The following is a 57671-nucleotide window of genomic DNA, read 5'->3' on the forward strand; positions in this document are numbered from 1 at the left end:
CCCGTCGCGGGCGTAGCCTGGTAGCCTTGTACGACCCGATTGGCCCGACCCAGCCGCGCGCCGAGATGATCTGGCAATTCCGTGACCTGTGCGACATCCACCACGCCCGCCCGGTGTTCTACCAGGTGCGCGCAGAGAACCTGCCGTACTACATGGACATCGGCCTCACCGCGATCAAGCTGGGCGAAGAGGCGCGGGTCGACCTGAAACGCTTCGATCTGGAAGCCAAGGGCAAGGAGATGAAGGACCTGCGCTACACCTGGAACCGCGGTACCCGGGACGGCCTGTCCCTGGAGATCTGCGATGCAGGCACGGCGCCGATGGATGAACTCAAGGTCATTTCCGACGCTTGGCTGACGGGTAAGAACGTGCGGGAAAAGGGTTTTTCCCTGGGACGTTTCAGCGATGACTACCTCAAGCACTTCCGGATCGCGATCATTCGCTTCGAAGGGCGCCCGGTGGCCTTCGCCAACCTGCTCGAGACCTATAACCACGACCTGGCCAGTCTCGACCTGATGCGCGCCCACCCCGACGCGCCGAAGCTGACCATGGAATTCATGATGGTCGGGTTGATTCAACACTTCAAGAGCCACGGCTACGCCCGCTTCAGCCTCGGCATGGTGCCGTTGTCGGGCCTGCAACCGCGACGGGGTGCACCCCTGACCCAACGCCTGGGCTCGATGGTGTTCCGGCGCGGCGAGCAACTGTATAACTTCCAAGGTTTGCGCCGCTTCAAAGACAAGTTCCAGCCTGACTGGGAACCCCGTTACATGGCCGTGCCCGCAGGACTTGATCCGCTGGTGGCACTGGCCGATACCGCCGCCCTGATCGCGGGCGGCTTGACTGGATTGGTGAAACGCTGATGATTCGACGTTCCTGGCGGTATGTATTGGCCTTTGTAGTGCTGCTCGCCCTGGCTCTGGGTGGCGGCTATTGGTACTGGAACCGCCCTGCCCCGGCGCCGACCCTGGAGCAATTGCCCCAGGCCGACGGCTCGGTGATGACCCGCGTGACCCCGAACGGTACGCCCAAGGCCCGCGTGGCCGTGGCCGTGATGGCCGATGAAACCCTGACTGACAGCCAACTGATCGCATTGAGCCAAGGCGGCAAGGCGCAAATCGTTCAAGTGGTGCTGCCCAAGAACGACTGCAAGCTGCAGGAGCAAGCGCTGCAAAGTGCCCTGACCCAGCTCAAGGGCCCGGCGACGCTGGTCAGCGGCATCGGCCCGGGTGCCGCCCTTGCCTGGCGCTGGCTGGCCACCCAGAACGACGACAAGGCCAACGCCATCTCCGTCGGTTTCGCCCTGGCCCAGGAAGGCTGCAATGATCCCCTGCCGAAGACGGCCGCTCACGGCAGTTGGCTGGTGGCCTGGAACGACAACCCTGACGATGAAAGCGCCAGCTTCGTACGCGACACACCGCGCGCCACCACCAGCATCAGCGATTACGATATCCACTATCCGCAAGTGCTGAACAACGAGCTGCGCAAGCAACTGGTGGGCTCGGACAACGGCGGCCTGGCAATTCCCGTGGTTGAAGTGCCGGCGGGTCAAGCGAAAGACACCGTGACCCTGTTCCTTTCCGGCGACGGCGGCTGGCGTGACCTGGACCGCGACGTGGCCGGCGAGATGGCCAAGATCGGCTACCCGGTGGTGGGCATCGATACCCTGCGCTACTACTGGCAGCACAAGACCCCGGAACAAAGCGCCAAGGACCTCACTGAGCTGATGCAGCACTACCGGCAGAAATGGGGCACCAAGCGTTTCGTGCTGACCGGTTATTCGTTCGGCGCCGACGTCCTCCCTGCCATCTACAACCGCCTGCCGGAAAACGAACAGCAGCGCGTGGATGCAATCATCCTGCTGGCCTTCGCCCGCACCGGCAGCTTTGAAATCGAAGTGGAAGGCTGGTTGGGCAACGCCGGTAAAGAAGCCGCCACCGGCCCGGAAATGGCCAAGCTGCCAGCCGATAAAGTGGTGTGCATCTATGGTGCCGAAGAAGTCGACGAAAGTGGCTGCACCGACAAGACCGCAGTGGGTGAGGCAATGAAGTTGCCAGGTGGGCATCACTTCGACGAAAACTACCCGGCGCTGGCCAAGCGCTTGGTGGATATCATCGTGAAGCATCAGGCCAGGGACAAAGCCGAGTAACTCCAGGTATTGCATGGCTTAAAATGTGGGAGGGGGCTTGCCCCCGATGGCGGTGGGTCAGCTACGGATAAGCTGACTGAAGCACCGCTATCGGGGGCAAGCCCCCTCCCACATTTATATTTGCAGTGTTGTTTAGATTCAGCGCGGTTCGATGTGGGCAATCATCAGTTGCACCGTCTCATTCCCACGAAACTCGTTCACATCCAGTTTGTAGGCCAGCTCCACCCACTTCACCGTCGGGTTCGGCCAGACTTCCCGGTCCACGCCAAAGGCGATGCCATCAAGCTTCACCGACCCGCATTCAGTCTTGAGCACCACCTTCAGGTGCCGCTCCCCTACCACGCGCTGCTCCACCAATTGGAACACACCGTGAAACACCGGTTCGGGAAAGTGCTGACCCCACGGGCCGGCATGCCGCAACGCGCGGGCCAGCTCCAGGTGAAACTCTTCCACCGCCAGGGTGCCATCGGACAGCAGGCGCCCGGTCAGGTCTTCTTCGCGCAATTGCCGACGTACTTCCGCGTCAAACGCTTCGGCAAACAGTGGGAAGTTTTCCTCAGGCAGTGTCAGCCCCGCAGCCATGGCGTGGCCGCCGTATTTGGCGATCAGGTTGGGATGCTGGCTCGCCACCACCGCCAGCGCATCACGGATGTGAAACCCTTGCACGGAGCGCCCTGAGCCCTTGAGCAATCCATCGCCGGCGTCAGCGAAGGCGATGGTCGGGCGGAAGTAACGCTCTTTCATGCGCGACGCCAGGATGCCGATCACGCCCTGGTGCCATTCCGGGTCGAACAGGCACAACCCATAGGGCATGGACTCCACCGGCAGGTCCTTGAGCTGGGCCAGGGCCTCGCGCTGCATGCCCTGTTCGATGGATTTGCGGTCCTGGTTCATGCCATCCAGTTGCGCGGCCATTTCACGCGCGGCGGCGAAATCGGTGGTGAGCAGGCACTCGATGCCCAGGCTCATGTCATCCAGACGCCCGGCGGCATTCAAGCGTGGCCCGACAATGAACCCAAGGTCCGTGGAGGTGATACGCGCCGCATCACGCTTGGCCACGTCGAGGATCGCCTTGATTCCCGGCCGCGCGCGACCGGCGCGAATGCGTTCCAGCCCTTGGTGCACAAGGATGCGGTTGTTGGCGTCCAGGGGCACCACGTCGGCGACGCTGCCCAAGGCCACCAGGTCGAGCAATTCGCCGATGTTCGGTTGCGGCGTGTTCGCATACCAGCCCAAGTCACGCAGGCGCGCACGCAGGGCCATCAACACGTAGAAGATCACCCCCACGCCGGCCAATGCCTTGCTGGGAAACTCACAGCCCGGCTGGTTCGGGTTGACGATGGCGTCCGCCGCCGGCAGTTCATCACCCGGCAAGTGGTGGTCGGTGACCAGCACTCGCAGCCCCGCCGCTTTCGCCGCCGCCACGCCTTCGACGCTGGAGATGCCGTTGTCCACGGTGATCAACAACTGCGGCTCGCGCTGCAGCGCCACGGCGACGATTTCCGGCGTGAGGCCGTAGCCATATTCGAAACGGTTGGGCACCAGGTAATCCACATGGGCGGCGCCGAGCAACCGCAGGCCCAGGGTGCCCACGGTGCTCGCCGTGGCGCCATCGGCATCGAAGTCACCGACGATGAGGATGCGCTGACGTTGCTCCAGGGCCGTCACCAGCAGGTCCACAGCCGCGTCGATGCCCTTGAGCTGCTGGTAGGGAATCAGTTGTTTGAGGCTTTTATCCAGCTCGACTTCCGACTGTACTCCGCGTGCGGCGTAGAGACGGGTCAACAACGGCGGCAACTCACCGAGAAACGGCAGGACAGCGGGCAACGGGCGAGGATCGATACGCATGGACTGGTGGTGACTTCTCTTTGATGACTGTAGGAGCGAGCTTGCTCGCGAAGGTAGTTAACGATAACGGGGTTGCCAGGTTGAACGCGTTGCCCTCAGGTTCTTCGCGAGCAAGCTCGCTCCTACAAGGGGCCGTCATCCGCCGGGGGTCAACCGCGTTCGCCGACCAGCCATTGCAGTTGCACTTCATGCTGGCCACGGTCGTCGGTGACGAAGATCGTGCCTTCACTGATCATCACATCCCACTTGATAACACGGGGCATGTCCTTGGCCAGTACCTCGAGAATCTCTTGGGGCACGGCCGCGATGTGTACGTTTTTAAGGTTATTCGCCACCGGGACCACCTTGCCTTCCCACACGCGCAGGCTGCCGTAAGCCAGCAGGCTGGTGCGTTCAGTGCGGCGCGAGCACCAGGTCAGGCGGTCGGCATCGGGTTGGCCGACTTCGATCCAGTGCAGCACCCGATCATCCAGGCTTTTTTCCCACAGGGCTGGTTCGTCTACATCTGAAAGGCCACGCCCGAACGCCAGTTGCTCGTTGTACCAGAGGGCGTAGGCCAGCAAACGCACGGTCATGCGCTCTTCGGTTTCCGACGGGTGACGGGCAATGGTTTGCTTGACGCTCTCGTACACCGAGCGATCAAGGTCGGTGAGGTTGAGTTCGAATTTGTAGGTCGTGGACGGCTGGGCCATGAACGGACTTCTAGAGACAGGGAAAGGCAGCCAGTCTAACCGATGGCGAGCCCATTCAACGAATCATGATCCTTATCCCTGACCACCTGCCTATGTTAAAAGGCTTAATGCTACCGCCCCGCGCAGACAAGGATCCTCATGTCGTTCAACGCAAAACCCCTCGCTGGCCTGAAAGTCATCGAACTCGGCACCCTGATCGCCGGCCCGTTCGCCTCGCGCATCTGCGCTGAGTTCGGCGCCGACGTGATCAAGGTGGAATCTCCCGACGGCGGTGATCCGCTGCGCAAATGGCGCAAATTGTACGAAGGCACTTCGCTGTGGTGGTTCGTGCAGGCACGCAACAAACAGTCGCTGACCCTGAACCTCAAGCACCCGGACGGCCTGGCGATCCTCAAGCAGTTGCTGGCGGACGCCGACATCCTGATCGAAAACTTCCGCCCCGGCGTGCTGGAAAAGCTCGGGCTCAGTTGGGAAACCCTGCACGCGCTGAATCCCAAGCTGGTGATGGTGCGCCTGTCAGGCTTTGGCCAGACCGGCCCGATGAAAGACCAACCGGGGTTTGGTGCGGTGGGCGAATCCATGGGCGGCCTGCGCTACATCACCGGTTTCGAGGACCGCCCGCCGGTGCGCACCGGCATTTCCATCGGCGACTCCATCGCCGCCTTGTGGGCGGTGATCGGCGCGCTGATGGCGCTGCGACACCGTGAGGTCAACGGCGGGCAGGGCCAGGTCGTGGACGTGGCGCTGTACGAGGCCATTTTCGCCATGATGGAAAGCATGATCCCGGAGTTCGACGTGTTCGGCTTTATCCGCGAACGCACCGGCAACATCATGCCGGGCATCACGCCGTCCTCGATCCACACCAGCCTCGATGGCAAACATGTGCAGATTGGCGCCAACGGCGATGCGATCTTCAAGCGTTTCATGGCCGCCATCGGCCGTGAGGACCTGGCCAACGATCCAGTGCTGGCAAGCAACGATGGGCGCGACAGTCGGCGGGACGAGTTGTACGGCGTGATTGATCGCTGGGTCAATTCGCTGCTTTTGGATCAGGTGATCGAGACCCTGAACAAGGCCGAGGTGCCCGCCAGCCGAATCTACAGCGCCGAAGACATGCTTGGCGATCCGCAGTTTCTGGCGCGGGAAATGTTCCTCAAGGCCCAGCTTCCCGACGGTAAGGATTTCAAGATGCCTGGCATCGTGCCCAAGCTCTCGGACACGCCCGGCAGTTGCGAGTGGGTGGGCCCGCAATTGGGCGAACACAACCAGCTGGTACTGGGCGGGCTGGGCTATGACGCCGCAGCCATCGTCCGTCTACGTGAGGCTGGCGCAATCTGATGGCCCGACCGCGTAGACGCTGGTTCATGCCCCTGTGCCTGGCCGTTGCGACGCTCGGCGGCTGGCCGCTGTCAGCCAATGCCGAGGACACGCTGATCTGGCTGCTACGCGACTTGCCGCCGCTGACAATTTTTGAAGGGCCACGCAAGGGTCAAGGCGCGCTGGACCAATTGCTGCCGATGCTGATCGAGCGCCTGCCGGAGTACCGGCACCAGGTGCTGCACGTCAACCGGGCGCGTGGCATGCAGATGCTGCGCGAACCCACGTTCACCTGTGATCCGTCGCTGCTGTGGACGCCGGAGCGGGCCCGATACATCGTGTTTTCCAACCAGGCGTTCAGGGTTGTCAGCAATGGCGTCACCGTCCGGCGCAATCAGCAGGCGAGCATGGCGCCGTTTATCGTCGACGGCCAGTTCGACTTGCAAGCCTTTCTGGACGCTCACAATGCGCGGATTGGCGCCATCGCCGAACGCAGCTATGGGCCAGTCATCGATGAACGACTGAAGCAGGCCGACCCACACAAGCTGGCGTTCCACCATGGCAACGACGCCCTCGGCAGCCTGTTGCAGATGCAGCGCCTGGGACGGCTGGAAGCAGTGCTGGGGTACTGGCCGGAAATTTATTACCACGCGATGCAACAGAACATCGCGTCGCAAGACTTGAGCTTCTATCCCATCAAAGGCTCGGCGCCCTACCAAGGCACCCACATCGGCTGTTCGAATACCGCGCAGGGACAACAGGCCATCGAACGGATCAATCAGGTATTGCGCGAAATTCCCCAAGAGCAGGTACAGCAGTCCTACGCTTCATGGCTGGCCCCGGCCATGCGCGAGCGTTACCTGCAGGACAACCCGAGCTTTTTCCAGGACGCGCCGGCTCCCTGACAAATCCCGGGCAAAAAGAAACCCCGGAGTGTGGGGAGACACTTCGGGGTTAAACGTGGCCTACAAAGACCAGTACAACAAGGCACAAACACCGGAGCACAATGTTTGCCCTTGCTGTTAAAAAATCTGACCGGACATGCCGCAGGAAGTTTCGCCAAATACACAATTCTTCACGCGGCAGCTGGGCTACGGCCCTGTGCGGCATTGCGCAAGGCCGCAATAACCGAGGGTTCAAGGCGGCCTTCGGCGATTTTGATATCACGCAGCAGGCAATCCACCACGTCCACCAACACACGTTTATCCATCAACTGCGCACGGTCGACTTCACGCTCGACCACGATAGCGCCGGCCGGGTTCTTCACCGTCACCAGGCACTCGTCCTGCACACCAGAGGTGGTCAGCGTAACCTGATAAGGGCTCAGTGCTTCTTCGAGCAATAGGCTGATACTTTCCATCTCGATCACCACTCAATAGTTCGGGAACAATCGGTTCAACGGGAGCTGCATCTATCCTAAGTGACTGTTTGTGACGTAGGAAAGTTCGCTTTATCGTCTTTATGCCGCCGTCAGGGGGTGACGGATTCCAGCATGCGCTTGCAACATGACAAGCAGAAAACGGCCGCACATAACTGTTTACGCAATAGGTGGTGGTTTCAGGGGTTGCCGACGGCTGAGGTTGGAGGTGGATCCTATACTGGCTGAGCGCTGGTCACGCTGCCAGGCAGTAAAAGCGCATGTTTAAAAGGCCCTTATTGCGAAGGAGGAAGACGATGCTGGAACACGACAAAGAACAGGCTGCGCTGGAAAAAATCCATGCCGACATTTCACGCATTTATGCGGAGCAGCGCAAACTCAATGCCGAAGCTCACAAGATAACCCGTGAAAACTTCTGGTATCCCTTGGGGGTCGTGATGGCCATGTTTACGGTCTTCAGCAGTGTGATTGCCCTCGCAATGAAAATACTCGCGTAACCGATGGCATCGACCGGGCCTGCCACAACAAAAAACGCCGCTGCCCCAAGGAAGGGAAAGCGGCGTTTTTGCCTGCGCGGTTTGCCTTACAACGGCTTGCCCCGATTGCCATGCTGGCTCACGAACGCCTGCACAGCCTTCAAGTCATTGGCCAATACGGTGCAACGCTCTTCGCGCTCGAACAGGTCGGTCAGGTGCACCGGCAATTCCAGTGCCTTGCCAACGCCAGCCTTCTCCACCGCTTCCGGGAATTTCACCGGGTGGGCAGTACCGAGGATCACCATCGGGATATCCAGGCTGCGACGGCACTCGCGGGCGGCCTTCACACCGATGGCGGTGTGCGGGTCGAGCAGCTCGCCAGTCTGGGCGTAGACCTCGGCGATGGTTTCGCAGGTCTGGGCGTCGTCCACGGCCAGGGAATCGAACAGCTTGCGGGTTTCGGTCCAGCGCTCTTCATCCACGCTGAAACCGCCACCGCTTTTGAAGGTGTCCATCAGACCGGCAATCGCCGCACCGTTGCGACCGTGCATGTCGAACAGCAGGCGTTCGAAGTTTGACGAGACCATGATGTCCATGGACGGCGACAGCGTGGCGTGCAGGGTTTCCTTGACGTACTGGTTGCCGCTCATGAAGCGGTGCAGGATGTCGTTGCGGTTGGTGGCGACGATCAACTGGTTGATCGGCAGGCCCATGTTGCGCGCCAGGTAGCCGGCGAAAATATCGCCGAAGTTGCCGGTCGGCACCGAGAACGACACCGAGCGCGCCGGGCCACCCAGCTGTAGCGAAGCGTGGAAGTAGTAGACGATCTGGGCCATGATCCGCGCCCAGTTGATCGAGTTCACCGCCACCAGTCGCGTGCCCTTCAGGAAGCTCTGGTCGGCGAAGCTGTTCTTGACCATTTCCTGGCAGTCATCGAAGTTGCCTTCGATGGCGATGTTGTGGATGTTCTCGCCAAAGATGGTGGTCATCTGGCGACGCTGTACTTCCGACACGCGCTTGTGCGGGTGCAGGATGAAGATGTCGACGTTTTCGCAGTGCTTGCAGCCTTCGATGGCGGCCGAGCCGGTGTCACCGGAAGTCGCGCCGATGATCACCACGCGCTCACCGCGCTTTTGCAGTACGTAGTCGAGCAGACGACCCAGCAGTTGCAGGGCGAAATCCTTGAACGCCAGGGTCGGGCCGTGGAACAGCTCGAGCACCCATTCGTTGCCGTTCAGCTGGCGCAATGGTGCGATGGCGTTGTGGGAAAACACGCCGTAGGTCTCTTCCAGAATCTTCTTGAAGTCCGCATCCGGAATGCTGCCGGTGACGAACGGGCGCATCACCCGGAACGCCAGCTCGTGATACGGCAGGCCGGCCCAGGAAGCGATCTCTTCCTGGGTGAAACGTGGCAGGTTTTCCGGCACGTACAGGCCGCCGTCGGTGGCAAGGCCTGCCAGCAGGACGTCTTCGAAATTCAGGGCCGGTGCCTGGCCGCGGGTGCTGATGTAACGCATGACTGGCTCCTCTAAAACATTCTCGAACAGAGGCCGCCGTACGCACGGGGCCTCTGGAACAAATCGGTTAGTTCAAGTGCTCGACGCGAATGCGCACCACCGGGCCGACCACGCCTTGCAGGGCTTCCAGGGCGGCGATGGCATCGTTGATGTGCTGCTCGAGCACGCGGTGGGTCAGCAGGATCATCGGCACCTGGCCGTTTTGCTCCTCGACTTCCTTCTGCATGATCGACTCGATGTTGATACCGCGTTCGGACAGGATGCTGGCGACCTGGGCCAGCACGCCCGGGTGGTCCTGGGCCTGGATGCGCAGGTAGTAGGCACTTTCGCAGGCTTCGATCGGCAGGATCGGGTGGGCCGACAGCGAGTCCGGCTGGAAGGCCAGGTGCGGCACGCGGTTTTCCGGGTCGCTGGTCATGGCGCGAACCACGTCAACCAGGTCGGCGATCACCGACGATGCGGTCGGCTCCATGCCGGCGCCGGCGCCGTAGAACAGCGTCGAACCGGCAGCATCACCATTGACCATCACGGCGTTCATCACGCCATTGACGTTGGCGATCAGGCGATCAGCCGGGATCAGCGTCGGGTGTACACGCAGCTCGATACCGGCCGGAGTGCTACGCGCCACGCCCAGGTGCTTGATGCGGTAACCCAGGGCTTCGGCGTAGTTGACGTCGGCAGTGGTCAGCTTGGTGATGCCTTCGGTGTAGGCCTTGTCGAACTGCAGCGGAATGCCGAAGGCGATGGACGCCAGGATGGTCAGCTTGTGCGCCGCATCAATGCCTTCCACGTCGAAGGTCGGGTCGGCTTCGGCGTAGCCCAGGGCCTGGGCTTCGGCCAGTACGTCTTCGAAGGTACGGCCCTTCTCGCGCATTTCGGTGAGGATGAAGTTGCCAGTGCCGTTGATGATGCCGGCCACCCAGTTGATGCGGTTGGCAGACAGGCCTTCACGGATCGCCTTGATCACCGGAATACCACCGGCCACGGCGGCTTCGAATGCCACGATCACGCCCTTCTCACGGGCCTTGGCGAAGATCTCGTTGCCGTGCACGGCGATCAGCGCCTTGTTGGCGGTGACCACGTGCTTGCCGTTCTCGATGGCTTTGAGCACCAGCTCGCGGGCCACGGTATAGCCGCCTACGAGCTCGATGACGATATCGATTTCAGGGTTGGTGGCGACGGCGAACACATCGTTGGTAATCGCAATACCGGTCGTTTCGAACTGAGGCTTTGGCGAACGCGTGGCAATTTGCGCCACTTCAATCCCGCGACCTGCACGGCGGGAAATTTCTTCAGCATTACGCTGAAGTACGTTGAAGGTGCCGCCACCGACGGTCCCTAACCCACAGATGCCTACTTTGACCGGTTTCACTGAAGAACTCCCCATGAAACGGCCGACGCGAGGTCGGCCGTGGAAAACAGCCGCACAACTGCGGCTTGCAATTAACGACCCGCCGACATGTCAGCGAGCCTTGATCGTCGACGTTTCGACGATACTGATTTATTTGGCACTGAGCGCCAGTTTCGCAACTTGTGGTGCCGGCTGGTAGCCCGGAATCACCTGGCCGTCAGCCAAAACGATGGCCGGTGTACCGTTCACACCGATGGACTGGCCCAGGGCGAACTGTTTGGAAACCGGGTTGGCACATTTGGCCGACTTGATTTCCTTGCCGTCGACCATCTTGTCCATGGCCGCTTTTTTATCGGCCGAGCACCACACGGCTTGCAACTGCTCATCACCCGGCGAGCCGAGGCCCTGGCGCGGGAACGCCACATAGCGCACTTCGACGCCGAGCTTGTTCAGCGCAGGCACTTCGGCATGCAGCTTGTGGCAGTACGGGCAGGTGGTGTCGGTGAACACGGTGATGTGGGTCTTGGTCTCGCCGATGGCCGGGTAAACCACGGTGTCTGCTACCGGAATGCCATTGATCAGCCTGGACACGCCCAGGCGCTCGGCTTTCTCGGTGAGGTTGACCGGCTTGCCGTCCTTGAGCTGGAACAAGTAGCCCTGGACGATGTACTGGCCGTCGGCGCTGGCGTACAGCACACGGCTGCCCTTGAGCTTGACTTCGTACAGGCCGGCCATCGGGCTGGCGCTGATGCTTTCGATCGGGGTGTCGAGCTGCAGGTTGGCCAGGCTCTTGCGAATGGTCTGCTCGGCTGCGTCATCGGCGAAGGCAAAGGTGGAAACCAACGCAATGGCTGCGGCGGCGAGAATCTGGGTCAAGCGCATGGGAACTCCTGAAGGCAGATGCAGGGACGGGAAGGAACGCCGCGTGGAAACTCGGGCCGGGACCGTCCCCTTTGCTAACCGGCAAAGCCTACCACAGTTGGGCCGCGGGGCAGCCCGTGGGGCGGGACAAATTGGCGGTTTTCAACCACGTGGGTGATGCTTGGCGTGCATATCCTGCAAGCGTGCGCGCGCGACGTGGGTGTAGATCTGGGTTGTGGATAAGTCGCTGTGGCCAAGCAGCATTTGCACCACGCGCAAATCTGCGCCGTGGTTGAGCAAATGGGTGGCAAAAGCATGTCGTAATGTATGAGGCGACAGGCTCTTGGCGATTCCCGCGACCTTGGCCTGGTGCTTGATGCGGTGCCAGAAAGTCTGGCGGGTCATCTGCTCGCCACGCTGGCTGGGAAACAGCACATCGCTGGGACGCCCGCCGAGCAATTCGCTACGCCCATCACGCATATAGCGCTCGACCCACACAATCGCCTCTTCGCCCATCGGCACCAGCCGCTCCTTGCTGCCCTTGCCCATTACCCGCAGCACACCCTGGCGCAGGTTGACTTGCTCCAGGGTCAGGCTGATCAGCTCGGTCACCCGCAGGCCACAGGCGTAGAGCACTTCGAGCATGGCGCGGTCACGCTGGCCGATGGCCTCGCTCAGGTCAGGGGCGGCGAGCAAGGCGTCGACGTCGGCTTCGGACAGGGATTTAGGCAATGGCCTGCCGAGCTGCGGCATGTCGACTTGCAGGGTCGGGTCGAGAGTGATGAGCTTTTCCCGCAGCAGATAGCGATAAAACCCACGCACACCCGAGAGAAATCGCGCAGTGGAACGAGGCTTGTAGTTCTGCTCCAGGCGCCAGGCCAGATGGTCGAGGATCAATTCGCGACCGGCATTGATCAGCTCGAGGTTGTTTTCCTGCAACCAGCCATTGAACAGGGCCAGGTCGCTGCGGTAAGCCTGGCGGGTATTGTCCGACAGGCCTTTTTCCAGCCAGAGGGCGTCAAGGAAACGGTCTATCAGGGGATGGTCGATGGCGGGCATAGAGGCTCAGGCGGATTTCGGTAATGTCTGTTAGATCCTATCGCAGGCAAGCCAGCTCCCACAGGGGGAATGCATTCCAGATGTGGGAGCCGGCTTGCCTGCGATAGCCACGACGTCAGTCAACAAACCCCGGCAACACCGGCACTGGCCGCTTGTCGGCATCAATGGCCACAAAGCTGAACACACCCTGGATCGCCCTTTCGCGGCCATCGGCACTCATGCTCTCGACGAACACTTCCACTTCAACCTTGAGGCTGGTGTTACCCACCTTGATCACCCGGCCAATCAGCTCAACGATAGAGCCCGCGGGTATCGCGTGATTGAAGTCGATACGGTCGGTGGACACCGTCACCAGCGGCAACCGGCAAAACCGCGTGGCGGTGATGAACGACACCTCATCCATCCACGCCAAGGCAGTGCCGCCGAACAGGGTATTGTGGTGGTTAGTGGTCGGCGGGAACACCGCCTTGGTCACGTGGGTCACCGACAGGTCAGTGCGGCGCTGGATTTCTTCTAAGCGGGTGGTCATGGATAAACACCGGAAAGTGGACAAATTTCAGGCACAAAAAAGCAGCCCGTAGGCTGCTTTTTTCTGCATCGGGAAGCTGGACTTAAGCCAGTTTTTCCTTGATGCGAGCTGCTTTACCGGACAGGTCACGCAGGTAGTACAGCTTGGCTTTACGTACGTCACCGCGACGCTTGACGGCCATGCTGTCGATTTGCGGGCTGTAGGTCTGGAAAGTACGCTCTACGCCAACACCGTTGGAGATTTTACGAACAGTGAAAGCACTGTTCACACCACGGTTACGCTTGGCGATTACCACGCCTTCGAACGCTTGCAGACGCGAACGGTCGCCTTCCTTCACTTTCACCTGAACGACAATGGTGTCGCCCGGGGCAAAGGTAGGGATCTCTTTGGTCATCTGCTCTGCTTCGAGTGCAAGGATGATTTTGTTAGTCATGCTGTGCTCCTAAGGTAAGTCAATGGACCTACCATCGATACGTTGTTAACTATCGTCCCGCGCGAGGATGTATTCCTCGAGCAGCTTCTTCTCTTCTCCAGAAAGCGAGCGGCTTTCCAGAAGATCGGCGCGTCGTTCATAGGTCCGACCAAGGGACTGCTGTAAACGCCAACGCCGGATGTGTGCGTGATTGCCACTTAGCAATACGTCGGGAACACGCTGATCCGCATACACCTCCGGTCGGGTGTAGTGCGGGCAATCCAGCAAACCATCCGTGAAGGAATCTTCCTCCGCGGAGTCCGCATGCCCTAAAGCTCCAGGCAGCAGTCGTGTAACCGCATCTATCAGGACCATCGCCGGCAGCTCGCCGCCAGACAGGACATAGTCCCCAATCGACCACTCTTCATCGACATGAGCTTCAATAAAACGCTCGTCAATGCCTTCATAGCGACCGGCAATCAGGATCAATGCTTCCTCATTCGCCATGTCGCGAACCGCAGCCTGTTTCAGCTGACGGCCTTGAGGGGACAGGTAAATTACCTTCGCCTTCTCCCCGGCTGCTGCCTTGGCCTGAACCAATGCATCTTCCAGGGGCTTGATCTTCATCACCATGCCAGGGCCACCGCCAAATGGGCGATCGTCCACAGTGTGATGTCGATCCGTCGTGTAGTCTCGCGGGTTCCAACAGGTGAGCTGCAACAGCCCCTGTTTCACCGCCCGACTGGTGATGCCGTACTCGCTGATGGCGGAGAACATCTCGGGAAACAAACTGATCACTTCAATGCGCAAATTAGCCACGCTTAGAAGTCCGCATCCCATTCCACCTTCATCTCGCCCGCTGCCAGGTCGACGGCCAACACGCATTGCCCGGTATAGGGCAGCAAGCGTTCGCGATCATCCAGGCTGCCAGCGCAAGGCTTGACCACCATTACATCATTGGCGCCGGTTTCCAGAAGATGATCGATTTTCCCGAGCAGTTGCCCGAGTTGATCAATAACCTTCAGACCTTCCAGCTGGTACCAGTAGTACTCGCCGTCGGTCAATTCAGGGAACAGGTTGCGCGGCACGCAGATCTCATAACCGGCCAGAAGACGAGCTTCTTCACGATCATCAAGACCCTTGAGCTTTGCGACCAGGAACTTATCGCTCCCGCGTCCACTGACCAGCTCGACCTGTTTCACACTCCCTTCGCGCTTGAGCGTCCAGGTTTTGTACTGCAACAGGTTTTCAGTCGGATCAGTAAAGGAATACACCTTCACTTCGCCGCGAACGCCATGAACAGAGTAAATCTTGCCGATAACGATCAAATCATCAGCAACAGCTGGCGTCGCGTTCATATTGCTCAGGCTGCGGCCTTAGCCGAGTCTTTCAACAGCTTGGCAACGCGCTCGGATGGCTGTGCGCCAACGCTCAGCCAGTAGGCTACGCGCTCTTGGTTCACGGACAGACGAACTTCTTGACCACGAGCGATCGGGTTGAAGAAGCCAACTTGTTCCTTGTGAGAGCCGTCACGTGGGTTGCGGCTGTCAGTTACGGTCAAGTGGTAAAACGGGCGCTTTTTGGAGCCGCCAAGGGCAAGACGGATTGTTAGCATGTGAACATCGTTCCTGTAGTCGGTGCTGCAAATCTAAATGCACAGCGGGCATAGGTGCCCGAAAGGCCGCATATTCTAAGGAATATCCGGACTTTTGCAAATGTCTTTTTCTGGCGCCTATCGGCGTGCCATTCAGATCTGCTATAGAGCCGTCGGTCAAAACGGCAAGTCAGCTCCCGCTAACCGCGGGTTTGCTGGAGATCCCACATCCCTGTGGGTCGGAGCAAAAGCAGGCTTTTGCTCGAATTCTTTACATCTTTGGCATGCCGCCGCCGGGCAACATACCGCCCATGCCGCGCATCATCTTGGCCATGCCGCCCTTGGCGGAGAATTTCTTCATCATCTTCTGCATCTGCTTGTGCTGCTTGATCAAGCGACCGATGTCCTGCACCTGAGTGCCGGAGCCCATGGCGATCCGACGCTTGCGCGAACCGCTGATCAGCTCAGGGTCGCGGCGCTCGGCCGGGGTCATGGAGTTGATGATGGCTTCCATCTGCTTGAACTGCTTCTCTGCCGCGCCTTGGGCATTGCCCATCTGCGCCAGGTTCACACCGCCGATGTTCGGCAGCTTGTCCATCAGGCCGCCGAGGCCGCCCATGTTCTTCATCTGTTGCAGCTGGTCGCGGAAGTCTTCGAGGTCGAAGCCCTTGCCCTTCTTCAGCTTTTTGGCCAGCTTGTCGGCCTTGTCCTTGTCGAGCGTGGCTTCGGCCTGCTCGATCAGGCTGAGCACGTCGCCCATGCCGAGGATGCGTGAAGCGATACGCTCAGGGTGGAACGGCTCGAGCGCTTCGCTCTTCTCGCCCATACCGATGAACTTGATCGGCTTGCCAGTGATGGCACGTACCGACAGCGCGGCACCGCCACGGGCGTCGCCGTCGACCTTGGTGAGGATCACGCCGGTCAGCGGCAGTGCATCACCAAAGGCCTTGGCGGTGTTGGCCGCATCCTGGCCGGTCATGGCGTCGACCACGAACAGCGTCTCGACCGGGTTGATCGCGGCATGCAGCGCCTTGATCTCGCCCATCATCTCTTCATCGATGTGCAGGCGACCGGCGGTATCGACAATCACCACGTCGATGAACTTCAGCTTGGCTTCTTTGATAGCCGCGTTGGCGATATCGACCGGCTTCTGGCTCAGGTCGGACGGGAAGAAGGTCACGCCCACTTCGCCCGCGAGCATTTCCAGCTGCTTGATCGCCGCCGGACGGTAGACGTCGGCCGACACCACCATCACGGATTTCTTCTTGCGTTCTTTAAGGAAGCGCGCCAGCTTGCCGGCGGTGGTGGTCTTGCCCGCACCTTGCAGACCGGCCATCAGCACGACGGCCGGTGGCACGGCGCTGAGGTTCAGGTCTTCGTTGGCCGCGCCCATCAGGCTTTCGAGTTCGGCCTGGACGATTTTCACGAACGCCTGGCCCGGCGTCAGGCTGCGGGACACTTCGGTGCCCACTGCGCGCTCTTTGACCGAGTTGACGAAGTCCTTCACCACGGGCAAGGCCACGTCGGCTTCCAGCAACGCCATGCGCACTTCGCGCAGGGTGTCTTTGATATTGTCCTCGGTCAGCTTGGCCTTGCCGGTTACATGGCGCAGCGTCTGCGAGAGACGGTCAGTCAAGTTTTCAAACATGCGCGATCCTTTCAGGCCCTATTCATCTATATGCAATGGTAGACCGAGGTAATGGCAGCCCAGGCTGTGGTAAATCGCTATTAAAAACAGCGCTCGGCGAGCCTGCGGCCTGGGCAGGTCGCGGATTATAGCGAAGACTGTCGCCATGCACACCCGCTGTCTGGCCTGAGAGTCTTTCGTGTTACGCGGGGGTATGCCAAACTCAGCGGCTTTCGGGCTTGCCTAACAGGATTTATGCTCCCTTTGTCACCCAGTTTGCTACCCAGCCTCGCCGCCGCCCTTCTGTATGCCGCTGCGACTCTCTATCAGGGCACTCGTCTGGCCCAAGGCACCAAGGCGGACAAACGCCTGCTGGTCGGCCTTGGCGTCCTTGCCCTGCTGGCTCATGCTGCCAGCCTGTTCACCCATTTGATGACCCCCATCGGCCTGGGCCTGGATTTTTTCAGCGCCGCCAGCCTGATTGCGGCCGCGGTGATCGCGCTGACCCTGATGGCCTGCTACCGGATTCCGGTCGAGAACCTGCTGGTGCTGTTGTTCCCGCTGGGAATGCTGACGGTCGTGCTCGCGCAATTTGCGCCCACGGGTACCGTACAAGTCATTGATGAAGAGCCCGGCATTCTTGCCCACATCCTGTTGTCGATCCTGGCCTACGGCATGTTCACCATCGCAGTGTTCCAGTCCCTACTGCTGCTATTGCAAGACCATCAGCTCAAGCACAAGCATCCCTCCGGGCTGATCAAGAACTTCCCGCCCCTGCAAACCATGGAAAGCCTGCTGTTCGGCTTCCTCTGGGCCGGCTGGACGCTGCTCTCGCTGTCGCTGATCTCGGGCTGGCTGTTCGTCGAAAACCTGTTTGCCCAGCACCTGGTGCACAAGACCTTGCTGGCGTGCCTGGCCTGGGTGGTGTTCAGCGTGTTGCTGTGGGGCCGCAACCGCCTCGGCTGGCGCGGGCACAAGGCAATACGCTGGACCCTCGCCGGGTTCTGCCTGCTGATGCTGGCCTATTTCGGCAGCAAGCTGGTTCGCGAATACATCCTGCACATCTGACGAGCGGCGATCATGGACAACCTGCCCCTGGAGCCGATGCTCGCTGTAGTCTTCCTGCTGGTCCTGTGGGCCGGACTGTTTACCGCCATCGAAGCTGCCCAACAACACCTGCTGGCCCTGCGCCCCGGCACGCGCCAGGGCGACAAAGCGGCAGCACGCCTCAATTTTCCACGCCACAGCCTGATCCTGTGCAACAGCCTGTGCCGCGCCGCCGTGGTGATCCTGTGCACGTTGCTGGCGATCTATGCCTGGGCAGAGAACGGTCCCTGGCTCGGTTGGCTGATCTCCTGCGCCATCCTGCTGACCCTCGCCGATTATTTGCCTCGCGCCCTCGCCGTCCGCTATCCGCAAGCGGTGCTGGGCTTTGGCAATACGTTGCTGGGCGTGCCGCTGAAAATCCTCTACCCCCTGGCCTGGCTGCTCAATGGCATCAGCCTGCTGTTGTTGCGCCCGTTTGCACGCAAGTCCGGCATCGTCAAGAAAAGCGACGAACCGCTGCCCGACCATGACGACGAGCCAGAGCCCGAAGCCGACGAAAGCCGCACCCCCGGCATGCCCGGCATCCACGCCCTGGACAACATTACCGTCAATGACATCCTGGTGCCCCGCAGCGAAGTGGATGGCATCAACCTGGATGACCCCATCGAAGCGATCATCGAGCAACTGCGCACCTCCCAACGCACGCGCCTGCCGGTGTTCCACAGCGACATCAACCAGGTCCAGGCCGTTCTCAACACCCGCCAGATCCAGCACCTGCTGCCCGATGCCAGCCTGACCAAAGACACGTTGCTCGCCGCCTGCCACGAACCCTATTTCGTCCCGGAAAGCACTCCACTGCAGCTGCAACTGCTGAACTTCCACAAGCAGCAGCGGCGCCTGGGCATGGTGGTGGATGAGTACGGCGAGGTGCTCGGGATCGTGACCCTAGAAGACATCCTCGAAGAAATCGTCGGAGAGTTCGAAAGCGAGCAGAGCGCGGACAACCCGCACATCGAAGCCCAGCCGGACGGCCGCTACATCATCGACGGCGCCGCTTCGATCCGCGAGCTGAACAAGAGCCTGAACTGGCACCTGCCCAGCGACGGCCCCAAGACCCTCAACGGCCTGGTGACCGAAGCACTGGAAACCATCCCGGATTGCGCGGTGTGCCTGAAAATCGGGCGCTACCGCCTGGAAATCCTCGAGACCGAGGACAACCGGGTGAGCAAGGTGCTGATCTGGCACACCAGCAGAACGCCCGTCACCCTATAAGCAACTGGCGAAAAACATTCTCCATGTGGCAGCGGCGTGTCAGCACACTTGTTGTATGTCCAAACCCCTTCCTATAATCCCTGCGGCTTACCAGAGCCCCGCCCGTTCGCGTGCTACCCGCACAGACAGCGTCCAGGCACCGCTTCACCGTGTCTGACCGGTGTTCGCTCCCATCCCGAGCGGCCCCGCGCACAACCCTGATCCATGGGTGTTCGACCAATAATAATCCGCGTCCAAACGCGCAACGACTGCCAGGGATACCCTCATGAGCACCACCTATAACGAGGCCGCCCCCGCCGCCGCCCCGACCAACTCGACCGCCCGGGTTGCCACCGCGAGCATCGTCGGCACCGCCATCGAGTTCTACGACTTCTACATCTATGCCACCGCCGCTGCACTGGTGATTGGCCCGGTGTTCTTCCCACAGACCTCCGGCACCGCGCAAATGCTGGCATCGTTCCTGACCTTCGGTATCGCCTTTATTGCGCGCCCGCTGGGCTCCGCGCTGTTTGGCCACTTTGGTGACCGCATCGGGCGCAAATCCACTTTGGTCGCCTCGCTGCTGCTGATGGGGGTGTGCACCACCTTGATCGGCTTGCTGCCCGGCTACGACAGCATTGGGGCCTGGGCGCCGATCCTCTTGTGTGTACTGCGCTTCGGCCAGGGCCTGGGCCTCGGCGGGGAATGGGGCGGTGCTGCGCTGCTGGCCACCGAGAACGCGCCAAAAGGCAAACGCGGCTGGTTCGGCATGTTCCCTCAACTGGGCCCGTCGATTGGCTTCCTGGCCGCCAACGGCCTGTTCCTGATCCTGGCCATGAGCCTGAGCGACGAGCAGTTCCGCAGCTGGGGCTGGCGCATTCCGTTCATCCTCAGCGCCGCGCTGGTGATGGTGGGCTTGTATGCGCGATTGAAGCTGCATGAAACCCCGGTGTTTGCCAATGCGGTCGCCAAGGAAGCCCCGGTCAAGGTGCCGTTGGTGGAGCTGTTCAGCCAGCATTGGCTGCCGGTGCTGCTGGGCGCCGCATCGATGGTGGTGTGCTACGCGCTGTTCTACATCACCACCGCGTTTTCCCTGAGCTACGGCGTGTCGACCCTGGGTTACACCCGCGAGACCTTCCTGGCCCTGCTGTGCTTTGCCGTGCTGTTCATGGGCCTGGCCACGCCTCTGGCGGCCTTGGCCAGTGATCGCTACGGGCGCAAGCCGGTGCTGATCGTCGGCGCCATCCTGGCGATCCTGTCGGGTTTTACCATGGAGCCGCTGCTGACCCACGGGTCGACCTGGGCCGTGGCGCTGTTCCTGGCGCTGGAGCTGTTCTTGATGGGCGTGACCTTCGCGCCGATGGGCGCCATGCTGCCGGAATTGTTCCCGACCCGCGTGCGTTATACCGGTGCTTCGGCGGCGTATAACCTGGGTGGGATCGTCGGCGCTTCGGCAGCACCGTTCTTCGCGACCAAACTGGTGGCGATGGGTGGGCTGAGTTATGTCGGCGGGTATGTGTCGGCGGCAGCGTTGCTCAGCTTGATTGCTGTGCTGTGCCTGAAAGAGACGCGTAACAATGATTTGAATCGCGTCGACTAAGAGATCGAATCACCTGTAGGAGCGGGCTTGCTCGCGAAAAAAGGTACATCCGACGCCGCAATGCGCCTGGAATACCTTCGCGAGCTAGCTCGCTCCTACAGGGTTTGCCTTACAGCTCTACGACAACGGCCTTCGACGCACGGGTAGCCTTGGCCCGCGCCGCTTCAATCGACTCATCCCGCGCCAACGCCACGCCCATCCGACGCTGACCATTCACTTCTGGCTTGCCAAACAGGCGCAACGCCGTGTCCGGTTCGCTCAAGGCGGCACCGAGGTTGGCAAACGCCGTCTGGGTCGACTGCCCTTCCACCAGAATCACCGCCGAAGCCGAAGGCCCGAACTGACGGATCAACGGGATCGGCAGGCCGAGAATCGCACGAGCGTGCAGGGCAAACTGCGACAGGTCCTGGGAAATCAGGGTCACCAAGCCGGTGTCATGCGGGCGCGGCGAGACTTCGCTGAACCACACCTGATCACCCTTGATGAACAATTCCACGCCAAACAGGCCGCGACCACCCAGGGCCTCGGTCACCGCCTTGGCTACGCGCTCGGATTCCGCCAGGGCAACCGGGCTCATGGCCTGTGGCTGCCAGGATTCCTGGTAGTCGCCCTTTTCCTGACGGTGACCGACCGGCGCACAGAACGTGGTGCCACCGACGTGGCGCACGGTCAGCAGGGTGATTTCGTAGTCGAAGTCGATAAAGCCTTCGATGATCACCCGGCCTTTGCCGGCACGCCCGCCTTCCTGAGCGTAGTCCCAGGCCTTCTGTACATCGTCAGCGCTGCGCAGCAGGCTCTGGCCCTTGCCCGACGAACTCATCACCGGCTTGACCACGCACGGGAAGCCCAGGTCCTGGACGGCCTTGCTGTAGTCTTCAAAGGTATCGGCGAAATGGTACGGCGAGGTCGGCAGGTCCAGCTCTTCGGCGGCCAGGCGGCGAATGCCTTCGCGGTTCATGGTCAGCGAAGTGGCGCGCGCGGTCGGGATCACAGTGAAGCCTTCGGCTTCCAGTTCAACCAGGGTGGCGGTGGCGATGGCTTCGATTTCCGGCACGATGAAGTGCGGTTTCTCGGCCTCGATCACTGCACGCAGGGCCGCGCCATCGAGCATGTTGATCACGTGGCTACGGTGCGCAACCTGCATGGCAGGGGCGTTGGCGTAGCGATCCACGGCAATCACTTCAACGCCCAGGCGTTGCAGTTCGATTACCACTTCCTTGCCCAGCTCACCGCAGCCACACAGCAAAACGCGGGTCGCGGTTGGCGACAATGGAGTTCCGATTCGGGTCATCTCAGGTCCTCAGGGGAGCGGATCGTTGGGAGAAAGGCCGGCATTTTACATGAACTGTAAAAATTGGCCTTAGTTGGCGACGGCGCGCCGGCGGATACGCCAGGCCATGATCAGCCACACAGCGGTGACCCCGGCAAATTTCGAGGCCAGTGCAGTCCCTACCACCGCCGGCGTCAGCGCGCCGATCAGGCCGAAAAAGATAAACGTATCGAGGGGAATGCTCAGCGCCGAACTTATCCACAGGCGATCGTGGAGCGGGCGCTTGGTGATGCTGAACACCAGCCAGTCGATGCACTCGGACACCGCGAACGCGGTGGCGCTGGCCAGGGCGATGGACGGGTCGGAGGTGATATACGACAGCACCAGCGCAGCCAGCATGGCAACGATCGCGCCGTGGCCGAAACGGGTTTGCACCATGTCGCGCAGAATGAAGACCAGGCCACCCCAGGCGGACCAGATGACATCCAAGTGCGGGGCGGTGGAAAAGGCGAAGTTGATCAGCACGACGCTGCTGATATAGGCGATCAGGAAGAGCATGGGGAGCGGACCTGTGAACAAGGGGCACAGGGTACTTCACATTTGGAAATATGTCGTCTGGGATGGCCCTATCGGGGGCAAGCCCCCTCCCACAGGTAACCGCGTTTAATCTGTAGGAATGCGGTCAAAATGTGGGAGGGGGCTTGCCCCCGATAGCGGCGGTTCAGGCACCGGATTTGCCGGGCACCATCCACACCAACCCACTCGCTTTCGCCCGCTCATGGCACAACCCCAGCACCACCCGGCGCTCGGCATTGTCCATGCGCCCCCAGCGCGTGATCTCATCCACCGTGCGCTGGCAACCGGTACAGATATCGTCATCGTCCAACGCGCAAATACTCACGCACGGCGAGGCAACGGGGCGCTCGACCGGGTTCATTCTTCCTGCTCAGCCAGGTCACGCGCATAACGCTGTGCGTTATGCACATAGTGCGCGGCGCTCGCTTCGAGCATCTTCTTCTGCGCGTCCGTCAGCTCGCGCACCACCTTGCCCGGTGAGCCCATCACCAGCGAGCCATCGGGAATTTCCTTGCCTTCACCGATCAGCGAATTGGCGCCGATGATGCAATGCTTGCCGATCTTCGCGCCGTTGAGGATCACCGCGTTGATACCAATGAGGCTGTAATCATCCACCGTGCAACCATGCAGCATGGCGTTGTGGCCGATGGTCACGCCGGTGCCCAGCGTCAGCGGGTAGCCCATATCGGTGTGCATCACGCTGCCGTCCTGCACGTTGCTGTTCTTGCCGATCAGGATCAGTTCGTTGTCGCCGCGCAACACCGCGTTGAACCAGACGTTGGCGCCCTCCTCCAGCTTGACCTTGCCCACCAGCGTGGCATTGGGCGCCACCCAACTCTGTGGATGGGTCTCTACACGGGCGTCGCCCAGGCGGTATTTCATGGAAAGTCCTCACGGCATGCCATTCAAACGATGGCTTTTTAGATATTGATGAAGCTCTTGGGTGGCTGGTGCAGGCTGATCTGGGCGTCGTCATAGAGCAGATTGATCAGCTCGACAATCATGATCGCCGTCAGCCCCCAGATTTTGTATTCACCAAAGCGGTAACTGGGTACGTACCAGCTGCGGCCCTGGTAATCGATCCTGTGGGTATGTTCGCGCGGGTCCTGTCGGAAGAAATCCAGGGGCACGCTGAAAACGGCGGCAATCTCGGCGTCGTTGGCCAGGTATTCGACGTAATCGGGGATTATTCCCACGTAAGGCGTGACACGGATGCCATGCAGGGAAATCAGCGGACTCAACGGGCCAATCACTTCTACCAGGCCGGGGGGCAGGCCGATTTCTTCTTCGGCTTCGCGCAGGGCGGTAAAAATCAGGTCCGGGTCTTCGGGATCGCGGCGTCCGCCAGGAAAGGCCACTTCGCCACCATGGGTCGACAGGCCGCTGGCGCGCAGGGTCAGGATCAGCTCAGGTTCGTCACTGCGGGTAATCGGCACCAGCACCGCAGCCTCGGGGAAACGCCCGTCGGTTTCCAGGGTGTGAGGGGTGTGGTTGCTTACCCGGCGAAGTAGCTCGTCCAGCATGAGTCATCTCGGTCTGTTGGCTACCTTGCATCATGCACCAAAGCGTGCGGCCGCCCAACCCCAAAACCCCGCCCGCGTCGCTAAACGACAACTTGCAGCGCCCTGCCGGCCACGCCAAGATAGGCGCACTTTCCAGGAAACCCAGCATGAATTTCTGCAGCCAGTGCGGTAAACCGGTTACCCAACGCATTCCCGAAGGCGACGGCCGCCTGCGTTTTGCGTGTGATCACTGCTCGACCATTCACTATCAGAACCCCAACATCGTCGCCGGCACCGTGCCGGTGTGGGGCGATAAAGTGCTGCTGTGCCGCCGCGCCATCGAACCGCGCCTGGGTTACTGGACACTGCCCGCAGGCTTCATGGAGAACGGCGAGACCGTCGAACAGGCCGCCGCCCGCGAAACCCTCGAAGAAGCCTGCGCCCGCGTGCGCGACCTGAGCATCTACACCCTGATCGACGTGCCGCACATCAACCAGGTGCACATTTTCTACCGCGCCGAACTGGTGGACCTGGACTTTGCCGCCGGCCCCGAAAGCCTGGAAGTGCAACTGTTCGACGAAGCCGACATCCCTTGGTCCGAGCTGGCTTTCCGCACGGTGGGGCGTACCTTAGAATACTTTTTCGCTGACCGGCGGCAGCAGTCGTTCCCGGTGCGCAGCGAGGCCGTACCGCCAATGGGCAAGCCCGCCCCATAACAATCCGGCAGATGGCCTTCAAAGGGATACCGTTTCAATGCGTTGGTTGCTCGCTCTTATCTGCCTGTCGTTCGCTGCCCTGTCATCGGCCTCCACCGTGGAGACCCTCGGCGGCAAGACCGTCGAGAAAGTCCTGGTGCTCAAGTCCGCCCATCAACTGCAGTTGATCAACGACGGCAAGGCGTTCAAGACCTACCGTATTTCCCTGGGCAAGAACCCCAAGGGCCACAAGCTGATCGAAGGCGACCGTCGCACGCCAGAGGGCCTCTATTGGATCGACTGGCGCAAGACCAGCGACCGCTTCAACCTGGCCATGCACATTTCCTACCCCAATATCAGCGATGCCGCACGCGCTCGCCGCGAAGGCGTGAAGCCCGGCAGCATGATCATGATTCACGGCACCCCCGACACCGAGGACTACCCGGAACAGTGGTTCCACACCCTGGACTGGACCGACGGCTGCATCGGCATGCGCAACGTCGACATGCGCGAAGTGTGGACCCTGGTCAAGGACGGCACCCTCATCGAGATTCGTCCGTAATCGCGTGCCGTTCGTAAAATAATTCGAAAAATTTTCCTGCCCTGCACCACGCCCGCCGGTGAATACCAGTTCACCGCGCCGGGCTGCGCTGTTCTGCGCCCCGTAAAGACCTCTCTAATACCACTTGATCACACCCCCGATTCTGTCGCTATGAAACCCCGGCTCGCACCGTTTTCGTTGCATTGACATGGTATCTAAGTGGTATTAATTTCCGGCCAATACCGGGCGACAACACTCCAATAACCGCATCGGACACCTGACCAATGAACCCCATCCTGGGCCTGCGCCCCGACGACAAACAATCCACGCCGCTGTACCTGCAATTGGCGCGCAAGCTGGAAGCCGCGATTCATGCCGGCCAGTGGACCTCCGAACAGGCACTGCCCTCCGAGCGCGTGCTCAGCGAGCAGTTGAGCATTTCGCGCGTCACCGCTCGCAAGGCGCTGGAAGTGTTGTTCGCCCAAGGCCTGATCCGCCGCAATCAAGGCTCCGGCACCTATATTTCGCCACGCCTGGAACAGCCGCTGTCACGCCTGTCAGGCTTTAGCGAGATGCTGCGGCTCAAGGGTTTTGTGCCCAGCTCCCAGTGGCTGGAGCGTGAACTGACACAGCCGACCCACGAAGAGATGATCCGCCTGGCGCTGTCGCCTGCCGACAAAGTCGCGCGCCTCAAGCGTTTGCGTAAGGCCGATGACACCGTCATGGCAATTGAAATGACCACCCTGCCCGCCTCGGTGCTGCCGCATCCACACGCCATTGGCAATTCCTTGTACGAATACCTGGAAAGCATCGGCAGACCGGTGGTGCGTGCCCTGCAGCATATCCAGGCGATCAACGCCTCCGACGAGTTCGCCAAGCTGGTCGGCATTGCCCCCGGCACCGCCATGCTGCTCATGACCCGGGTCGGCTATACCGCCGACAACACGCCGATCGAAATCACCGACACCTACTGCCGCAACGACTACTACGACTTCGTCGCAGAGCTGCGCCGCCACGACTATTCCGCTGAACTGCGACTCTAGAGAACTGCCCATGTCCGAAGACAACATCCTCACGCCCAGCGGCTGGATTCGCGGCCGCCTGGTGCACGAGCACGGCAAAGTGATCACCATCGAAGGCGTGCCCTGCGACCCGTCGGAAAACGAATTGCCCTACCTGCTGCCAGGCTTTATCGACCTGCATGTGCACGGCGGTGGCGGCAAGGACATCATGGAAGGTGCCAGTGCCTTCGACACCATCACCCGCACCCACGTGCGGTTTGGCACCACCTCGCTGCTGGCCACCACCATGACCGCACCGGTGGACGAAATCTCCAGCGTGCTCGGCCAACTCGGCACATTTTGCGAGCAACGCCCGACAGGCAGCGCCCGCGTACTCGGCGTGCACCTGGAAGGCCCCTACATCAATCCCGGCAAACTCGGCGCCCAACCCAACTTCGCCCACACCGCGTTGATGGCCGAAGTGGAAGCCTACCTGCGCCTGGCGCCGATCCGCGTCATCACCATCGCGCCGGAAATTGCCGGCCATGACGCGTTGATCCGCGCCCTCAGTGCCCGTGGCGTGCGCATGCAGATCGGCCACACCCTGGGCAGCTACGAAGAAGGCGTCGCCGCCCTCGCCGCCGGCGCTACCAGTTTCACCCACTTGTACAACGCCATGAGCCCGCTGCATCACCGTGAGCCGGGAATCGTCGGCGCCGCCCTGGCCCACGCCAAATACGCCGAATTGATCCCGGACCTGCTCCACGTTCACCCCGGCGCCATGCGCGTGGCCCTGCGCGCTATCCCATGCCTGTACTGCGTCACTGATTCCACAGCCGCCGCCGGCATGCCCGATGGCGAATACAAGTTGGGTAGCCACACCGTGACCAAATGCCTGGGCGGCGTGCGCCTGGCCGACGGCACCCTGGCCGGCAGCACCCTGACCATGGACCAGGCACTGCGCAACCTGGTGAAGATCGGCCTGCCCATCAGCGAAGCCTCACAACGCCTGTCGCAATTTCCTGCGGACTACCTGGGCCTGGAAGAACGCGGTCGCCTGCAACCTGGCAGCTTTGCCGACTGCGTGCGCCTGGACCGCTCCCTGACACTCACCGACGTAATGGTCGAAGGAGAAACCATTGACTTCAAAAATGCTTGAAGAGGCCCTGGCCTCCTGCGACGCCGTCGCGGCCCAACTGCAACGCCTCGACCCGCTGCTGGAAGAGGTCGCCGGCCGTCTGCGCCGCCAGCCGCCGCAAGTGGCGATGACCATCGCCCGTGGCAGCTCGGACCATGCCGCCAGCTACTTCGCCTACCTGGCGATGCAACATGTAGGCATCCCGGTGGCGTCGTTGCCGATGTCGGTGGTGACCTTGTTGCAGGCGCCGATGAAAGTCAGCGGCCAGGTAGCGTTCGGCTTCTCCCAGTCGGGGCAGAGCCCCGACCTGGTCAACAGCCTGCGCCTGCTGCGTAAACGCGGTGCGCTGAGCATCTCCTTGGTCAACGCCGAAGACTCGCCGCTGGAAGCCGCGTGCGAATTCCACGTGCCGCTGTGCGCCGGGCCTGAACTCAGTGTGGCCGCGACCAAAAGCTTTATCGCCACCCTTAGCGCCAGCGCACAACTGGTGGGCCACTGGCATCAGGAAACCGAGCTGCTGCACGCCTGCAAAGCGTTGCCAGAGGACCTGCGCGCCGCCGCCAAGCAAGACTGGAGCCACGCGATTGAAGCCCTGCGCAGCTGTCAGCAACTGATGGTGATTGGCCGTGGCGCCGGCTTTGCCATTGCCCAGGAAGCCGCGCTCAAGCTCAAGGAAACCTCGGCGATCCAGGCCGAAGCGTTCAGCAGCGCCGAAGTGCGCCACGGCCCAATGGCCTTGATCGGCGCCGACTACCCGCTGCTGGTTTTCGCCCCACGCGGTGCCGAACAGGCCGGCCTGTTGAGCCTGGCTGCCGACATGCGCCAGCGCGGCGCCCGCGTGTTGCTGGCGGCGCCGGACGATATCGCCGAACGCGACCTGACCCTGAGTCGCGCCGAACACCCGAGCCTGGACCCGATCCTGGCGATCCAAAGCTTCTACGTGATGGCCGCCGGCCTGGCGGTCGCCCGGGGCATGGACCCGGACCAACCGCGCCACCTGAGCAAAGTCACCCGCACTCATTGAGTCGGTTGCCGCGTTTTCCTGATGAGTACCGTGCCCATGTCCTACAACAATAAAGAACTAACCCTCTGCGCCCCGTTAAGCGGGCCGGTGCTGACGCTGGGCCACGTTCCCGATGAAGTGTTCGCCAGTGGCGCCATGGGTGACGGCATTGCCATCGACCCACTGAACGATTGCCTGCACGCGCCCTGCGACGGCGTGATCATCCACGTCGCCCGCACCGGGCATGCGCTGACCATTCGTGCTGACAACGGCGCCGACGTGTTGATGCATGTAGGCATCGATACGGTAGAGCTGGAGGGCGAAGGGTTTGCCTTGCTGGTGAAGGACGGGGCACGCGTCAGCCAGGGGCAGGCGCTGGTGCAGTTTGACCTGGACCGCATTGCACGGCAGTGCAAGAGCCTGGTCAGCTTGATCATTCTGACCAACGGCGAGCACTTTGAGCTTCGGCCCGTGGCAGGAAATAGCGTCAAGGTCGGTGAGCCATTGCTGCAAATCGTCGCGCGTTCGGCGGCGGCAGTCCAGGCGCCTGTGGATAACTCGGTCGGCGAAGTCAGCGCCAAGGTACGCATCACCCATCGCGGCGGCTTGCATGCACGTCCAGCAGCATTGGTACGCAAGGCGGCGCAGGCGTTCAGCAGTCAGGCTCACCTGCACGTCGGCGACAAGTCGGCGCCGTGTGACAGCCTGATCGGCCTGATGGGCCTGGGTATCGGCGAAGGCGATGAGGTGCGCGTGACCTGTCGTGGCAAGGATTCGGCGGCGGCGTTGCAGGCGTTGGTCGCTGCGCTGTCGGCCACGGTCAAGGACGAACACCCCGCACCCGCCATCGTCGCGCCACGCCGAGTGAGTACCGAAGTCGGCGTGTTGCAAGGCGTGTGCGCAGCACCGGGCCTGGTGTGTGGCCCATTGATGCGCATGACCGGTATCGAACTGCCAGCGGACACCGGCAAGCACGTCGCCGACGAGCAACTGCAACGACTCGACACCGCTCTGGAGCAGGTGCGCAGTGAGATCCGCAGCACCTTGAATCACGCACGCCAGCGCAAGAACACAGAGGAAGAAGACATCTTTGCCGCCCACCTCGCGCTGCTGGAAGACCCGACCCTGCTCGACGCGGCCACCCATGCCATCGACCACGGCAGTGCCGCCACCCATGCGTGGCGCGACGCGATCCAGGCCCAGTGCGCGGTGTTGCTGGCGTTGGGCAAGCCGCTGTTCGCCGAGCGCGCCAATGATTTGCGTGACCTGCAACAACGGGTGCTGCGTGCGCTGTTGGGTGAAACCTGGCACTTCGAGTTGCCGCCCGGAGCGATTGTCAGCGCCCATGAATTGACCCCCTCGGACCTGCTGCAACTGAGTGCGCAACAGGCCATCGGTATCTGCATGGCCGAAGGCGGCGCCACCTCCCACGTTGCCATTTTGGCCCGTGGAAAGGGCCTGCCCTGTGTGGTGGCGCTGGGCAGTGAAGTGCTCGACGTGCCCCAGGGCCAGCGCGTAGTGCTGGATGCCGGCAATGGCCGCCTGGAACTGGCGCCCAGTGAAGCGCGGCATGCCGAAGTGCACCAGATTCGTGATGCACAGAAACTGCGGCGCCAGCAGCAACAAGCCCAGGCGCAACTGCCTGCGTGCACCACGGACGGCGTGAGCATCGAAGTCGCCGCCAACGTTGCCTCCAGCGCGGAGGCCCAGGAGGCGTTTGACAACGGTGCCGATGGCGTCGGCCTGCTGCGCACTGAATTCCTGTTCGTCGACCGCCGCACCGCGCCGGACGAGCACGAGCAACGCCAAGCCTATCAAGCTGTGCTGGATGCGATGGGCGACAAATCGGTGATCATCCGTACCATCGATGTGGGGGGCGACAAGCAGCTCGACTACCTGCCCCTGCCGGTCGAAGCCAACCCCGTATTGGGTTTGCGCGGGATTCGCATGGCCCAGGTGCGCCCTGAGCTGCTCGACCAGCAACTGCGTGCGCTGCTGCAAGTCTCACCGCTGGGGCGCTGCCGCATCCTGTTGCCGATGGTCAGCGAAGTGGACGAACTGCTGCAGATTCGCCAGCGTCTGGATGAGTTGTGCGCAGAACTTGAGTTGAAACAACGTCCCGAACTGGGGGTGATGATCGAAGTCCCCGCTGCGGCGCTGATGGCTGAACAGCTTGCGCTGTATGCAGACTTCCTCTCCATCGGCACCAACGATCTGTCCCAATACACCCTGGCCATGGACCGCGACCACGCCGGCCTCGCCGCGCGGGTCGATGCGCTGCACCCGGCGCTGCTGCGGCTGATCGCCCAGACCTGCGCAGGGGCCGCCAAGCACGGCCGCTGGGTCGGGGTGTGCGGCGCCCTCGCCTCCGACCCGCTGGCCACACCGGTATTGATCGGCCTGGGCGTCAGCGAATTGTCGGTGAGCCCGCCGCAGATTGGCGAAATCAAGGACCGCGTCCGCCACCTGGACGCGGCGCAATGCCGGCAACGCAGCCTTGGCCTGCTCGACCTGAGCAGCGCCCAAGCCGTTCGCCAAGCCTGTCAACACCATTGGCCGTTGAGCTGACAACAACAAGAAAAAAGGAGACTCGCCATGTACCAACATTTTATCGAGGGCCTGCAACGCCTCGGCCGTGCGCTGATGCTGCCCATCGCAATCCTGCCGATCGCCGGCTTGCTGTTGCGCTTGGGCGACACCGATCTATTGAACATCGCGGTCATGCACGACGCCGGGCAGGCGATTTTCGCCAACCTGGCGCTGATCTTCGCCATCGGCATTGCCGTGGGGTTTGCCCGCGACAACAACGGCACCGCCGGGCTGGCCGGGGCGATTGGTTACCTGGTGATGATTTCCACGCTCAAGGTGATGGACACCACCATCAACATGGGCATGCTCGCCGGTATCGCCAGCGGCCTGATGGCAGGCGCGCTGTATAACCGCTTCAAGGACATCAAGCTGCCGGAATACCTGGCGTTCTTTGGTGGGCGTCGGTTTGTGCCGATCGTCACCGGGTTCTCGGCGGTTGGGCTGGGGGTGGTGTTTGGTTTGATCTGGCCGCCGATCCAGCATGGCATCAACAGTTTTGGCGTGTTGCTGATGGAAAGCGGCAGCCTGGGCGCCTTTGTATTTGGCGTGTTCAACCGCTTGCTGATCGTCACCGGCCTGCACCACATCCTCAACAATATGGCGTGGTTCGTGTTCGGCAGCTTTACCGACCCGGTGACCGGCGCAGTGGTGACGGGTGACCTGACGCGCTACTTCGCGGGCGACCCGAAAGGCGGCCAGTTCATGACCGGCATGTTCCCGGTGATGCTGTTCGGCCTGCCGGCGGCGTGTTTGGCGATGTACCGCAACGCGTTGCCGGAACGCCGTAAAGTCATGGGCGGGATTTTCCTGTCAATGGCGCTGACCTCGTTCTTGACCGGGGTGACCGAGCCGATCGAGTTTGCATTCATGTTCCTGGCGCCGTTCCTCTATCTGTTGCACGCCTTGCTGACAGGCCTGTCGATGGCGGTTACCAACCTGCTGAATATCCACCTCGGGTTCACCTTCTCCGGTGGGTTTATCGACATGGTGCTGGGTTGGGGCAAGTCCACCAATGGGTGGCTGGTGGTGCCGGTTGGGTTGGCGTACTCGGTGATCTACTACACGGTGTTCAGCTACTGCATCCGTCGGTTCAACCTGAAGACGCCGGGGCGTGAAGATATTCAGGTGGCGCAGGCTGAGGTGATGACTGACAACCAGCGGGCCACGGCGTACATCCAGGCATTGGGCGGTGCACAGAATTTGCTGAGCGTCGGCGCCTGCACCACGCGTCTGCGGCTGGACATGGTTGATCGCAACAAGGCGGTGGATGCGCAGCTCAAAGCACTGGGCGCCATGGCCGTGGTTCGGCCGGGGAACGGCGGTAGTCTGCAGGTGGTGGTCGGGCCGATGGCCGATAGCATTGCTGATGAGATTCGCTTGGCCATGCCTGCGTTTGTTGCCAGTGCACCGGTGACGGTTGCGCCTGTGGACAAGCCGGTGGCGGTCAATGTGCAGGAGGCCGAGAAGTGGCTGAATGCCTTGGGTGGCCGTGGGAATGTGCGCCAGCTTGAAGCCGTGGCGATGACCCGGTTGCGGGTGGAATTGGGGGATGATTCGGTGTTGTCTGAAGCTGACCTGAGTGCGCTGGGTTGCCAGGGTGTGAGCCAATTGGACAGCGGTGTCTGGCACTTGTTGATTGGTGACAAGGCCAGCGGATTGGGTGAGGCGCTGGAGCGGTTGGTCAGTGGCCGTGAAGTAGGCGTCAGGGTGTAAATCATCACTGCTTGGACTGGCCTCATCGCAGGCAACAAAAACCCGGCCTAAGCCGGGTTCTTTAACCTCGCTCACTCAACCCGAGCAAACCGCTCAATCACAGGCTGCTCTCGATGCTCTGCCTGCCAAAGGTCATAGCTGCTCTGCATTGAAAGCCACATCTGGGCCTTACTGATGCCTGCACGCTCAAGCCGTACAGCCAGATCCGGGCTTACCGGCGCATGCCCATGAAGAATCCTTGAAAAGGTTTCCCGCGCGAAACCCAGGCGTCGAGCCACTTCAGTGATCGACATTCCCAGACCGGGAATGACATCCTCAAGCAATATTTCTCCTGGGTGAGGAGGATTGTGCATACCCATAAACAAATCCCTTCTCAGTGGTAATCGAGATAGTCGACCATCTCGACTTGATCGTCCAACATTCGAAAAATGATGCGCCAGTTGCCACTGATGCTCACCGACCAATAGTCAACCAGATCACCTTTCAAGCGATGGAAGCGCCAGCCTGGCAACTCCAGATCGCTCCAGTGACTCGCATTGTCTAGAATCAGCAAAACACGACGTAGGCGATTTACATGGTTCGCATTGATTCCTTTCGTTGAGCCCGTTTCATAAAAAACCCGAAAGCCTTTATGTCTCCAACTCACGATCACAGCGCGATTGTGATGTGATACATCACGCCCTGCAATAGCCGCGTATCAGTTCTGGTCGTCGGATTCATAACATTCCACCACTGAGAAAATACAAAGCAGGGAGGCTAGGGAGATGGGTTCCGAGGGACAACCTGAAAGGTTTGTAGGAAAGGTCTGTGACACCTGTCCCAACGCCATCGCGGGCAAGCGCCCACATTGGAAGGTGTTTACACATCAAATGTGGGAGCTGGCTTGCCTGCGATGAGGCCCTTGCAGCCAACAAAAAACCCGCTGGCCAAACTGGCCCAGCGGGTTTCTTGTTTTTGCAGCGCACGAATCAAAAATCCGCCAACTGCCATACCTCATACGCCGGTGTCTCATACGGGTGGCTCAGCTTGAGCGCGGCCACAACCGCCACGATCAATTCATCCGCCACCACCAGTTCAACCTTCCACTCTTCAACCACTTCAACCTGGCCCACCTGCCCGATAAACGGTGTACTTCCGTCCAACGCGCGAAATTGGCCCTGGCCCAGCACTTGCCAGGCGCAGCTGTCGTAGTCGCCGATACGCCCGCCGCCGGCGTCGAAGACGGCGGTTTTCACCGTCTCCACGTGGCTGTCGGGCACAAAGAAGGCGAGCTTGAACACCGTCTTAGTTCACCCACACGCGGGCGTTGCGGAACATGCGCATCCACGCGCCGTCCTCGTCCCACTCTTCCGGGCGCCACGAGTTCTGCACGGCGCGGAATACACGTTCCGGGTGCGGCATCATGATAGTCACGCGACCGTCGCGGCTGGTGAGGCCGGTGATCCCGCGCGGTGAGCCGTTCGGGTTGGCCGGGTAGGTCTCGGTGACCTTGCCGTGGTTGTCGACGAAACGCAGCGCCACGGTGCCGGACAGGTCGGCTTCCAGCAGCGCTTCCTCGCTGGCGAACTCGGCATGGCCTTCACCGTGGGCGATGGCGATCGGCATGCGCGAACCGGCCATGCCTTGCAGGAAGATCGAGTTGGATTCCTGCACCTGCACCATGGCAACACGGGCTTCGAACTGCTCCGAACGGTTGCGCACAAAGTGCGGCCAGAACTCGCTGCCCGGGATCAGTTCGCTGAGGTTGGACATCATCTGGCAACCGTTGCACACACCCAGGGTGAAGCTGTCGTTGCGCTCGAAGAAACCCTGGAACGAATCGCGGGCACGGCTGTTGAACAGCGCCGACTTGGCCCAGCCTTCACCGGCACCCAGCACGTCGCCGTAGGAGAAACCGCCGCAGGCCACCAGGCCTTTGAACTCATTGAGGTCAACGCGACCGGCAAGGATGTCGCTCATGTGCACGTCGATCGCATTGAAGCCAGCACGGTCGAACGCGGCCGCCATTTCCACCTGGCCGTTGACGCCCTGCTCACGCAGTACGGCAACTTGTGGGCGGATGCCTTTCTTGATGTAAGGCGCGGCGATGTCCTGGTTGACGTCGAAGCTGAGCTTGGTGCTCAGGCCCGGGTTGTCTTCTTCCAGGATCACGTCGAATTCCTGCTCGGCGCACTCGACGTTGTCGCGCAGGCGCTGGATCTGGTAGCTGGTCTCGGCCCACTGGCGTTGCAGCAGACGGCGCTGACCGGCAAACACGGTGTCACCGTTGAACGAGATGTTGATCTCGCCATTGTTGATCGGCTGGCCGATCACGGCCACGCAGTCGTCCAGGCCAGCGGCGCTGAATTGGGCGAGCACGTCCGGGGTAGCGTCCTGGCGAACCTGGATCACTGCGCCCAACTCTTCGTTGAACAGGATGCCGTTGATTTCACAGGCTGCCTCGGCAACGCTGTCGAGCACGATGTTCAGGCCGCAATGACCGGCGAAGGCCATCTCGACAACGCTGGTCAGCAGACCACCGTCGGAACGGTCGTGGTAAGCCAGCAGGTGGCCGTCGGCGTTGAGGCCCTGGATCACGGCGAAGAAGGCTTTCAGGTCTTCGGCGTCATCGACGTCCGGGGCCTGGCTGCCGAGCTTGCCGTGGGTCTGTGCCAGGATCGACGCGCCCATACGGTTCTGGCCGCGGCCCAGGTCGATCAGGATCAGGTCAGTGGTGCCCTTGTCCATGCGCAGTTGCGGGGTCAGGGTCTGACGCACGTCGGTGACAGGCGCGAAACCGGTGACGATCAACGACAGGGGCGAGGTGACGCTCTTGTCAGTGCCTTCATCGTTCCAACGGGTGGCCATGGACATGGAGTCCTTGCCCACCGGAATGGTGATGCCCAGCTCTGGGCACAATTCCATGCCGACTGCTTTAACAGTGTCGTACAGACGTGCATCTTCGCCCGGGTGACCGGCGGCGGACATCCAGTTGGCCGACAATTTGATGTCGGACAGCTTGCCAATGCGCGATGCCGCGATGTTGGTAATGGTCTCACCAATGGCCATGCGGCCCGACGCTGGAGCGTCCAGCAGGGCCAGTGGCGTACGTTCGCCCATGGCCATCGCTTCACCGGTGTAGACGTCGAAGCTGGTGGCGGTGACGGCAACGTCGGCCACCGGAACCTGCCACGGGCCGACCATTTGGTCACGGGCCACCAGGCCGGTGATGGTGCGGTCGCCGATGGTGATCAGGAAGCTCTTGCTCGCCACGGCCGGGTGGTGCAGCACGCGTTCGATGCTGTCGGCCAGTTCCAGCGTGCTTGGGTCGAAGTCGTCGCCCAGCTCGGCTTCACGCACGGCCGAACGGTGCATGCGCGGGGCTTTGCCCAGCAGCACTTCGAGCGGCATGTCCACCGGGCTGTTGCCGAAGTGGCTGTCGGTGACCGTCAGCTGCGGCTCGGCAGTGGCTTCGCCGACCACGGCAAACGGGCAGCGCTCGCGTTCGCAGATGGCCTGGAAGCGCGCAAAATCTTCAGCACCGACGGCCAGCACGTAGCGTTCCTGGGATTCGTTGCTCCAGATTTCGTGCGGGGCCATGCCCGGCTCGTCGTTTGGAATGTTGCGCAGTTCGAAGCGGCCACCACGGTCGCCGTCGTTGACCAGTTCCGGGAAGGCGTTGGACAAACCGCCAGCACCGACGTCGTGGATGAAGCTGATCGGGTTTTTGTCACCCAACTGCCAGCAACGGTCGATGACTTCCTGGCAGCGACGCTCCATCTCTGGGTTTTCGCGCTGTACAGACGCGAAGTCCAGGTCTGCCGAGCTGGTGCCGGTGGCCATCGAGGAAGCCGCGCCGCCGCCCAGGCCGATCAACATCGCCGGGCCGCCGAGCACGATCAGCTTGGAGCCGACCAGGATCTCGCCTTTCTTGACGTGTTCTTCACGGATGTTGCCCATGCCGCCGGCCAACATGATCGGCTTGTGGTAGCCGCGCACTTCATCGCCACGCGGGGTGGTGATGGACTGTTCGAAGGTACGGAAGTAGCCGGTCAGCGCCGGACGCCCGAATTCGTTGTTGAACGCGGCGCCGCCCAGCGGGCCTTCGATCATGATGTCCAGCGCGGTAACGATGCGCTCAGGCTTGCCATACGGCACTTCCCACGGCTGTTCGAAGCCCGGGATCTGCAGGTTGGACACGGTGAAGCCGGTGAGGCCGGCTTTTGGCTTGGCACCACGGCCGGTGGCACCTTCGTCGCGTATCTCGCCGCCGGAACCGGTGGCGGCGCCCGGGAACGGGGCAATCGCGGTCGGGTGGTTGTGAGTCTCGACCTTCATCAGGATGTGCACCGGCTCCTGCACCGCGCCGTACTGGCGGGTCTCGGGGTCCGGGAAGAAACGGCCGGCGACGGAGCCGACGATCACCGAGGCGTTGTCCTTATAAGCCGACAGAACGCCTTCGCTGTGCATCACGTAGGTGTTCTTGATCATGCCGAACAGGCTTTTATCCTGGCTTTCGCCGTCGATGTCCCAACTGGCGTTGAAGATCTTGTGACGGCAGTGCTCGGAGTTGGCCTGCGCAAACATCATCAGTTCGATGTCGTGCGGGTTGCGCTTCAAGCCGTTGAAAGCGTTGACCAGGTAGTCGATCTCGTCTTCCGCCAGGGCCAGGCCCAGCTCGGTGTTGGCCTTCTCGAGGGCGGCACGGCCACCGCCGAGCACGTCAATCGCGGTGAGCGGCTTGGGCTCGGCGTGGCTGAACAGGCCGGCAGCCTGTTCCAGCTGGCTGACGATGATCTGGGTCATGCGGTCGTGCAGGCTGCTGGCGATCAGCTCGGCTTCGGCGTCGCTGAACTGGCCGGCGACGTAGAACGCGATACCACGCTCCAGGCGCTGGATTTTTTCCAGGCCACAGTTGCGGGCGATATCGCTGGCCTTGCTCGACCAGGGCGAGATGGTGCCGAACCGCGGCAGAACCAGGAACAAGCGGCCGTTAGGCTCTTGAACCGGAACGCTTGGGCCGTACTTCAGAAGGCGTGCCAGCACTTGCTGTTCGTCGGCGGTCAACACGCCGGTAACGTCGGCGAAGTGAGCAAATTCAGCGTACAGGCCTGTAACAGCTGGAACCTTTTGGCTCAGTTGCTCAAGGAGTTTGCTGTGGCGAAAGGCAGAAAGGGCAGGAGCGCCGCGCAGGATCAACATCTTCGGGACAGCCTCGGGAAGGGGGTGTGCTTTGAGGCCGTGCATTCTAGCGTAAACCTTCGCCAACGGCACCCGAAACGGCACCGGTGGCTGCTGCCGAACGTCAGTTGGCTGGATTCCACTGTCGTTTGGGGGTTATCCAGGGCATTCGGCGCAGTTATTTTAACCGTCATAATCCTGCGCCAAGCCCCGTTTCTGCGGGCTGCAGCCCGGTTTTGGCGGCGCTAGCAGACAACTCCAACGCTGTCGAGATATGGCGCCGTGGGCCGTTTGCGTATACTGCGCAGATGTTCTCCCCAACTGCTTTGCGCCCGCGATGCGCCAGATGGCTCATCGCAACCGGACTCTTCCTGATGCTCAGCGCCTGTGTTGATAAACCCAGCACGCTCGAGCGAATCAAGGAGGATGGCGTATTGCGGGTGATTACCCGGAACAGCCCGGCCACCTATTTCCAGGACCGCAACGGTGAAACCGGTTTCGAATACGAACTGGTCAAGCGCTTTGCCGACGACCTGGGCGTGAAGCTGGAAATCGAGACCGCCGACAACCTCGACGACTTGTTCGGCCAGCTCGGCAAGAACAACGGCCCGGTCCTGGCTGCCGCCGGCCTGGTCAGCAGCGAGCAGCGCCTGCAGCAGGTACGCTTTTCCCACCCCTACCTGGAAGTGACCCCGCAGATCATCTACCGCAACGGCCAGTCCCGCCCGACGAACGCGGCAGACCTGGCAGGCAAGAAGATCATGGTGCTCAAGGGCAGCACCCACGCCGAGCAACTGGCGGCGCTTAAAAAGCAGAATCCTGCGATCGAATACGAAGAATCCGACGCCGTTGAAGTGGTCGACCTGCTGCGCATGGTAGATGAAGGGCAGATCGACCTGACCCTGGTGGACTCCAACGAAGTCGCGATGAACCAGGTGTACTTCCCCAACGTGCGCGTCGCGTTCGACCTCGGCAACGCCAGCAACCAGAGCTGGGCCGTGGCGGCAGGCGAGGACAACAGCCTGCTCAACGAAATCAACAGTTACCTGGACAAGGTCGAGAAGAACGGCACCCTGCAGCGTCTCAAGGATCGCTACTACGGGCACGTCGACGTCCTTGGCTATGTCGGGGCCTACACCTTCGCCCAGCACCTGCAGCAACGCTTGCCCAAGTACGAGAAGCACTTTCGCGCCTATGCCAAGGAAGAAAAGGTCGATTGGCGCCTGTTGGCCGCCATCGGCTATCAGGAATCCCTGTGGCAACCGGCGGTCACTTCCAAGACCGGCGTGCGCGGCCTGATGATGCTGACCCAGAACACTGCCCAGGCCATGGGCGTGTCCAATCGACTGGACCCCAAGCAGAGCATCATGGGCGGCGCCAAGTACCTGGCCCGGATCAAAAGTGAACTGGACGACAGCATCGCCGAGCCGGATCGCACCTGGTTCGCGCTCGCTGCCTACAACGTCGGCGGCGGTCACCTGGACGATGCACGTACCTTGGCCAAGCGCGAAGGCCTGAACCCGAACAAGTGGCTGGACGTGAAGAAAATGCTGCCGCGCCTGTCGCAGAAGCAGTGGTACAGCAAGACCCGCTACGGTTATGCCCGAGGCGGTGAGCCGGTGCACTTCGTGGCGAACATTCGCCGCTACTACGACATCCTCACTTGGGTGACCCAGCCGCAGCTGGAAGGCAACCAGGTGGTCGAAGGCAACCTGCATGTGCCGGGTGTGGATAAGACCAAGCCGCCCGAAGACAACCCGAAACTATAAGAACACAGCAAAATCCATGTAGGAGGGGGCTTGCCCCCTCCCACATTTGGATCTCGAGCTGGCTCAAAGGCCGGTGATTAGATGCACCACTCCGCCCGTCAGCACCATCACACCTGGCACACCCGCCGCCTTCAACGCCTCAGTATCCACCTTCGCCCCATCCTGCAACTGCACCCGCACCCGCGTCAGCGCCACGCGCTGCTGCGACTTGAGGTTATCCGCCCCACCCAGCGCATTCAGCACATCGGCCGACAATAAGCCCGGCGCCGCGACGGTTTCTTCCTTGATCAAATCCGGCGTCAGCGCCTTCCAGAACGCCCGCTGCAATTTCTCGAACATGCTCACATCTCCACGACAGGTGAGGTTTCTACGGTAGCCGCGTGAAAAAGGCGCAACGCCTCGCGCACTTGGCCAGCTTCTTCCAGGCCCAGCACCTGACAGGCAATGATCTGGCAGTCGGCCAGGTCCAGCTCGCGCACGGTGGCCTTGATGGTCGGGATCAACGGCACGCTGACCGACAACTCATCCACCCCCAGCCCGAGCAACACCGGCACCGCCAGCGCTTCGGACGCCAACGCGCCGCACACGCCCACCCATTTGCCGTGGGCATGGGCGGCCTTGACCGTGGTGGCGATCAACCGCAGCACGGCCGGGTGAAAGCTGTCAGCCTGGCTGGCCAGGCGCGGATGGTCGCGGTCCATGGCCAGGGTGTATTGGGTCAGGTCGTTGGTGCCGATGGAAAAGAAATCCACATGGGGGGCGAACACGTCTGCCATGAGTGCGGCGGACGGTACTTCGATCATGATGCCCAGCTTTGGCAACTCCTTGAGCCCAAGCGCCAGCGCTTCCTCCTCAAGCATCTTGCGCGCCAGGTGCAGCTCAGACAGCAGGCTGACCATCGGCAACATGATGTGCAACCGCGCAAACCCGGTGCTGGCGAGGATCGCCCGGAATTGTTCACGCAGCAGTTCCGGGCGTTCCAGGCACAAACGGATGCCGCGCAGACCGAGGAACGGGTTGGTCTCGGCGTCCATCGGCACGTAGGCCAAGGGTTTGTCGCCACCCACATCGAGGGTGCGCACCACTAGGTTGCGCTCGGCACCCAGGGCACGGGCGATGGCGGTGTAGGTCGCCGCCTGTTCGTCGGGACTTGGGGCACGGTTGCGATCCAGATACAGGAACTCCGATCTCAGCAGGCCGACGCCTTCGCCGCCGAGGGTCAGGGATTGCTCGACTTCCTGCAACGAAGCCACGTTGGCAGTGACTTCAACGTGATGACCATCGCGGGTAGTGGCGGGTAACGACGCCTGCGCCACATCGCGCTGATGGCGGAGCACCTGTTGTTTACGCGCAACGTCCAGTTGCTCGATTTCGGCCAGGTTGGGGTCGAGGTGCAGCTCGCCGTTGTCGGCGTCGAGCAGCACCTGCTTGCCATTGGCCACCGCCAACACCTGCGCCGTAACACCGCAGATAGCCGGCAGGCCCAGGGCACGGGCGAGGATTGCGACGTGGCTGGTCGCGCCACCACCGACAGTGACAAACCCCAGCACCTTGCGTGTGTCCAGGCCGGCGGTCTGTGAAGGCGTCAGTTGTTCGGCGATCAGGATCGCGCGCTCCGGCAACTCCCAGGCGCTGTCTTGAATGCCCAGGATCAGTTTCAGCACGCGCTGGCCGACGTCCGCCAAGTCTGCCGCACGCTCAGCGATCAGCGCGTTGCCCAACCCCTGGAATAGCTTGATGGTCGCGAGCGTCGCACTGTTCCAGGCGAACGCGGCACTCTTGCCTTCAGCCACTAGGCGGTGGGCATGTTCCAGCAAAGTCGGGTCTTCGAGCAACTCCTGATGCGCGCGAAAAATCTCGGCCTGAGCGCTGCCAGCCGCCTTGTCCTGCAAAACCTGCAACGCTTCAGTGGCGGCGAGCAAGCCGCGCGTCAAAGCAGCGCGTTCCGTTGCTTCATCCGTGCCTTGCGCCGTGATGATCAGCTCCGGTTCGGTCACTTGAACGACCTGACCAAACGCCGAGCCCGGTGATGCACACACACCCCGCAGCAAGGTTGCCGGCGACTGCGTTGCGACCGGCTCGGCAATACTTGCCACTACCTCGCCACAGCCTTCAGCCAACAAGACCACCAGCGCCTTGATCGCCGCCTCGGCGTCCTCGCCCGCCGCGCTCACTTGCAAGGTATCGCCCTGCACGGTTTGCAACGCCATGATCGCCACCAGCGATTTGGCGTTGGCACTCTGGGTTTGCTTGTGCAGGTAAATGCTGGCGTTGAAACCTTTCGCCGTCTGGGCAAATACCGCTGCCGGGCGCGCGTGCAGGCCGTTGGCATTGGGCAAGGTCAGAGGCTTGGAGAACAGGGCATCGCCCTCCTCCTCGTCCGCCATCGCAACCGTTTCACCTGTGGATAACTGCACCAGCGGCTGGCCCGCCTGCACCAGACCGTCCGCCAGCAGCGTGAACGGCTCGCCGCTGACCACCAGCATCAAGGTGAGCACACTGCGTGCGTTGAGTGCCACGTAGTCGGCATCGAATTCGATCAACGGCTGCCCGACCTCCACCCGCTGGCCTTCCTGCACCAACCGGGTGAAACCCTGGCCCGCCAGGTTCACGGTGTCCAAGCCGATGTGCATCAGCACCTGGACGCCGTTGTCGTCGGTGATACTGACCGCATGCCCACTGTCCTGAATATTGCTGATCACCCCGGCCAACGGTGCGCACAGGGTCTGCGAGGTCGGGTCGATGCACAGGCCGTCGCCGATCAGGCGGCTGGAAAATACCGGGTCGGGCACCTGGTCCAGCGCCAGCAGCACACCCGACAGCGGCGCCAGCAGTTCCAGGGGTTGAGTTGTGGTCATGACTTCACCTGTTGTTGTGTTCTGTAAAAATCATTGGGCTGATGCGATCCCAGGATGACAACGGTCTCATGTGGGAGCTGGCTTGCCTGCGATAGCATCGCCTCAGTTTTCCTGTAAGACCGAGTCGCCCGCATCGCAGGCAAGCCAGCTCCCACCTAAAGCGCATTCACATAAGCCTGCGTTATTTCCACCAGTACTCGACCTGCACACCAAAATTGGAACCGTGTCGCGCCGTACCGTAGGCGCCGGTGTCGGACAACGCCGAGCCCGCTGACAGTTCATTCGCCGCACGCTTGGCCGCTTCGTTCCAGCTCGCATAGGTGTAGTAGACGCGCACTTCCGGCCGCGCCCAGAACGCCGGGCCCTTGGGCGACCAGGTCGGAGCGAAGGTGAATTTGCTCAACTTGCGCGTGCCGCCCGTGGCATCCACCTGGTCGTGGCCCAGCTCGGCAACCAGCTTGAATTGCTCACTGATGGCATACCCCGGGCGTACGCCGACCGACATCCAGGTCTGGTCCTGGCTGCCGGGACGCACGTCCTTTTGATACACGGCTTCAACCTGCCCTCCAAAACGCGGTGTCACCTGCCAGTCGAAAAACTCCACGGCGCGGTAGCTTTTGCTGCTGTTATCCAGAAAGGTGTTGCCGGTGTAGCCCAGCCCGGTGCCAGGGCCTTCCCCGTACTGCAACGCAAACTTGTTCTTGCCGCCGAGAAACGCGCTCTGCACATGCTGCGCGGTAAGCGCCCAGCCACTGTGGGTGTCGCGCCCGCCGGCTTTGGCGATGTAGCTCAGGCCCAGCTCCAGCTCGCCGCCGGGGTTGGTCTTGAAACCCGCGACGTTGAAGTCATGGCGGGTGGCGTATTCCTTTTGGTACAGGTTGTCCTTGCGGGAAATCGCGTAGCTGTACGTGAGGTCGCCGATCAGCACGTCCTCGATACCGCCGCCGGTGGCGCTCTGGTTCCAGTAGTAGAAGTCGGAGATATGGATGTCGTTACGTTTGTAGTAGCGCCGCCCGGCCCACAGCGAGCCGCCATTGAGGCTGGGCAGGTTGGACCACTGCGCGTACATCTGCGGCATGCGCGCAGTGCCGTAGTCGTCGCCCTGGAATCGCGGGGAGCGGTCGTATTGGTTGTAAAGCGATGCCATGGCATCGACGCTGAACACCGAACCGTCGTCGAGGGTGAGCACGTCCTGGCGCAATTCCAGTTCGGCGTATTGCTCGCACTCGTTACCCAAGCGGTATTTGGATTGCGCCCCCGGCAGTTGAAAACATTGCTGCTTGCCGCTGCCCGTAGAGGTCCCCGCGCCACTGCGCAGGTAACCGCCGAATTCCAGGGCTTGCGCGCCCACTGGCAGGCTCAGGCACGACGCAACGAGGCCCAGCTTTATGGTTGTTTTCATGAAGCACTCCGATATTTTTATTATGGTTTTTGAAGCGCCCCGTGCTCCCACACGGGGGTACAACGGGTCTCAATCGTTGAGGTACAGCACAAACGATTCGTAGGGGCGCAGCGCTACCGTGCCCTTACGACGCGGGCAGTCGGGGTAGTTGCTGATCAGCAGGCGCTGTTCGGTGGCCGCGTTGATCACGTCGTCCGGCAGTTGGATGTCGCACGCCGTGCCGTAGAAGTTGTTCAACACCAGCAGGCGCTCGCCATGGCCTTCCCGCAGGTAGGCCCAGACCTGCGGATGGCCTTGCAGCAGTTCGCGGTAAACGCCGTCCAGGATCAGCGGCTCGTGACGGCGCAAGGCAATCAGCGCGCGGTAGTGATGCAGCACGGAATCGGGGTCATCCAACTGGCTTTCGACGTTGATGCGTGAGGCATTGGCCGCAATGCCGATCCACGGCTCCGCGCTGCTGAAACCGGCGTTTTCCCCGGCACTCCACTGCATCGGCGTACGCCCGTTGTCCCGCGACTTCTGCATGATCGCCGCCATGCTCGACGCCTCGGACTCTCCCGCATCGCGCTTGAGGCGGAAGATGTTCAGGGTCTCCACATCGCGGTAGTGCGAGATGCTGTCGAAGCCCGGATTGGTCATCCCCAGCTCTTCGCCCTGGTACACGTAAGGCGTGCCCTGGAGGAAGTGCAGTGCGGTCGCCAGCATCTTCGCCGAGACCACGCGATGCTCGCCGTCGTTGCCGAAACGCGAGACCACCCGCGGCTGATCGTGGTTACACCAGAACAGCGCATTCCAGCCACCACCGGCCTGCATGCCCAGTTGCCAGTCGGAAAAAATCTGCTTGAGCTGGAGGAAATCGAAGTCGGCCTTCACCCACTTCTGCAGGTTCGGGTAATCCACTTTCAGGTGATGAAAGTTGAAGGTCATCGACAACTCTTTCGACTCGGGACGCGAGTAGCGAATGCAGTGGTCGAGGCTGGTGGACGACATCTCGCCGACATTGATCAGGTCGTGTCCGTCGAAAACTTCACGGTGCATTTCCTGCAAGTACTCATGCACGTGGGGGCCGTCGGTGTAGAAACGTCGACCGTCGCTGTTGTCCTCGGGAAAATCGGCGGGCTTGGAGATCAGGTTGATCACATCCAGGCGAAAGCCGCCCACGCCCTTGTCGCGCCAGAAGCGCATCAGCTTGAACACTTCGGCGCGCACCTTGGGGTTGTCCCAATTGAGGTCGGCCTGGGTGTGGTCGAACAGGTGCAGGAAATATTGGCCGGTTTGCGCCTCGTATTCCCAGGCCGAGCCGCCGAACTTGGATTCCCAGTTATTGGGCTGGTCGCGCCAGATGTAGAAATCGCGGTACGGGTTATCGAGGCTGCTGCGCGCCTGCTGGAACCATTCGTGCTCGATGGAGGTGTGGTTGACCACGATGTCGAGCATCAGCTTGATACCGCGCTTGGCCGCTTCGCAGATCAACAGGTCGCAGTCGGCCATGGTGCCGTAGCTGGGGTCGATGGCGTAGTAATCGCTGATGTCGTAACCGTTGTCTCGTTGCGGCGAGCGCAGGAACGGAGTGATCCACAGGCAGTCGACGCCCAGCCACTGGAGATAGTCGAGCTTGTCCACGATGCCCAGCAGGTCACCGGTGGCGTTACCCGCATGGCTGTGGAAGCTTTTTGGGTAGATCTGGTAGATCACCGAATGTTGCCAGGTTTGCATGGGGGGTTCCTTCAGTTGATTGGGTGCTGGCCTCTCGGGCCTCATCGGGGGCAAGCCCCCTCCCACATTTAAAATGCGTGCCCATGTGGGAGCAGCGTGCCCCCCGATAGCGATGGTTCAGGCAACGCGATAACCAGGCCGAACAATCTTCATGCTCAGCGCACAGGTCAGAACAAACGGCACCACCATCGCGATCACCATGCCAATCACAAACACCGCGATGGACTGCGGCACGATGGAGATGAACCCCGGCAAGCCACCCACCCCGATGGCCGAGGCCTGCACCTTGTTCAGCGCGAGGAAAATGCTGCCCAACGCCGAGCCCACCAGCGCGGCATAGAAGGGAAACTTGAAGCGCAGATTCACCCCGAACATCGCCGGTTCAGTGATGCCGAAATAAGCGGAAATAGCGGAGGTCGAGGCCATGCTTTTATCCCGCGCGTTGCGGGTCATGTAGAACACCGCCAGCGCAGCGCTGCCCTGGGCCAGGTTGGACATGACGATCATCGGCCAGATAAAGGTGCCGCCTTGGGTTGAGATGAGTTGCAGGTCCACGGCAAGGAACATGTGGTGCATGCCGGTGATCACCAGCGGCGCATACAGCAGGCCGAAAATCGCCCCGCCGACCATCGGTGCCAGGTCAAACAGGGCGACCACGCCTTCGGTGATCAGGATGCCGAGGTGACGCGTTACCGGACCGATAATGGCCAGGGCGAGCACGCCGGTGACGACGATGGTGGTGATCGGCACGACCAGCAATTGAATCGCGTTGGGCACTCGCGCCCGCAACCCTTTCTCGATCACGCTCATCACAAAGGCAGCCATAAGAATCGGCAGGATCTGCCCCTGGTAGCCGACTTTTTCAATCTGGAACCAGCCGAAAATATCGAAGTACGGCAGGCTCTGGCCGTCCAGACCGGCGACCGCCTTGCCATAGTTCCAGGCGTTGAGCAGGTCCGGATGCACCAGCATCAGGCCCAGCACGATGCCGAGGATTTCACTGCCGCCAAAGCGCTTGGCCGCCGACCAGCCCACCAACGCCGGCAGGAATACGAACGAAGTGTTGGCCATCAGGTTGATCAGGCTCCACAGGCCATCCAGGTTTGGATAGGCCTCCAGCAGCGTCTGACCCTCGATGAACATGCCCTTGGCGCCCATCAGGTTGTTCACGCCCATCAGCAGGCCGGCGATGATCAGCGCGGGCAGGATCGGCATGAACACATCGGAGAACACCCGCACCAGACGCTGCATGGCGTTGGTCTTGTCGGCGCCCTTCTTCTTCACATCGGCAATGGTGGCGGCGGCGAGGCCGGTCTGCTCGCGCAGGGCCGCGTAGACCTTTTCCACTTCGCCAGGGCCGATAACGACTTGAAACAGGCCGCCGGTGAAAAACGAGCCCTTGACCAGGTCGACCTGGTTCAGCGCGCTGCTGTTGACCAGGCTCGGGTCCTTGAGCGCCAGGCGCAGGCGGGTCACACAGTGGGCGGCTTGCTCAAGGTTGTCGCTGCCGCCGAGGTGCTCGAGGATCTCGCGGGCAATGTTGGAATAGTCGTGGCTCATGCTGGGTTTCCACTTTGATTTTTTTATTGGGGGAACGAAGGCAAACGTACTCGTCTGTACGAGTTAAAGCAACAACTCGTCTGTACGAGTTGCATTTTGTTTATTTTTTGTAGGTCAGCCCATCGCTGCAAGCCGCATAAATCCAAGGGTCTAATGGACAAACAGCCGCTCTGCCACTAAGGTTCCTGCCTTGACCGCAACCCCGGCAAAGAGCCATCCCCATGAGCAAATACAACCAGATCTATACGGATCTGCTTGCTAGCATCACCACCGAACGCCTGCAACGCGGCACGCGCCTTCCCTCCGAAACCGAATTGATGGACAGCTACCAGGCGAGCCGAGGCACCGTGCGTCGGGCAATAGAGCAGTTGCAGGAGCGGGGGTTTGCGCAAAAAATCCACGGCAAGGGCACCTTTGTGCTGTCGCCCAACCCGATCGAGTTCCAGCTGGGCGGCATCGTCAGCTTCCACGAAACCCATGCGGACCTGGGCGAAGACGTACACACCGACGTGGTCGAATTCACCCAGTTCCCGCTGGAAGGCTCACTGCTGCAACATATCGAAGCCGAGCCCGGCACCCTGATCACCCGGATCAAACGGGTCCGGCGCATCGGCGGCAAACGGGTGATCCTGGATATCAACCACTTCGTCGCCGAGGTGATCCCCGGCCTCGACCGGGCGATTGCCGAACAGTCGATCTACGCGTTCATCGAGCAGACCCTGCACCTGCAGATCGCCTACGCCCAGCGCACCATCGAAGCCCTGCCCCGCAGCAAAGACGACCAGGCACACCTCGACCTCGATGGCCAAAGCCATGTGATCGTGGTGAGCAACCAGACATTTTTGCAGGATGGGCGGCAGTTCGAGTACACCGAGTCGCGGCATACGCTGGACAAGTTTTACTTTTCGGATATTGCGCGGCGCTAAGGCACCGGGCGGTGCCTTGGACATGCTGGTTCAGGTGAACCGCAATGGCACCGCCGGCTGCTTCAACGTCTGCGCATCGCGGTAACGGGTAGCAAAGTGCTCGGCCGGCAAGCGTCCGTTGCCCTTGCCGAACAAGCGCTCGCGCAGGGTTTCCCCCGGCTCGTACGCCTGGCGGAACCGCCCGCGCCGGCGCAGTTCCGGGATCACCAGGTCGATGAAATCCCGCGCTGTTTCGAACGACAGGAACTGGCGCAGGTTGATGCCGTCGATGCCGTCTTCATCCAGCCATTTTTCGATTGTATCGGCCACTTCAGTGGGTGTGCCGGCGACGAAGAAAAAGTCCTGGTCGAGGCTGCCGATGCGGTCCAGCGCCTGCCCGACGGTTTCACCCGGCGGGAAGTAGTCCCGGGACAGCGATGGCAGCTGTTCGCGCTGGAATACGTGTTCGATCAGTTCGTCACGCGGGTACGCCAAAAGGTCGATGGGCATCTGGAAGTGCGCCATCGAACCCTCGACGCTGAGCCGTTCGCGGTAACTCTCCACTTTGCGCGCCACCTCGATATCAGTCTCGGCGACGATCACCGAAGCCATCACCAGAAACTTGATGCTGTCGGCCCTGCGCCCATGCTCCACCGCTTTGGCACGCATGGTCGCGATGTTGCGCCGCACGGTGTCGTGGGTGCGTCCGCCGGTGAACACCACTTCGGCGTGGCGCCCGGCGAACTCGATACCCGCCGGCGATCCCGTGGCCTGGAACAGCACTGGCGTACGCTGGCGTGACGGCTGGCACAGGTGCGGGCCGGCGACCTTGAAATGCTCGCCTTCGTGGTTGATGTAACGCACCTTGCCCGGATCGGTGTACACCCGCTGCTCGCGGTCCTGGATCACCGCGTCATCGTCCCACGAACCCTCCCAGAGTTTGTACAGCACATCCAGGTACTCGTCGGCGATCTCGTAGCGCCGGTCGTGGGCGACTTCGCCCTCATGGCCGAAATTGCGCGCGGCGTTGGGCAGATACGAGGTGACGATGTTCCAGCCCATGCGACCCTTGGTCAGGTGATCAAGGGTACTCATGCGCCGCGCAAACGAAAACGGCGGTTCGTAGGTGGTCGAAAACGTCACCCCAAACCCCAGGTTGCGAGTCACCGCCGCCATCGCCGATACCACCATCAGCGGGTCGTTGCTGGGGATCTGCATGCCTTCGCGCAAGGCGGTTTCCGGGCCGTTGCGAAAGGCATCGTAGGTGCCGGTCACATCGGCCAGGAACACCGCATCGAAGCCGCCGCGTTCGAGCAATTGCGCCAATTCGATCCAGTAGTCCAGGTCGTTGAAACGATGCCGGTTGTTGTCCGGATGAGTCCACAGGCCGTGGGTGATGTGGCTCACGCAGCTCATTTCGAAGAGGTTGACGTGTAGAGGTTTCAAGCTCATTGGCTGATCCATGTTCCGCTTAGAAGTTGTATTGCACACCGGTGGTGAAGCCCAGGCCGTCGCCCACGTAGAAGTTGTCCGAGTCCTGGCCCTTGAGGTCGTAAGAGGTTTTGGACGCAGTAACGTAGTGCTTGTTGGTGAGGTTTTTCGCGTCGAGGAACACGTTCCAGCGCTTGCTCGGGGTCTCGTAGCCGATCTTCGCGCCGAAAATGGTGTATTGCGGCGCCTTGAGGGTGTTGGCGAAGTCCACGTAGTAGCTGGAGGCGTGATTGAGGTTCACGTCGGCGTAGAAACCGTTGGGGTTCTGGTACAGCAACGCGGCCTGGTAGACCTGGCCAGGCAGACCGGGCAAGTCGTTGCCCCCGAAGGTCTGGTCGTTGCGGAAGTGGAAGTCGTTGAGGGTATAGGCCTGGCGCCACTTGATCGTGCTGCCGTCGCTGCCTTCCCACAGCTGGGTGCTCAGGCCGAACTCGATACCCTGGTGGATGGTCGGCGAGGCGTTGGTGTTGGACACGATCTCGTTGGAGGTGGCCGTGGCGTTGGCGATCACCGCCGACAGCAACTCGCCCTGGATCCACGAGCGATACGCCGTGAGGCTGCCCTCGAAAATGCCCTGGCGGCCACGAATACCGATTTCCACCGTGTTGGCTTTTTGCGCGTGCAGGTCTTGCACGTAGGGGTTGCTGACCGGGCCGGAGGAGTAATACCAGGTCACGGGCGGGTCGATGGAGCGGCTGACGTTGCCGAAGATCTGGATGTCCGGCGTCAGCGCATAACGCAGACCGATGCGTGGCGCGAGGTTCCAGTCGTCGTAGTGCACGGCGCTGGGGAACTCGCTGGTGTTAGGCGCGGTGGCGTAGCTGACACGCACGTTGCGCACCGAGTTGGCCGCCGACAGGCCAGTGGACAGCCAGGTGCGGTCGGTCAGTTGCAACTCGTTGCCGAGAGCAAACACCGTGTCTCGCGAGCCGCTGAACTTGACGCGCTGCACTTGCTGCCAGGTCTGCGGGTCGCGGATCTTCACGTCGCCGGGCATCAGCACGGTGTTGCTGAAACTGAGGGTGGTGTCGCTGGGCAGGCCGAAGAACGAGTCGCCTTTGCGCAAGTAGCGCAGGGAGGAGGACAAGTCAGTTGAATCCCACACGCCGGGGTTGGCGTAGTAGTGCAGGCCATCGGTCAACTTGTAGTGGTGATAACCCAAGCCCAATTCAAGTTTGGAGCGGTCGTCGAAGGTATACGTGGTGGTACTGCCGATCAGGGTAGTACCCGGCTTTTTACGCACCCAACGATAGTTGTTGGCCTTGGGGTCGTGTTTGATTTGATACTTGGTCAGGGTACTGGCATTGGTATTGTCTTCATCACGATGTCGGAAGGTGAAACGCGTCTCCCATTTATCATTGAATACATGCCCGAAGTTACCCACGACATCACTGCCGTGGTTGGCCGAGTCGTCCTGATAACCCTTACGTTCATTGTGCAATAAGGACAGGTAGTAATCGGTGTCCCCGACGACACCGCCGGTGCTGATCTGTTCTTTTTTATAACCGAAACTGCCAGCTTCTAGACGAATACGGTTGCCCGGCGCGGTATAACCGCTGTTGGTCACCATATTGATTGCGCCACCCAGTGTCAGCGCGCTGTATTCAAACGCGTTGGCGCCGGAGAGTACTTCTGTGTGATCCACTGCCGCCATGTTGAGCAAATCTTCCTGAGTACCGCCCGGACCGGTCACTGGAATGCCGTCGTAGAGGTATTTGATGCCCAGGGCGTAACCACCGTAGAAGCTGTTGATGCCGGAGCCGCGGATCGAAATCTTGGCTGCGCTTTGCCCGCTGGTGGCCTGTGCATAGACGCCTGGCTGATAGGCCAATACATCTTCGGCGGTGGCCGCACGGCCCTTGTTGACCTCCTTGTTGTCGACCACGGCGGTGGCGCCCGCCACCTTGTCCAGGCGCTTTTTGTCGTACTGGGCATCGGTTTCAGCCTTGCCGTTGACTACCACGGTTTGCAGGCTGGTATCCGCTGCATACAAGGCGCCGTGGCTCAATAAAGTCGCCAGGCCAAAAGAGACAGCCACCGGCAGGGAGCGCGATCGTAACGCCGGCTTTGATGTAGAACGCAAGGTCATGGATAACTCCAGAGTGTCCAATGAATAGAAGTTGAAACCATCTATTGGAATAGTCTGGTGCGAACTCCCTATAGCAGTAAGCGTGCCATTACCGAGTTCACTGTTATTTCGCCGACTGTAGACTACGCCGCCTGACCAAGGGGTGTGTATAAGTCGAATAACTGCGTGGTCACTGTTGCACGGCAAACACTTTGCTACAGGGTCTGCGCAATAACCCTACGCCAACCAAGTCGTTGACCACTCACACTAGAACTTGTCGGCTCCCCCCAAGTGTTGCCAGGGCAACATCGGCGAGTCAGTTTGCGCCTTTATCAACGTTACTTTATTCATGCACAGCCTGTTTTTGGCGCCTTAAACCCTTGGCATAACTCATGCAATGCAACTTTCCCCGCACTTGAGGTCGCCTGCGCCCATGCAACCATTACGTACTTTCAGGCTTTATCGCGCCATCGCTGTCGGCAGTTGCAGCCTGTTACTGGCCGCCTGCGACCACACCGCCCCCACTGCGCAGCGCAGCGCGCAGCCAGTGAGTGGCGGCACCTTGATCTACGCCACGGACCGCGAACCCACCTGCCTCGACCCGCACGTGGCCGGGGACATGCCGCAAGTGTTTGTCGGCCAACAGTACCTCGACTCGCTGGTGTCGATGGATGCCCAAGGGCAGATCGGCCCGTGGTTGGCGACCCGCTGGGAGATCTCGCCGGATGGCCTGACCTACACCTTCCATTTGCGCAACGACGTGCATTTCACCGACGGCACACCGTTCAACGCGCAGGCGGTCAAGGCCAACCTCGACCACGTGACCAACCCGAAAACCCAGTCGAGCACCGCCGGCGGCTACCTGCGCCAATACGTGCGCACCGACACGCCGGACGAGTACACCGCCGTGGTCCACCTGGCCACGCCTTACGCAGCGTTCCTCGAGGTACTGGCGCAGGCGTTCCTGGGCATCGAGTCGCCCACCGCCCTCGCCCGCCCGCGGGATGTGAATTGCGAGAGCCCGGTGGGCACCGGCCCCTTCAAGGTGGCGCGCTGGGACCGGCAGAACCAGGTCGAGCTGGTGCGCAACCCCGACTACAATTCCGCGCCACCCACCGCCCAGCATCAGGGCCCGGCATACCTGGAGCGGGTCATCTGGAAATTCATCCAGGAGCCCTCGGTGCGATTCGCCTCGCTGCAAGCCGGTGAAGTCGACGTGATCGAGGCCCTGCCGCCGGAATCCCACGAGGCTGCGCGGCGCAACCCGGACCTGTCGCTGATCATTGCCCAGCGCCCCGGCAACCCCACCAACGGCACGTTGAACACCCGTCGTGCGCCGTTCGACGACGTCAAGGTACGCGAGGCCTTCGTTCGCAGCGCAGACGTGGAAGGCGCACTCAAGAGTGTGTACTTCGGCGAATTCCCCCGCGCCGGCTCGCCCTTGAGCAGCGCCACACCGTTCTATAGCGCGGACTTCGAACACGCTCAGGACTACGACCCCGCACGCGCCAATCGCCTGCTCGACGACGCCGGCTGGACCGGCCGCGACGCCGACGGCTATCGCACCCGCAACGGCAAGCGCCTGCGGGTCGTCGTGACCCTAGGCAACCGCGCACCGCCGTCGGAGTTGACGCTGTGGGAACAGGTGCAGGCCACCACCCGCGAGACCGGGTTCGAGCTGATCCTGGACCAGATGAGTGACGTGCAAGCCACCAAGCGCCAGGCCGATTGGGACTACGACATCAACCTCGGCTACTGGAACACCAACACGGCGGACGTGCTGCGGATCATCTTCAGCAGCGCGTTTATCCAGCCCGCCGGCGTCGGTGGTTACCACCAGAACTCCGCCGGTTTCAACAACAAGGTCTTCGACGATGTGCTGCAACAGGCCCTGGCCACCCAGGACCCGCAACAACGCAAGACCCTGTACCGGCAGGCCCAAGCCACCGCATCGGCGAACTACCTGCAACTGACCACCTACCCGCAAAGCACACGCCTGGGCATCTACAAGACCACCCAGGGCGTGCGCCTGGAAACCTCGCTGGCGGTGACCTACCTGTACGACGCATGGGTGAATAAATGAGCACGATCCCGTTGAACCACACGGCGCCCCATCCGCGCCGCGAACGCTTCACCCGCCTGGGCCGTCGCGCCCTGCTGCGCCTGGGCGGCGGCCTGTTGGTGCTGTGGGCGGTGGCAACGCTGACCTTCTTCGCGCTGCGCTTGATGCCCGGTGATCCGGTGCTGGCCATCCTCGGCGGCGCCAGCGGCAACCCCACCCCGGAAACCATCGCCGAAGCCACCCGCGAGTACGGCCTGGATAAACCCATCGGCGTGCAGTACCTGGTGTACCTGGGCAAATTGGTACAGGGCGACCTGGGAGTGTCCTACTCCCAGCACCAGCCGGTCACCCACGTGCTTGCCGAGCAGTCCGGGCCAACGTTGGAATTGACCCTCGCCTCCCTGGCCCTGGCCTGGCTGCTGGTGCTTGCACTGACTGTCGTGACTGCCGGCCGCCAGCAATGGCTGGGACGCCTGGCCTCGCTGGCAGAAACCCTTGCCGCCGCGCTGCCGAACTTCTGGCTGGGCATTTTGTTGCTGGCGGTATTCGCCTTCGGCCTGCGCCTGTTCCCGCCCGCCGGCAGCGACGGCTGGCGCACGCTGGTCTTGCCGTCACTGGCGCTGGCGATTCCACTGGCTGGGTTTATCGCCCAGGTCACCCGTGAGTCCCTGGAGCTGACCCTCGAGCAACCCTTCATCCTCACCGCCCGCACCCGCGGCCTCAGCGATGTGGCGGTGCGCTTCAAACACGCGCTGCGTCACGCAGTGTTGCCGGGGTTGTCGTTGTCTGGCTGGGCCATCGGCGCGTTGATCAGCGGCGCGGTTGTGATCGAAGTGATTTTCTCGCGCAAGGGCCTCGGCCGGCAGTTGTACCAGGCCGTGCAAGCCCAGGACTTGCCGCTGACCATCGGCATCAGCCTGGTGGTCGCCGCCGGTTATGTGGTCGCCAACCTGTTGGTGGACCTGCTGTACCACTGGATCGATCCACGCCTGGAGCCTGTCGCATGACGCAATTGACACTTGAAGCGCCCGCCCTGCCGCTGCGCGTGCAACGCCAGCCTCGGCGCTGGCGTGTGGGTACCTGGGTCGCCTTTGCCTTCCTGGTTTTTGTGGTACTGGCGGCGCTGTTCCCGCAGTGGTTCGCCCACAGCGACCCGCTGCGCATCGTGCCACGCGAGGCCTTCCATGCGCCGAGCTGGGCGCATTGGTTCGGCACCGATCAGTCGGGCCGGGACATTTTCTCGCGGGTGATCCACGGCAGTCGCCAGTCGCTGTTTATCGGTGTAGCGGCGACGTTTATCGCCATGAGCATCGCGATTGTCCTGGGCCTGCTCGGTGGCCTCGGCGGGCCGCGTACCGACCGTGGCGTCGGTTGGTTGCTGGAGATCCTGTTCGCGTTTCCAAGCCTGGTATTGGCGCTGCTGTTCGTGGCGATCTTCGGCAGCGGCATCGGCCCGCTGATCATCGCCACCGGCATCGGCGCGGCGCCCGGTTATGCGCGCATGGTGCGCGGGCAAGTGCTGGCGGTGCGTAACGCCGGCTACATCGAAGCAGCCCGCGCCCTCGGTCACCCGCCCCTGCGCACGATCCGCCGGCAGTTGCTGCCCAACGCCATGCGCCCGCTGATCGTCACGCTGACCATGGGCATCGGCCAGGCCATCGTCTGGGCCTCGGCCCTGAGCTTTCTGGGCCTGGGCGCCAAACCGCCTGCGCCGGAGTGGGGAACCATGTTGTCCATGGGGCGCGACTTCGTAGCCAACGCCTGGTGGCTGACGTTTTTCCCTGGGCTGTTCATCGTGCTCACCACGCTGTCGACCACGGTGGCTGGCCGCTACCTGCAACAACGCCTGGAGGGCCGCCTGACATGAGCGATAAACGTCTGATCGTCGAGGGCTTGAACATCGATTTCGCCGGCAAGCGCGTGGTGCATGACCTGTCCTTCACCCTGGAACCAGGGCAGACCCTGGCGCTGGTGGGCGAGTCCGGCTCGGGCAAGAGCGTCACCGCCCGCACGCTGATCGGTCTCACCGCCGCCAATGCGCAAGTCAGCGCGCGCACCTTGAGTTACGGTGGGCAGGACCTGCTCAGCTTGTCGGAACGCCAGTGGCGCGACGTGCGTGGCAGCCAGATAGGCTTCGTGCTGCAGGACGCCCTGGTGTCCCTCGACCCGCTGCGCCCGGTGGGCAAGGAAATCCTCGAAGTGCTCAAGACCCACCGCTGGGGCGACCGGCGCAGCCGTCGCGAGCGCGTGCTGGAACTGCTGCACCGGGTCGGCGTGCCCGAACCCGAACTGCGCGCCTTGCAGCGCCCGGACCAACTCTCCGGCGGCCTGCGCCAACGGGCGTTGATCGCCAGCGCGCTGGCCCTGGACCCTGGCCTGGTCATCGCCGATGAACCCACCACCGCACTGGATGCCACGGTGCAGGCGCAGATCCTCGGTGTGCTGCAAGACATCAAGGGCCGGGGGGATTCGCTGCTGATCATCAGCCACGACTTGGCCGTGGTCGCCCAACTGGCGGACCAGGTGTTGGTGCTACGCCACGGCGAAGTGGTGGAGCAAGGCCCGATGGAACAGGTGCTGCGCAATCCACGCCATCCTTACACCCGCTCCTTGCTGGACGCGGTGCCGGCGGAGCATCCACGGGGGGCGCGCCTGTCGCCGGGACGCGAGCCTGAACCCGTGGCCGCCCGGCCCGAATCCGGCGCCTTGCTGTTGCAGGCGCGTCACTTGGGCAAGCGCTACATCGGCCCCGACCGCCAGCTGCGGCAAGTGGTCGACGACGTCAGTTTCGACCTGTACGCCGGGCGCACCCTGGGGATTGTCGGCGAGTCGGGATCGGGCAAGTCCACCGTGGCGCGCATCGCCCTCGGGCTGCTGGAGCCCGACGCCGGCAGTGTGCGGTTCCTTGACCAACCCTGGGCCGGCACCGGTGAGGCCGCGCCCGCAGAGAAGGATCGTCGCGCACGCCGCCGTGAGATCAGCGTGATCTATCAAGACCCGCTCAGCTCGTTCGACCCGCGCTGGAGTGTCGGCCAGATCCTCGCCGACGCACTCGACGTGGCGGGTGTTGCGCCCGCCGAGCGAGACCGGCGCATCACCCGGCTATTGAACCAAGTGCGGCTACCCGCCGACCTCGCCAGCCGCCGCCCGCTGCAGTTGTCCGGCGGCCAGCGCCAGCGCGTGGCGATTGCCCGTGCCATCGCCAGCAACCCCAGGGTGATCGTGTGCGACGAACCGGTGTCGGCCCTCGACGTGTCGGTACAGGCCCAGGTGCTGGACCTGCTCGCCGACCTGCAAGCCGAACTGGGCCTGGCCTATCTGTTTATCTCCCACGACCTCGGTGTGATCCGCCATGTCAGCGACGAGGTGCTGGTGATGCGCCAGGGCCAGGTGGTGGAAAGCGCCGCTGTCGAGGACCTGTTCAACCATCCCCAACACGACTACACCCGCCGCCTGCTCGGCGCCGTTCCGCGCTTGCCGGGCGCCGGCGTAACGCTGGTGGTGCCGGCGCTGGAGCCGGAAAGCGCGGTCTTGCTCTTCGACGAATCACGCCTGTGGAAAATCGCGATTTAAGCCGCTCGCCATTGATCAATTTCAAGGAAATGCCATGAGTACCGTCACTGAACTGTCTGCCCGCCTCGACGCCCTGTTGCCCGAGATCGCGCTGGGCGCCGCCGAGCGCGAGCGCAATCGCCAATTGCCCTACGAAGCGGTCGCAAGCCTGGCCAAAGCCGGCCTCTACACCACGCGCATCCCCACGCAATACGGCGGCCCGGGTGGCAGCGTAGAAGATGTGATCGGCCTGCTGGTGCGCATCGCATCGGTGGACTCCAACGTCGCCCAAGCCTTGCGCCCCGGCCTGGGGTTTGTCGAAGGCTTGCTCGCCTCGCAGGCCGATGACGCCGAGCAGGAACGCGAGCGCTGGTTTGCCCGCTACCTGGAAG

51 protein-coding genes (2 of these 51 cut by a window edge) are annotated in these 57671 nt (G+C 61.8%); 22 read left to right on the forward strand and 29 right to left on the reverse strand.

Translation table 11 applies throughout. The annotated features are described in order from the left end of the window. Nucleotides 1-863 carry the end of a bifunctional lysylphosphatidylglycerol flippase/synthetase MprF gene (gene mprF, locus CQ041_RS17900; RefSeq protein WP_105523836.1) on the forward strand. 1780 nt of this gene lie to the left of the window's left edge, so the window shows 863 of its 2643 coding nt (coding positions 1781-2643); its start codon lies off the left edge, out of view; its stop codon occupies nt 861-863. Continuing rightward, entirely contained in the window at nt 863-2149 is a 1287-nt protein-coding gene (locus CQ041_RS17905) for a virulence factor family protein (RefSeq protein WP_105523837.1), read from the forward strand. Before mprF ends, CQ041_RS17905 begins: the two co-directional genes overlap by 1 nt. A 138-nt stretch (nt 2150-2287) precedes the next feature. Here the strand turns inward: CQ041_RS17905 and recJ are convergent, their stop codons facing one another. Further along, nucleotides 2288-3997 (reverse strand): single-stranded-DNA-specific exonuclease RecJ, encoded by a 1710-nt coding sequence (gene recJ / locus CQ041_RS17910; protein ID WP_105523838.1) that lies wholly within the window; start codon nt 3995-3997, stop codon nt 2288-2290. 149 nt (nt 3998-4146) lie between these two features. After that, nucleotides 4147-4689 carry a YaeQ family protein gene (locus CQ041_RS17915; RefSeq protein ID WP_003238901.1) on the reverse strand — a complete coding sequence of 181 codons (543 nt, stop codon included), beginning with the start codon at nt 4687-4689 and terminating at the stop codon, nt 4147-4149. Nucleotides 4690-4827: 138 nt separating this feature from the next. Here CQ041_RS17915 and CQ041_RS17920 point away from each other — a divergent pair, with 138 nt between their 5' ends. Both CQ041_RS17920 and CQ041_RS17925 read left to right on the forward strand, forming a co-directional pair. Further along, nucleotides 4828-6027 (forward strand): CaiB/BaiF CoA-transferase family protein, encoded by a 1200-nt coding sequence (locus CQ041_RS17920; RefSeq protein WP_105523839.1) that lies wholly within the window; start codon nt 4828-4830, stop codon nt 6025-6027. Continuing rightward, nucleotides 6027-6911: a TIGR02285 family protein gene (locus tag CQ041_RS17925; protein ID WP_105523840.1), complete on the forward strand. Its 885-nt coding sequence runs from the start codon at nt 6027-6029 to the stop codon at nt 6909-6911. The genes CQ041_RS17920 and CQ041_RS17925 overlap by 1 nt, the downstream gene beginning before the upstream one ends. A 170-nt stretch (nt 6912-7081) precedes the next feature. Here CQ041_RS17925 and CQ041_RS17930 read toward each other — a convergent pair whose 3' ends face one another. Beyond that, nucleotides 7082-7366, reverse strand: a complete 285-nt coding sequence (locus tag CQ041_RS17930) for a DUF3509 domain-containing protein (RefSeq protein WP_105523841.1) — start codon at nt 7364-7366, stop codon at nt 7082-7084. 314 nt (nt 7367-7680) lie between these two features. Between CQ041_RS17930 and CQ041_RS17935 the strand changes: the two genes are divergently transcribed. Then, on the forward strand, nt 7681-7881 hold the full coding sequence (locus CQ041_RS17935) for a hypothetical protein (protein WP_105523842.1): 201 nt from the start codon (nt 7681-7683) through the stop codon (nt 7879-7881). 86 nt (nt 7882-7967) lie between these two features. On the opposite strand, the gene thrC is transcribed toward CQ041_RS17935, so the two are convergent. From thrC to ffh, 10 genes are all read right to left on the reverse strand, one after another. Next, a complete protein-coding gene (gene thrC / locus CQ041_RS17940; protein ID WP_105523843.1) occupies nt 7968-9377 on the reverse strand; it encodes a threonine synthase in 1410 nt (469 codons plus the stop codon). Nucleotides 9378-9444: 67 nt separating this feature from the next. After that, on the reverse strand, nt 9445-10749 hold the full coding sequence (locus tag CQ041_RS17945; protein WP_010207988.1) for a homoserine dehydrogenase: 1305 nt from the start codon (nt 10747-10749) through the stop codon (nt 9445-9447). A 129-nt stretch (nt 10750-10878) separates the two neighbouring features. Beyond that, the gene (locus tag CQ041_RS17950) at nt 10879-11610 is read right to left on the reverse strand and encodes a thioredoxin fold domain-containing protein (protein WP_105523844.1); all 732 of its coding nucleotides are present in this window, start codon (nt 11608-11610) and stop codon (nt 10879-10881) included. Between the two features lie 141 nt (nt 11611-11751). Beyond that, a complete protein-coding gene (gene xerD, locus CQ041_RS17955) occupies nt 11752-12648 on the reverse strand; it encodes a site-specific tyrosine recombinase XerD (protein WP_105523845.1) in 897 nt (298 codons plus the stop codon). 115 nt (nt 12649-12763) lie between these two features. Continuing rightward, nucleotides 12764-13177, reverse strand: coding sequence for an acyl-CoA thioesterase (locus CQ041_RS17960; protein WP_017736774.1), 414 nt, complete (start codon nt 13175-13177; stop codon nt 12764-12766). Nucleotides 13178-13259: 82 nt separating this feature from the next. Next, a complete protein-coding gene (gene rplS / locus CQ041_RS17965; RefSeq protein WP_003175895.1) occupies nt 13260-13610 on the reverse strand; it encodes a 50S ribosomal protein L19 in 351 nt (116 codons plus the stop codon). A gap of 45 nt (nt 13611-13655) precedes the next feature. Continuing rightward, the gene (trmD, locus tag CQ041_RS17970) at nt 13656-14429 is read right to left on the reverse strand and encodes a tRNA (guanosine(37)-N1)-methyltransferase TrmD (protein WP_177429398.1); all 774 of its coding nucleotides are present in this window, start codon (nt 14427-14429) and stop codon (nt 13656-13658) included. After that, nucleotides 14411-14947, reverse strand: coding sequence for a ribosome maturation factor RimM (gene rimM, locus CQ041_RS17975; protein WP_056858695.1), 537 nt, complete (start codon nt 14945-14947; stop codon nt 14411-14413). Before rimM ends, trmD begins: the two co-directional genes overlap by 19 nt. Nucleotides 14948-14952: 5 nt before the next feature. Continuing rightward, nucleotides 14953-15204, reverse strand: a complete 252-nt coding sequence (gene rpsP / locus CQ041_RS17980; RefSeq protein ID WP_003238923.1) for a 30S ribosomal protein S16 — start codon at nt 15202-15204, stop codon at nt 14953-14955. A gap of 250 nt (nt 15205-15454) precedes the next feature. Then, on the reverse strand, nt 15455-16831 hold the full coding sequence (ffh, locus tag CQ041_RS17985) for a signal recognition particle protein (protein ID WP_003193965.1): 1377 nt from the start codon (nt 16829-16831) through the stop codon (nt 15455-15457). A 234-nt stretch (nt 16832-17065) separates the two neighbouring features. Here ffh and CQ041_RS17990 point away from each other — a divergent pair, with 234 nt between their 5' ends. The 3 genes from CQ041_RS17990 to CQ041_RS18000 all read left to right on the forward strand — a co-directional run bounded on the left by CQ041_RS17990 (nt 17066) and on the right by CQ041_RS18000 (nt 20708). Then, the gene (locus CQ041_RS17990; RefSeq protein WP_105523846.1) at nt 17066-17878 is read left to right on the forward strand and encodes an inner membrane protein YpjD; all 813 of its coding nucleotides are present in this window, start codon (nt 17066-17068) and stop codon (nt 17876-17878) included. A 12-nt stretch (nt 17879-17890) separates the two neighbouring features. After that, nucleotides 17891-19129, forward strand: coding sequence for a transporter associated domain-containing protein (locus tag CQ041_RS17995; RefSeq protein WP_105523847.1), 1239 nt, complete (start codon nt 17891-17893; stop codon nt 19127-19129). Between the two features lie 265 nt (nt 19130-19394). Continuing rightward, a complete protein-coding gene (locus CQ041_RS18000) occupies nt 19395-20708 on the forward strand; it encodes an MFS transporter (protein WP_105523848.1) in 1314 nt (437 codons plus the stop codon). A gap of 109 nt (nt 20709-20817) precedes the next feature. Here the strand turns inward: CQ041_RS18000 and purT are convergent, their stop codons facing one another. From purT to CQ041_RS18025, 5 genes are all read right to left on the reverse strand, one after another. After that, nucleotides 20818-21999, reverse strand: coding sequence for a formate-dependent phosphoribosylglycinamide formyltransferase (gene purT / locus CQ041_RS18005; protein ID WP_105523849.1), 1182 nt, complete (start codon nt 21997-21999; stop codon nt 20818-20820). A 69-nt stretch (nt 22000-22068) separates the two neighbouring features. After that, the gene (locus CQ041_RS18010; protein ID WP_105523850.1) at nt 22069-22536 is read right to left on the reverse strand and encodes a VUT family protein; all 468 of its coding nucleotides are present in this window, start codon (nt 22534-22536) and stop codon (nt 22069-22071) included. 163 nt (nt 22537-22699) lie between these two features. Then, nucleotides 22700-22915 (reverse strand): DUF1289 domain-containing protein, encoded by a 216-nt coding sequence (locus tag CQ041_RS18015; protein WP_105523851.1) that lies wholly within the window; start codon nt 22913-22915, stop codon nt 22700-22702. Beyond that, nucleotides 22912-23436 carry a gamma carbonic anhydrase family protein gene (locus tag CQ041_RS18020; protein WP_105523852.1) on the reverse strand — a complete coding sequence of 175 codons (525 nt, stop codon included), beginning with the start codon at nt 23434-23436 and terminating at the stop codon, nt 22912-22914. Before CQ041_RS18020 ends, CQ041_RS18015 begins: the two co-directional genes overlap by 4 nt. Nucleotides 23437-23474: 38 nt before the next feature. Beyond that, nucleotides 23475-24077 carry a CoA pyrophosphatase gene (locus CQ041_RS18025; protein WP_105523853.1) on the reverse strand — a complete coding sequence of 201 codons (603 nt, stop codon included), beginning with the start codon at nt 24075-24077 and terminating at the stop codon, nt 23475-23477. 146 nt (nt 24078-24223) lie between these two features. Here CQ041_RS18025 and CQ041_RS18030 point away from each other — a divergent pair, with 146 nt between their 5' ends. The 7 genes from CQ041_RS18030 (at nt 24224) to nagE (ending at nt 32736) form a co-directional block, all read left to right on the forward strand. Beyond that, entirely contained in the window at nt 24224-24772 is a 549-nt protein-coding gene (locus tag CQ041_RS18030) for an NUDIX hydrolase (protein ID WP_105523854.1), read from the forward strand. A gap of 37 nt (nt 24773-24809) precedes the next feature. Further along, complete coding sequence (locus tag CQ041_RS18035; protein WP_105523855.1) at nt 24810-25313, forward strand: murein L,D-transpeptidase family protein; 504 nt, start codon at nt 24810-24812, stop codon at nt 25311-25313. 263 nt (nt 25314-25576) lie between these two features. Continuing rightward, nucleotides 25577-26335 carry a GntR family transcriptional regulator gene (locus tag CQ041_RS18040; protein WP_105523856.1) on the forward strand — a complete coding sequence of 253 codons (759 nt, stop codon included), beginning with the start codon at nt 25577-25579 and terminating at the stop codon, nt 26333-26335. A 10-nt stretch (nt 26336-26345) separates the two neighbouring features. Next, nucleotides 26346-27452 carry an N-acetylglucosamine-6-phosphate deacetylase gene (gene nagA / locus CQ041_RS18045; RefSeq protein ID WP_105523857.1) on the forward strand — a complete coding sequence of 369 codons (1107 nt, stop codon included), beginning with the start codon at nt 26346-26348 and terminating at the stop codon, nt 27450-27452. Further along, nucleotides 27433-28455, forward strand: coding sequence for an SIS domain-containing protein (locus CQ041_RS18050; protein WP_105523858.1), 1023 nt, complete (start codon nt 27433-27435; stop codon nt 28453-28455). Before nagA ends, CQ041_RS18050 begins: the two co-directional genes overlap by 20 nt. A gap of 36 nt (nt 28456-28491) precedes the next feature. Next, on the forward strand, nt 28492-31002 hold the full coding sequence (ptsP, locus tag CQ041_RS18055; protein ID WP_105523907.1) for a phosphoenolpyruvate--protein phosphotransferase: 2511 nt from the start codon (nt 28492-28494) through the stop codon (nt 31000-31002). A gap of 27 nt (nt 31003-31029) precedes the next feature. Beyond that, nucleotides 31030-32736 (forward strand): N-acetylglucosamine-specific PTS transporter subunit IIBC, encoded by a 1707-nt coding sequence (nagE, locus tag CQ041_RS18060; RefSeq protein WP_105523859.1) that lies wholly within the window; start codon nt 31030-31032, stop codon nt 32734-32736. A gap of 71 nt (nt 32737-32807) precedes the next feature. On the opposite strand, the gene CQ041_RS18065 is transcribed toward nagE, so the two are convergent. The 4 genes from CQ041_RS18065 to purL all read right to left on the reverse strand — a co-directional run bounded on the left by CQ041_RS18065 (nt 32808) and on the right by purL (nt 37917). Continuing rightward, nucleotides 32808-33095: a HigA family addiction module antitoxin gene (locus tag CQ041_RS18065; RefSeq protein ID WP_105523860.1), complete on the reverse strand. Its 288-nt coding sequence runs from the start codon at nt 33093-33095 to the stop codon at nt 32808-32810. 14 nt (nt 33096-33109) lie between these two features. Continuing rightward, the gene (locus CQ041_RS18070; protein ID WP_105523861.1) at nt 33110-33388 is read right to left on the reverse strand and encodes a type II toxin-antitoxin system RelE/ParE family toxin; all 279 of its coding nucleotides are present in this window, start codon (nt 33386-33388) and stop codon (nt 33110-33112) included. 316 nt (nt 33389-33704) lie between these two features. Then, a complete protein-coding gene (locus CQ041_RS18075; protein WP_105523862.1) occupies nt 33705-34016 on the reverse strand; it encodes an NGG1p interacting factor NIF3 in 312 nt (103 codons plus the stop codon). 4 nt (nt 34017-34020) lie between these two features. Further along, nucleotides 34021-37917 carry a phosphoribosylformylglycinamidine synthase gene (gene purL, locus CQ041_RS18080; RefSeq protein WP_105523863.1) on the reverse strand — a complete coding sequence of 1299 codons (3897 nt, stop codon included), beginning with the start codon at nt 37915-37917 and terminating at the stop codon, nt 34021-34023. 287 nt (nt 37918-38204) lie between these two features. Here purL and mltF point away from each other — a divergent pair, with 287 nt between their 5' ends. Beyond that, nucleotides 38205-39665, forward strand: a complete 1461-nt coding sequence (gene mltF / locus CQ041_RS18085; RefSeq protein WP_105523864.1) for a membrane-bound lytic murein transglycosylase MltF — start codon at nt 38205-38207, stop codon at nt 39663-39665. A 63-nt stretch (nt 39666-39728) separates the two neighbouring features. Here the strand turns inward: mltF and CQ041_RS18090 are convergent, their stop codons facing one another. The 5 genes from CQ041_RS18090 to treP all read right to left on the reverse strand — a co-directional run bounded on the left by CQ041_RS18090 (nt 39729) and on the right by treP (nt 47201). Further along, the gene (locus tag CQ041_RS18090; protein WP_105523865.1) at nt 39729-40004 is read right to left on the reverse strand and encodes a PTS transporter subunit EIIB; all 276 of its coding nucleotides are present in this window, start codon (nt 40002-40004) and stop codon (nt 39729-39731) included. Between the two features lie 2 nt (nt 40005-40006). Next, complete coding sequence (gene ptsP, locus CQ041_RS18095; protein ID WP_105523866.1) at nt 40007-42523, reverse strand: phosphoenolpyruvate--protein phosphotransferase; 2517 nt, start codon at nt 42521-42523, stop codon at nt 40007-40009. Between the two features lie 181 nt (nt 42524-42704). After that, nucleotides 42705-43925: a carbohydrate porin gene (locus CQ041_RS18100; RefSeq protein WP_105523867.1), complete on the reverse strand. Its 1221-nt coding sequence runs from the start codon at nt 43923-43925 to the stop codon at nt 42705-42707. A 69-nt stretch (nt 43926-43994) separates the two neighbouring features. After that, nucleotides 43995-45641 (reverse strand): alpha,alpha-phosphotrehalase, encoded by a 1647-nt coding sequence (gene treC, locus CQ041_RS18105; RefSeq protein ID WP_105523868.1) that lies wholly within the window; start codon nt 45639-45641, stop codon nt 43995-43997. Nucleotides 45642-45758: 117 nt separating this feature from the next. Then, nucleotides 45759-47201, reverse strand: a complete 1443-nt coding sequence (gene treP / locus CQ041_RS18110; protein WP_105523869.1) for a PTS system trehalose-specific EIIBC component — start codon at nt 47199-47201, stop codon at nt 45759-45761. Between the two features lie 221 nt (nt 47202-47422). Here treP and treR point away from each other — a divergent pair, with 221 nt between their 5' ends. Then, entirely contained in the window at nt 47423-48127 is a 705-nt protein-coding gene (treR, locus tag CQ041_RS18115; protein WP_105523870.1) for a trehalose operon repressor, read from the forward strand. A 30-nt stretch (nt 48128-48157) separates the two neighbouring features. Here treR and CQ041_RS18120 read toward each other — a convergent pair whose 3' ends face one another. Both CQ041_RS18120 and CQ041_RS18125 read right to left on the reverse strand, forming a co-directional pair. Continuing rightward, nucleotides 48158-49558: an LLM class flavin-dependent oxidoreductase gene (locus tag CQ041_RS18120; RefSeq protein WP_177429400.1), complete on the reverse strand. Its 1401-nt coding sequence runs from the start codon at nt 49556-49558 to the stop codon at nt 48158-48160. 19 nt (nt 49559-49577) lie between these two features. Then, complete coding sequence (locus CQ041_RS18125; protein ID WP_231501172.1) at nt 49578-51686, reverse strand: TonB-dependent receptor domain-containing protein; 2109 nt, start codon at nt 51684-51686, stop codon at nt 49578-49580. A 412-nt stretch (nt 51687-52098) separates the two neighbouring features. Between CQ041_RS18125 and CQ041_RS18130 the strand changes: the two genes are divergently transcribed. The 5 genes in view from CQ041_RS18130 to CQ041_RS18150 are tightly spaced (at most 34 nt apart) and all read left to right on the forward strand, a layout consistent with a single transcriptional unit that may run on beyond the window. Beyond that, nucleotides 52099-53748, forward strand: a complete 1650-nt coding sequence (locus tag CQ041_RS18130) for an ABC transporter substrate-binding protein (protein WP_105523872.1) — start codon at nt 52099-52101, stop codon at nt 53746-53748. Then, a complete protein-coding gene (locus CQ041_RS18135; RefSeq protein ID WP_105523873.1) occupies nt 53745-54734 on the forward strand; it encodes an ABC transporter permease in 990 nt (329 codons plus the stop codon). Before CQ041_RS18130 ends, CQ041_RS18135 begins: the two co-directional genes overlap by 4 nt. Continuing rightward, the gene (locus CQ041_RS18140; RefSeq protein WP_105523874.1) at nt 54731-55594 is read left to right on the forward strand and encodes an ABC transporter permease; all 864 of its coding nucleotides are present in this window, start codon (nt 54731-54733) and stop codon (nt 55592-55594) included. Before CQ041_RS18135 ends, CQ041_RS18140 begins: the two co-directional genes overlap by 4 nt. Then, complete coding sequence (locus tag CQ041_RS18145) at nt 55591-57300, forward strand: ABC transporter ATP-binding protein (RefSeq protein WP_105523875.1); 1710 nt, start codon at nt 55591-55593, stop codon at nt 57298-57300. The genes CQ041_RS18140 and CQ041_RS18145 overlap by 4 nt, the downstream gene beginning before the upstream one ends. A 34-nt stretch (nt 57301-57334) precedes the next feature. Beyond that, nucleotides 57335-57671 carry the beginning of an acyl-CoA dehydrogenase family protein gene (locus CQ041_RS18150; protein ID WP_105523876.1) on the forward strand. The gene runs 839 nt beyond the window's last position, so the window shows 337 of its 1176 coding nt (coding positions 1-337); it begins with the start codon at nt 57335-57337; its stop codon lies beyond the right edge, outside the window.

It is taken from the genome of Pseudomonas sp. MYb60, from assembly GCF_002979555.1.
Classification (GTDB): domain Bacteria; phylum Pseudomonadota; class Gammaproteobacteria; order Pseudomonadales; family Pseudomonadaceae; genus Aquipseudomonas.

Bases quoted from the DNA above. Each gene is read 5' to 3' on its own strand.
- CQ041_RS17920 (WP_105523839.1), top strand. From the start codon at position 4,828: ATGTCGTTCAACGCAAAACCCCTCGCTGGCCTGAAAGTCATCGAACTC.
- CQ041_RS18125 (WP_231501172.1), bottom strand. From the start codon at position 51,686: ATGACCTTGCGTTCTACATCAAAGCCGGCGTTACGATCGCGCTCCCTG.
- nagE (WP_105523859.1), top strand. From the start codon at position 31,030: ATGTACCAACATTTTATCGAGGGCCTGCAACGCCTCGGCCGTGCGCTG.
- CQ041_RS17915 (WP_003238901.1), bottom strand. From the start codon at position 4,689: ATGGCCCAGCCGTCCACGACCTACAAATTCGAACTCAACCTCACCGAC.
- recJ (WP_105523838.1), bottom strand. From the start codon at position 3,997: ATGCGTATCGATCCTCGCCCGTTGCCCGCTGTCCTGCCGTTTCTCGGT.
- CQ041_RS18000 (WP_105523848.1), top strand. From the start codon at position 19,395: ATGAGCACCACCTATAACGAGGCCGCCCCCGCCGCCGCCCCGACCAAC.
- thrC (WP_105523843.1), bottom strand. From the start codon at position 9,377: ATGCGTTACATCAGCACCCGCGGCCAGGCACCGGCCCTGAATTTCGAA.
- rimM (WP_056858695.1), bottom strand. From the start codon at position 14,947: ATGAACGCGACGCCAGCTGTTGCTGATGATTTGATCGTTATCGGCAAG.
- CQ041_RS18025 (WP_105523853.1), bottom strand. From the start codon at position 24,077: ATGCTGGACGAGCTACTTCGCCGGGTAAGCAACCACACCCCTCACACC.
- trmD (WP_177429398.1), bottom strand. From the start codon at position 14,429: ATGGGATGCGGACTTCTAAGCGTGGCTAATTTGCGCATTGAAGTGATC.
- CQ041_RS18035 (WP_105523855.1), top strand. From the start codon at position 24,810: ATGCGTTGGTTGCTCGCTCTTATCTGCCTGTCGTTCGCTGCCCTGTCA.
- CQ041_RS17990 (WP_105523846.1), top strand. From the start codon at position 17,066: ATGCTCCCTTTGTCACCCAGTTTGCTACCCAGCCTCGCCGCCGCCCTT.
- CQ041_RS18040 (WP_105523856.1), top strand. From the start codon at position 25,577: ATGAACCCCATCCTGGGCCTGCGCCCCGACGACAAACAATCCACGCCG.
- ptsP (WP_105523907.1), top strand. From the start codon at position 28,492: ATGTCCTACAACAATAAAGAACTAACCCTCTGCGCCCCGTTAAGCGGG.
- CQ041_RS18020 (WP_105523852.1), bottom strand. From the start codon at position 23,436: ATGAAATACCGCCTGGGCGACGCCCGTGTAGAGACCCATCCACAGAGT.
- treP (WP_105523869.1), bottom strand. From the start codon at position 47,201: ATGAGCCACGACTATTCCAACATTGCCCGCGAGATCCTCGAGCACCTC.
- mltF (WP_105523864.1), top strand. From the start codon at position 38,205: ATGTTCTCCCCAACTGCTTTGCGCCCGCGATGCGCCAGATGGCTCATC.
- purT (WP_105523849.1), bottom strand. From the start codon at position 21,999: ATGACCCGAATCGGAACTCCATTGTCGCCAACCGCGACCCGCGTTTTG.
- CQ041_RS18030 (WP_105523854.1), top strand. From the start codon at position 24,224: ATGAATTTCTGCAGCCAGTGCGGTAAACCGGTTACCCAACGCATTCCC.
- xerD (WP_105523845.1), bottom strand. From the start codon at position 12,648: ATGCCCGCCATCGACCATCCCCTGATAGACCGTTTCCTTGACGCCCTC.
- ptsP (WP_105523866.1), bottom strand. From the start codon at position 42,523: ATGACCACAACTCAACCCCTGGAACTGCTGGCGCCGCTGTCGGGTGTG.
- CQ041_RS17950 (WP_105523844.1), bottom strand. From the start codon at position 11,610: ATGCGCTTGACCCAGATTCTCGCCGCCGCAGCCATTGCGTTGGTTTCC.
- CQ041_RS18120 (WP_177429400.1), bottom strand. From the start codon at position 49,558: ATGAGCTTGAAACCTCTACACGTCAACCTCTTCGAAATGAGCTGCGTG.
- purL (WP_105523863.1), bottom strand. From the start codon at position 37,917: ATGTTGATCCTGCGCGGCGCTCCTGCCCTTTCTGCCTTTCGCCACAGC.
- CQ041_RS17960 (WP_017736774.1), bottom strand. From the start codon at position 13,177: ATGACCACCCGCTTAGAAGAAATCCAGCGCCGCACTGACCTGTCGGTG.
- CQ041_RS17995 (WP_105523847.1), top strand. From the start codon at position 17,891: ATGGACAACCTGCCCCTGGAGCCGATGCTCGCTGTAGTCTTCCTGCTG.
- CQ041_RS18140 (WP_105523874.1), top strand. From the start codon at position 54,731: ATGACGCAATTGACACTTGAAGCGCCCGCCCTGCCGCTGCGCGTGCAA.
- ffh (WP_003193965.1), bottom strand. From the start codon at position 16,831: ATGTTTGAAAACTTGACTGACCGTCTCTCGCAGACGCTGCGCCATGTA.
- CQ041_RS18145 (WP_105523875.1), top strand. From the start codon at position 55,591: ATGAGCGATAAACGTCTGATCGTCGAGGGCTTGAACATCGATTTCGCC.
- CQ041_RS17930 (WP_105523841.1), bottom strand. From the start codon at position 7,366: ATGGAAAGTATCAGCCTATTGCTCGAAGAAGCACTGAGCCCTTATCAG.
- treC (WP_105523868.1), bottom strand. From the start codon at position 45,641: ATGCAAACCTGGCAACATTCGGTGATCTACCAGATCTACCCAAAAAGC.
- rpsP (WP_003238923.1), bottom strand. From the start codon at position 15,204: ATGCTAACAATCCGTCTTGCCCTTGGCGGCTCCAAAAAGCGCCCGTTT.
- CQ041_RS18090 (WP_105523865.1), bottom strand. From the start codon at position 40,004: ATGTTCGAGAAATTGCAGCGGGCGTTCTGGAAGGCGCTGACGCCGGAT.
- CQ041_RS18010 (WP_105523850.1), bottom strand. From the start codon at position 22,536: ATGCTCTTCCTGATCGCCTATATCAGCAGCGTCGTGCTGATCAACTTC.
- CQ041_RS17905 (WP_105523837.1), top strand. From the start codon at position 863: ATGATTCGACGTTCCTGGCGGTATGTATTGGCCTTTGTAGTGCTGCTC.
- CQ041_RS17925 (WP_105523840.1), top strand. From the start codon at position 6,027: ATGGCCCGACCGCGTAGACGCTGGTTCATGCCCCTGTGCCTGGCCGTT.
- treR (WP_105523870.1), top strand. From the start codon at position 47,423: ATGAGCAAATACAACCAGATCTATACGGATCTGCTTGCTAGCATCACC.
- CQ041_RS18015 (WP_105523851.1), bottom strand. From the start codon at position 22,915: ATGAACCCGGTCGAGCGCCCCGTTGCCTCGCCGTGCGTGAGTATTTGC.
- CQ041_RS18065 (WP_105523860.1), bottom strand. From the start codon at position 33,095: ATGGGTATGCACAATCCTCCTCACCCAGGAGAAATATTGCTTGAGGAT.
- CQ041_RS18100 (WP_105523867.1), bottom strand. From the start codon at position 43,925: ATGAAAACAACCATAAAGCTGGGCCTCGTTGCGTCGTGCCTGAGCCTG.
- CQ041_RS18135 (WP_105523873.1), top strand. From the start codon at position 53,745: ATGAGCACGATCCCGTTGAACCACACGGCGCCCCATCCGCGCCGCGAA.
- nagA (WP_105523857.1), top strand. From the start codon at position 26,346: ATGTCCGAAGACAACATCCTCACGCCCAGCGGCTGGATTCGCGGCCGC.
- CQ041_RS17935 (WP_105523842.1), top strand. From the start codon at position 7,681: ATGCTGGAACACGACAAAGAACAGGCTGCGCTGGAAAAAATCCATGCC.
- rplS (WP_003175895.1), bottom strand. From the start codon at position 13,610: ATGACTAACAAAATCATCCTTGCACTCGAAGCAGAGCAGATGACCAAA.
- CQ041_RS18130 (WP_105523872.1), top strand. From the start codon at position 52,099: ATGCAACCATTACGTACTTTCAGGCTTTATCGCGCCATCGCTGTCGGC.